Genomic DNA, 56,633 nt, shown 5'->3' on the forward strand with positions numbered 1-56,633 from the left:
AGGCGGGAACTCAGTTTGATACGGCGCCAGTTTGGGGACAATATTGGACCTTATATCGTCGCATTGCGGGTGGGTTAACCTTGGAACAACAGACCTTTTTGTTCAAACAATTTAGCCAATATTATTCGCCCACAGGACAACGTTCACGGGATAAAATGAAAGACCTAACCACCAAGTCCAGCGATGATTTGATTCGTTTGGTGGGGGCGTTGGAGGGGTTATCAAATGATGACAAAGTCACCACGATCGATTGGCTACTGAAGCGTTTACAGAAAACGTCTGAGCCGGATACAGCGTGGTGGACGATAGGGCGAATAGCTTCCCGACACCTTCTTTGTGGTAAGCAAGAACAACGCATTGCAGAAGACAGTTTGTTTCCAATTTTAGAGGCGGTGCTTAAAGAAGACTGGAAAAAACGAAAACAAGCAGGCTTAGCGGCGGTTTTGATGAGTCAAGTCAGTGTCGGTGAATCCGATAAACTTGTTGCTTTGCGCAAGAAAGTGGCTAATAAACTCAAAAAAGACAAATGTCCCGCTCAATGGCTGGAGCGCTTAGAGAGTCAAATTGAGATTAATAGTGACGAGCTTAATGCATTAGTTGGGGAGAGTTTGCCAATCGGGTTGCGTTTGTAGCCACAAAATAAGCAGATCTGATCCGGCCATATCTCACCAGATCAGACCTGCTTTCTGGCTGATTTAGTTCCTGACCCGCTTCATATTGATAAGAATGGGGCTGCCTGTCATAGGGTCTGGTATCAGGTCGCACTCAACGCCATACAATTCACGTACTAACTCTTTTGTCATCACGTCTTTAGGGCTGCCTTGGGTGATGATTTCACCTTTCTTCATCGCAATAATATGATCGGAATATCGACAGGCACTGGGTAGGTCATGAACCACCATGGCGAGTGTTTTGCCTTGTCTCGATAGGTCTCTAATCAATTCAAAAACTTCAATTTGATGACCTAAATCCAATGCGGATGTAGGCTCATCCAGTAACAGCAAAGGAGTTTCTTGGGCAATCGACATGGCGATCCAAGCACGTTGTCGTTGTCCCCCTGATAAAGTGTCTAGTAGTCGGTCTTTTAATCCAATCAAGTCTGCTGCATGTAATGCGTATTGAATGGCTTCTTGATCGTCCATCGCCCACTGTTTTAAGAGGCTTTGGTGAGGGTGGCGACCAAAGCGAATCAGCTCTTCAATGGTAATGCCATCCGGTGCGAGTGTGTCTTGTGGTAGTAAAGCAAGACGTCTAGCGACCTCTTTAGAAGGTAAGGTATGAATGTCTTTGCCATCGAGCAGTACTGCACCTGTGCTGGGTGAGTGCACACGTGATAGACCATTCAATAGGGTGGATTTGCCGCAGCCATTTGGTCCGACAATGGCCGTTACTTTGCCTTCTGGTAAGCTGACAGTTAAGTTCTCAATAATACCGACCTTACCATGTTTTAACGTCAGATTGTCGGCGCTAAGACGAGATTTCATGAGGTGTGTTGAAGCCTGCTGATGCAGAGACGTGACTGTCATAAGGAAGTCCTTGAAGTGCGTCGAATCAATATCCAAATTAAATAAGGGCCACCAACGACGGCGGTTACAATACCGACTGGCAGTTCAATTGGGGATAAAATCGTGCGGCCAAACAAATCGGCTAAAACCATCACTAGGGCACCTGTTAATGCAGAGCTGATGAGCGGAATGCCTCGATAACATGCCAGCACGCGGGCAATTTCTGGTCCGACCAGGGCGACTAGACCAACGGGTCCCGCCACGGCAACAGCCAATCCTGTGAGCGTTACGCACAAGACCAAAGCCAATATTCTTATGTGTTTTATGTTCGCTCCTAGCCCGGTAATCACTTGATCTGAAAAGGGCATTAAGGCGAATTGAGTGGAAAATAGTAGGCAAGCGATAAGACAAAGTGCGATACCAGCTCCCAAAAGATTCACCATGAAAGGGTCTCGAGCACTTAGGCTACCAACGGTCCAAGGGTAGGCACTGTTGGCCACATCAATACTGACTTGGCTTAATAGTAATTGCGTTACCGCGCCGGCAATAGCGCCAATGCCAATGCCGGCCACAATAAAGCGATAGCCCCGTGTGCCGCTGCCACCGGCTAGGCCAAACGCCAGTGCCGTTGCTGTTGCGGCGCCCGCTAGTGCCATAGCGGAGGGGGCTAAAGAAATACCCATCCCAACCACGGAAGAGACGGCAAAAGCCATGGCGGCGTTATCTATGCCAATAATGCCCGGTGTTGCGAGCCGATTACGAGCCATAGTTTGCATTAAACATCCTGCCAAACTAAACGCGGCCCCCGTAAAGAGCGCTGCCAGTAGACGTGGCAAACGTAAATCTTGCACGATGAACTGGCTCATGGCATTGCCGTGACCCAATAATACCGCAATGACTTCTTTGGGCGATATTGGCATGGTGCCAATGGCAAGGCTTGCGATACAAGCGCAAGACAATACCATCAGCAACCAAGTATTTCGGACAATGGCGTGTTTTTCGATCAGAATCGTCTTATGACGACCTAGAGACAGCAGGTGGTGCCCGCTCGGAGCTGATACAGTGTCTGCTTGCTTAGTAATAGAAAGACTTTGATTTATCATAAAGTAGGCATTCTTCGAGATCGTACAATCAATAAGAGTACTGGCGCACCAATAATTGCGGTGAGAACGCCCAAAGGCATTTCCGCAGGTTGAGCCACGAGGCGGGAAACCACGTCTGCGGCAATTACAACGATCGGTCCGAGTGGCAAGCATAGCCACAAGGTACGACGAATATCGGGGCCTACCAAGGCCCGCGCGGCAAAAGGAACCACGAGACCAATAAACGCTACTGGCCCTGCGATGGCGGTGGCGCCGCCAACCAATAAGGCAACGGCGACGATAACCACGGCCCGAATCCGCTTTGGCTTATGGCCAAGACCAATGGCGACACGTTCACCAAGGGCTAATGAGGCGAGCGGTTTGGCAACATACAGAATACATAATAATGCAATCATCATTGAGGGTAATACGGACGTGAGTGTGTTGATATCTCGTCCTGCCACACTGCCCGTTACCCAAAAACGAATTTCGTCCGCGGCTCTTTGATCAAACAAAAGTATTAAAGAGGTGATCGCAAAGAGTAGGCTTGATAAAGCCGCCCCAGCGAGCACTAAGCGGATTGGATCATTCTGCTGTCCTTGCATTCGAGCAACACTAAGAACACACAAACAGCCAAGTAAGGCACCGAATTGCGCAACACCGACAGTGAGTGTGGCCGTGCTGGCACCCAGTACCAAGGTGAGAGCAACGGCAAATGAACTGCCAGCACTGACACCGAGTAAGCCGGGTTCTGCCAGCGGGTTACGCGCCACGGATTGCATTAGTGCGCCAGCAATCCCCAGTGTTAGTCCAACGAACAGGCCAACAAGGGTTCTCGTAAGGCGCAAATGGAATACAGTGAACTCCGCGTCTGCAGAGCCATTGCCGAGTAACGTTTGTAAGGATGTTTGAGGTGAAAGCGCCCCTGCACCCAGCAACAAACTTAACAAACAGCACAGTGCCAGTACGAAAAGTGCTGACACAAAAACACCAGATAATGGTCGTTGTGCAGGCGCGATATGAAACCAATTAGTCATCTAGGTTATTTAATCTTACGGTCAATCATTGCTTCAATGTCATCCAAGATAGCATGGGCAGCCAACGGGCCTGCTGCACTTGTCCATAACTGGCCATTTACTAAGAAAACCTTGTCTTCTTTTACCACGTTGAGGCGTGAAAAGGAGGGAGAGGTCTTGGCGGCTTCCAGCGCGTCTTTCCCTTCTGTATTTAGCGTTGCTAAAAATAGCCAGTCACTGTCGACTTTGGTTAAGTTTTCTAAGCTAAGTGGACTGCTGTGAGGGCGTCCTTCTTTGATCACACCGGCATCATTGATATTAAATCCCGTGGCAGCAAGTACATCCGTAGCGAAAATTTGCGATGACATAACAATTGGGCCTTGGGGCATCCAGCGTGCCAGTGTTGCGGAACGTTTGTCTTCAGGTAGCTTGGCGGTGATGATGGATTTCAACGCGTTTTCACGTTCTTTGATGTCATTCAGAACGATATCCATGGCTTCGCTTTTGTTGAGTGCTTGTGCATAAACTTTGGCTATGGTGATCCAGCTATCGGATACCATTCCAGGGGAAATAGGGACGATGGTCGGCGCAATTTTGGATAAGATATTGTATTGATCCTGAGGCAAGCTTGCAGATGCTAGAATAAGATCTGGACGTTGTGCGGCAATGGCTTCAAGGTTATTTTGGCGAGATGTGCCGACTATGCTGACGCCTGATGCACGTTCTTGAATGTATTCTGCCACGGAATCTCCGCCACGTGTCGCAACAGCACCTAGCGGTTTGATGCCCAACGCAATCGCACTATCCAGTGCATCCTCAGACAATGCCACCACACGCTTTACATTGTCATTTACTTGAACGTTCCCATATTTGGTCGCAAGGGTTATGTCATCGGCAAAAACAGAAAAAGAATAGGTAACACAGGCACAAAGTAAGAGTTTCTTAAAAGAAGGGCGCTTGAACATAATAGGGTTCCTTTTACTTGAATAACTACAGCGACGTTTTATTGAGGGGACAGGGTGTGCATCAAGTCATCCTAAACGCGTTGGTAGGCGAATAAACGACGCTAATGATAACGCTTCTTATTTTTCTTGGTAATAGGTAACTATTAATAAAACATCACGATATGTGCAACATAGTGTTCTAAAACTCGTGTCGTCATTGAGTGGTTTGAACAATAGGTATTATTAATCTAACGAAAAACCAAACAAACGAATGCCTGCTTTGTATGCAATTTCTTCTGGCGCGGATTGCAGTCCTGCAATTAAGTTTAGATAAGTTGTCATTTTGTGAGCGATGAGATTTTGTTCGTTTGATATAGAAGTGGTGAATTTAGTGGCTCTTAGCATACTTTTTATGCCATTTGTTTGGGTGAATGTTTTGCCGCCAAGCAGAATAACTTCTTCGCCCATATGCCAGAAAATATCTAAGTCTTTAATTTGCATTGGGCTGATGGGTGGAACCAGTGGAACAATATCGTTTGGTGTGACAACTCGCGTCAGTGGTAGGCTGCTAAACATTTTGGCGCCTGTGGCATTCGTCACTTTAGGTTGACCAAAGGTAATGACTTGTTCAACAGCAAAGCCGTCTTTTTCTAAGTACATGGCAAGAATGACCGCAATAGCGCCACCTAAACTGTGTCCTGTTAGATGGATGGGGTGTTCTTTGCTAAGAAAAGGCTGGATATCTTCGTAAACCGCCTTTGCTGCAGATCCAAAGCCCTGATGCAGCTTTATATTCAATAGGCTGTCTGGTTGTAATTCTAGGTCCAAATCCAACATGGCATTTTCTAAATTTGCCGTACCTCTAATGGCAATGGTCTGAACGCCATTGGCACGACTCAAAAAGTAGCTTACTTGAGAGAAAGGAATAATAGACTGATGAAGTAATGATTGGCCTTGTTCTTCGAGTCGTTGTTCGAGTGTATCGGCTTCTAGGTAGGTATCTTCTGCGAATTGGGCTTGGGCTTTTATGGCGACAAAATCAGGGGCAGCCATGAGCGGCTGAAAAGACACGGTAAGGATAAGCAATAGACAGAGAAGCGCATTTTTTAACATTAGGGGATTTGAGCACCATAATAAAAGGAAGGCGCAGGGTACTAAAAATTGGTTATGTCGAACAGTAGTTTCTTGTGCGCTGAAACTTTTGGTAAGTCATGTCATGACTTACCAAAGCATCAAAGAGGAAGGGATGCAAGCAACTATAAGTCGCAACCACTCCAATCAATCCGTCTAACGCCTTCTATTTTTAGTGTGGGTAAATTCTTAAATGTGTCTTTCATCATATAGACAGCGTAAGCACGAGATAAGGCTTTTTTTACGGTTTTTAAGGTGATTTTTTTCGTTGTTGTTGCCATGACAATTTCCTCTTAGGATGATGAATATCGCGATCATAAGCGGATGAAATTTGCTCAACAAACGACATATTTTCACTTTATTGATGAAATAAAATCACCATTTTTAAATGCTGTCTTTTAGGTCGGAAAAGGTTTAAAACGTCAAAAAATAACTTTTTTTATGCATAATTTTGCCATAAAGACGCTCAATTAAGAGAGTTTTCTGTGCGCAGCTGACGACAGTTTTGACCGATTGGACATATAAGTTGAAACACATCAAACATTACAAGTTTTGCCTAGCGGTTTTTAGGCGATTGTTGAAATATCACTTAGCTTTATCATCATCTTATTGTATTAATAGTAGACAATTGAATGTGCGAGGCAAAAATGACCATAAAGCAATTTTGGGTGGACCCATATCAAACTGAGTTGATGACAAGCATTACATACATTGAGCAAAACCAAGTAATGTTGGCAGAAACTATTTTCTATGCTGAGTCCGGTGGGCAGGAAAGCGACTCAGGCAGTATTGGTGGTGTTGATGTGGTTAAGGCCGAAAAGGTAGGTAGATCTATTCTTTATACCTTGGCCACACAGCCAGATTTTTGTGTTGGGCAAGCGGTGTTGGTTAAGATAGATTGGCCTCGTCGATACAGCCTAATGCGTTTACATTTTGCCGCAGAAGTTGTTTTGGAGCTGTTTTATAAATCTTTGCCTACCTTAGAAAAAATGGGCGCGCATATTTCTGAAAATAAAAGTCGTATCGACTTTGAGTGGCCAGAAAGTATTTCACCTCTTTTAGCGGACATTCAAGCTCGGACCAGTCATTGATTGACGCAGACTTGCCAATTGAAAAAGATTTTTCAGATCAACCCGAAGAGCGTCGTTATTGGAAGGTTGATGGTTTTGCTCAAGTGCCTTGTGGTGGTACCCACGTGAAAAGTACGGCCGAATTAGGGGTTATTAAACTAAAACGAAAAAATGTTGGTAAGGGAAAAGAGCGAGTGGAAATTTATCTTTCTTAGATAAAGCGAAAAGATGAGATTTAATTGTGCATCAGCGTGCTGGTGGTTGTTCTTGTTGCCTAGGCTCAATAGAATCAAAAGCAAATTTATAAAAAGTAAGAAGGTTTGTATGAAAAAAGTACTTCTTAAAAAATTGCAGTCTCTTACGGCGATTCTGGTGTTGAATGCGTTGCCCGTTAGTTTTGCTCAAGCAAGTGTCGGTTATGAAGCAGAAGCGCTTAAAGCTAGAGTGTTTACTGAAGAGCGAAAAAATACGCTGAGTAGCACAAGGTCTCCTAGCAAAGATCTTAAGCAATTGTATTTAGATAATGCTCTGGTTTATGTTCAAAAGCGAACCGAACAACCAATAAGCTACCAACACCAAATGGCTCTAGCGTTAGTCGAAGAAGCGTATCAGGATGATTTTGACACTTTGCTTGATCATTATGAGCATGAGTTGGCTCAGCTTTCTCAAGGCAATGATGTTGATTTGATCGAGGCGACAAAACGCAATGTGGAAGATCAATTTTTGGCATTAAAAGCAATGCGTGATGCGAAAATTGTGGAGTTTAACCAGCAGTTTCACCTTAGTTAATCTGGTAGTTATGAGCCTGTTTATTCTTCTATGAATTTTGTATTGATCCGCCGCCAATTTGATTTCCGTGGTATTGAAATGGGGCGTTGGGTAACTCCGCAAGAAAGAGACAGAGCGGCGGTGAATTTTTATCGTGCCCTAGAAGACTTGATGGATGTGTTGCATGGACCAGAACATTTAATCTCGTTGCGTGGCACTTTAGGTCTTCAATATGGCAAAGGTGGCAGGCCAGGTGTTGCGGCGCATTATGTACCATCTACAAGACAGTTATCTCTCGCGAAAAATGCAGGTGCTGGCAGTCTGGCGCACGAATGGTTTCACGCTTTCGACCACTATATGGGCGAAAAAATGTTTCAGCACACCTTGCCTTCACAATTCGCCTCTGAAAGATGGTTGAATAATGCCACCATTCGCTTGTCTAAAAATGATCGGCCCCATCCTTTAAACGGCTTACTGGCTGATTGTTTTAAAGCCATAATGTTAAATGAGCTTGGTGATGAGCCGAGTGAGTTGTTTCAAGCATCCCGCCTTGCAGATCAAAAGCTAAAAATACTCTACTACGCCAAACCAGAAGAGATGTCAGCAAGAGCCTTCGAAGCCTTCGTTGAAGACACAAAACCTACCAGTGCCTTTTTAGTAAAAGGAAGCCGCTATTCTGAAGAAGCCAAAATGGGTCTATACCCTCAAGGCGAAGAGCGACATCGAATTAATCAAGCCTTTTATCATTATTTCAGTCTGCTTGGTCGTGGGTTGAGCAAAGAGTAATTGTCTTTTAATGTGCATTACGCATTCACGATTCACGAGACGTAAGTTGGTATTCTATTTAATAATTTAAATATTATTTTTATTAAAATTACTTTTTTGGTTTCATTGGGTTGGTGGAAAATCATCGAATAAAAAAAGGTGAATCATTGCTGATTCACCTTTTTTGTTTCTAGTGCTTTTTAGTAGTTTGAAAAATTAATCTTCGTAGCTATCAATTGGTGGGCATTCGCAGAATAGGTTGCGGTCACCGTAGACGTTGTCGATACGGCCAACGGGGGCCAGTATTTACGTGCCTTGATCCAATTCAATGGATAAGCCGCTTCTTTACGAGAGTAAGCGTGTGTCCATTCTATATCGAGTAGGCTGTCTGCAGTATGCGGTGCGTTAACCAGTGGGTTGTCTTCTAGTGGCCATTCGCCCGCTTGCACTTTACTGATCTCTTTGCGAATCTGAATCATGGAATCACAGAAGCGATCTAGTTCTTCAAGGTTTTCCGATTCTGTTGGCTCAATCATTAACGTACCAGCAACAGGGAAAGACATGGTTGGCGCATGGAAACCAAAGTCCATTAAGCGTTTAGCAATGTCTTCTTCGCTTATGCCTGATTCGGCTTTAAGTGGGCGAATATCGATAATACACTCGTGTGCCACAGTACCGTTTTTGCCAGTGTAAAGAACCGGGTAGTGTTCACCTAGGCGTTTGGCAATGTAGTTAGCATTCAAAATGGCATTAAAAGTAGCATCACGTAAACCTTTATCGCCCATCATTTTGATGTACATCCAAGTAATTACGAGGATACTTGCACTACCGTACGGTGCCGCTGATACCGCACCGTGTTGCTCAAGCATGCCCATCACTGGAGTAACAGCGTGACCGGGTAGGAAAGGTGCAAGGTGAGATTTAACACCAATTGGTCCCATGCCAGTGGCCACCGCCGCCATGCGGAATACAGAATGTTTTGTGTAGGTTTAAGTGAGAAACATCACCGCCAAATGTACCCGGAGGCGCAACACCAACTAATGCGTTTAGGTTGGCGCCATCTATGTACACTTGACCACCGAATTTGTGAACGATGTCACAGACTTCACGAATGTGTTCTTCGAATACACCGTGAGTGGATGGATAAGTTGCCATAATGCAGCTAAGTTGCGCGGCATGCTTTTCTGCTTTTTCAGCAAGATCAGCCAAATCGATGTTGCCGTTTTCATCACATTTAACAATCACAACTTTCATGCCTGCCAATGCGGCTGATGCTGGGTTGGTGCCGTGAGCAGAGCTTGGGATCAAGCATACGTCACGGTCATGGTCACCACGAGATTTGTGGTATTTATCGATCGCAATTAGACCCGCGTATTCGCCTTGCGCACCAGAGTTTGGTTGCAAAGAGACGGTGTCATAACCTGTTGCCTTAGAAAGCAGCTCAACAAGCTCCTGCAATAAGGCGTGGTAGCCAGCAACTTGATTGCTTGGTGCAAATGGGTGAATTCGTCCAAACTCAGCCCAAGTCACTGGGATCATTTCAGAGGCCGCGTTTAGCTTCATCGTGCACGATCCAAGAGGAATCATACTCTGGTTTAGTGCGATATCTTTTACTTCCAATTGGTGCATGTAGCGCATCAATTCGGTTTCGCTGTGATGGCTGTTAAATACTGGGTGAGTCAGGATGGCATCTTGACGCAGCATTGCAGCATCAAAACCATATGCCGCCTCAGTATTCGTGATGTCTTCTAATGACAGTTCTGCGCCGAAACATTCTGCCAAATCGATAAGGTCGTTTGGTGTGATGGTTTCGTTTAGCGCGACAGATACTTGGCCTTCAGACATTTTGTAGAAGTTCATTAACTTCGCCGCGCCTTTTGCCATAATACTGTCTGTTTGATCACCCGTATTGACGATGACAGTATCAAAGTAGCTTGCGTTGGTTGTAAAGCCTTGTTTGTGAATGGCGTTAGCAAAGCAATTTGTCAGTGCAGCGATGCGATTGGCAATTTTTTTAAGACCAGCAGGGCCGTGATAAACCGCATAGAAGCCAGCCATCATGGCAAGTAATGCTTGAGCAGTACAAATGTTTGATGTCGCTTTTTCGCGGCGAATATGTTGCTCGCGAGTTTGCATTGCCATACGAAGCGCTGGTTTGCCATGGCTGTCTTTAGACACGCCGATAACGCGACCTGGCATGGAGCGTTTGAACGCGTCTTTGGTTGCTAAGAAAGCCGCGTGAGGTCCGCCAAAGCCCATTGGGACGCCAAAGCGTTGTGCAGAACCAAATACAATGTCTGCGCCCATTTCGCCTGGAGATTTCAATAGAACAAGAGACAGTAAATCCACTGCAATACTCACAAGGGCATCTTGTTCGTGTGCTTGTGCGATCACGGTCGTCAAATCTGCAACGGTGCCATCAATGCCTGGGTATTGGAAAATCGCGCCAAATACATCGTGTTGTGCAAAGTTAGCGATGTCATCCACAATGACTTCTATGTCTAATAGCTCAGCACGCGTTTTAACAACGTCAATGGTTTGTGGCAAGCAGTGGCTGGCAACGAACAATGTGTCGCTCTTTTTACGGTTTGAGCGTTTCATGAGCGTCATGGCTTCGGCCGCTGCTGTGGCTTCGTCCAATAAAGAGGCATTGGATATTTCCATGCCGGTTAGATCGATAATGACTTGTTGGAAGTTTAACAGTGCTTCCAAACGACCTTGAGAAATTTCTGGTTGGTAAGGTGTGTACGCTGTGTACCAGCCAGGATTTTCTAGTAAATTTCGCAAAATAGGGGATGGCACATGCGTGTCGTGGTAACCCATGCCGATAAAAGAACGTGCCACTTTATTTTGATTGGCAATGGCTTTTAGTTGTGCAAGGGCTTCACTTTCGCTAACAGATGTAGCAGAAAGGTCTAGATTTGCTTGACGAATGGCTTCTGGAACGGTTTTTTCGATTAGTTCTGGAAGGCTGTTTATGCCGATTGTTGCCAGCATTTTGGCTTGTTCTGATTCATCAGGGCCAATATGGCGGGCAATAAATTCATCGTTATTTAACAAATCGCGGATGCACGAAGTCATGGTTCAATCACCTATTAAGATAAAAATCTGGGGGATTAGGCTCTCAATACTGAGAAGGAAGGAGAGCCTATATTTGAGACTATTCGATAGTGGCTGAATAGCCTGCAGCATCAAGTAGCTTATCAAGATCCGCTGTGTTGCTTAGCTTGATTTTGGCAATCCATGCACCTTCATAAGGCGCTTCGTTGATCAGTTCTGGCGCATCGTTTAGGGCGTCATTCACCGCAATGACTTCACCATTTACTGGGGCATAAATATCAGACGCCGCTTTAACAGATTCTACTAGAGAAAACTGCTCTGTCGCGACGACTTCTGCGCCTACTTCTGGCAACTCAACGTAAACAACGTCGCCAAGTAGGTCTTGCGCATGGTCTGTAATGCCCACAGTGACAGTGCCGTCACCGTTGTCTAAAACCCACTCATGAGAGTCTGCGTATTTTAGATTGTCTGGAATAGTGCTCATAGTATTTATGCCTCTTTAAAAAAATACCCAAGGACGTTTGTCCTTGGGTATGTGATTTTAGCGGTAAAGTGGGAAGCGTTTACAAAGCTCTTTGACTTCTGCAAGTACACGAGCTTCTACTTCAGGGTTGCCTTCAGGCATTTCAACCAAACCGTCTAGAACGTCACTGATTAGGTGGCCCACTTTTTGGAACTCTTCAATACCAAAGCCACGTGATGTTGCTGCTGGTGTACCAATACGGATACCAGAAGTGATCATTGGTTTTTCAGTGTCGAAAGGAATGCCGTTTTTGTTACAAGTGATGCCTGCGCGCTCAAGTGCCTTATCAACAACATTGCCTTTCAAGCCTTTAGGACGAAGGTCAACCAACATTAAATGGTTATCTGTTCCGCCTGTTACAATGTCGCAACCACGTTCTATCATGACAGCGGCCAAAGCTTTTGCGTTGGCAACGACTTGGTCGATGTACACTTTGAACTCAGGTTTCAGTGCTTCACCGAATGCGACTGCTTTGCCAGCGATGACGTGCATTAGCGGGCCACCTTGGTAACCTGGGAATACAGCAGAGTTGATTTTCTTGCCAAGTTCTAGGTCGTTGGAAAGAATCATGCCGCCACGAGGACCGCGCAGAGTTTTGTGCGTTGTTGTCGTAACAACGTGCGCATACGGTAGTGGAGACGGGTGAGCACCTGTTGCAACAAGGCCTGCAATGTGTGCCATGTCTACGAATAGGTAAGCACCAACTTTATCAGCAATCTCTCGGAAGCGTTTGAAATCAATAACGCGAGGGATGGCTGAGCCACCCGCGATGATCATTTTTGGCTTGCATTCTAGCGCTTGCGCTTCAATAGCATCGTAATCGATCAATAATGTTTCAGGGTTAACTTGGTACTGAACCGCATTGAACCATTTGCCAGACTGAGCTGGTGGCGCGCCATGAGTTAGGTGACCACCTGCATCCAATGACATGCCTAAAATAGTATCTCCTGGTTGAAGTAGCGCAAGCATTACAGCACCATTTGCTTGGGCGCCAGAGTGAGGCTGCACGTTTGCAAATTCACAGTTGAACAATTGTTTAGCACGATCAATGGCAAGTTGTTCAGTCACATCAACCGCTTCACAGCCACCGTAATAACGACGATTCGGATAACCTTCTGCGTATTTGTTTGTCAGAACAGAGCCTTGAGCCTCTAAAACCGCTTTTGAAGTGATGTTCTCAGAAGCAATCAATTCAATACCAGTTTCTTGACGCTCTTGTTCTTCAACGATCGTTGCAAAAAGTTCTGGGTCTCGTTCAGCGAGAGTTTGGCTGAAAAAGGCTTCGGTGTTGGCCATGGAGAAATTCCTCTTAAATAAACATGTATGCCCAAAAGACAATGAGTCTTGCGTATAATAACACTAAGGGAGTCTAAGATGATGAAAAAAGATCATCTTTCTAAGAGCGTCAGTCATTGTTTGGTTTGCGTCAATTTTGCTTATCATAATCAAAAAGTTTCCAATTGGAAACAGTAAACAGGGGGTAATTAAAAAGTTTGTTTTCAAATATATTTGACCTTTTGTTCAAGTTTTTTGTTGATATCTGTTGTATCTAATTGCAAATATTCTTTAGCAAATGGTGCTTAATGCTTGTCAAACTCGGTTTGTTTTAGATACTCTGTTTCCAATCGGAAACAGATCTAATCACAATTTTAATGAAGGTTATCGTTATGAAACGTACTGCTCTGTGTGATCTACATATTGCCTCTGGCGCTAGAATGGTTGAGTTTGCTGGCTACGAAATGCCTGTTCAATACCCGCTGGGTGTCATGAAAGAGCATTTATGGACGCGTGAAAATGCGGGTCTTTTTGATGTATCGCACATGGGGCAAGTCATTCTTCGAGGTAAAAATGTAAAGACGGCGCTTGAGTCAATTTTACCAGTGGATGTGCTAGGCTTGCTGAGGGTATGCAGCGTTATGGCATGTTTACCACAGATGATGGTGGTATGACGGACGATTTGATGTTTGCTAATTGGGGGGCGGATGAAGTCTTCATGGTGGTGAACGCCGGCTGTAAAGAGCAAGATTTTGCTTACTTACAGGCATCTCTGGTTGATTGTGATGTTGAGGTTGTTGAAGATCGATCCTTGCTCGCTATCCAAGGGCCAAAAGCGCGTGAGGTGTTCGCTCGTATGGTTCCAGATGCGGCAACAATGACCTTTATGCAGAGTGTTAAGTTTGAATGGCAAGGTGTTGAGTTATGGGTGAGTTGTTCTGGCTATACGGGTGAAGATGGTTATGAGGTGTCGGTATCAAATGATCATGCGGAAGCTTTTGCTAATGCCTTGCTAGCGTTTGATGAAGTGGAGTGGATTGGACTTGGCGCGCGTGATTCTTTGCGTCTCGAAGCGGGCTTATGTTTGTATGGTCACGACATTGACACCACTACCACGCCAATCGAAGCCTCTCTTAATTGGGCCATTCAAAAAGTGCGCCGTTTAGAAGGTGAGCGTGCTGGAGGGTTCCCAGGTGCCGATATTATATTGCCGCAATTTACCAACAAGCCTTCAAGAAGGCGAGTGGGTTTTTAGTTGATGGGCGCGCACCAGTTCGTGAAGGAGTTGAGATTGTTAATGCGTCAGGTGAAGTGAAGGGCACAGTGACGAGTGGCGGCTTCTCGCCAACTCTTGCTCAGCCTATTGTGATGGCGTATGTGTCGACACAGGCTTTAGACGCAGGTGAGCCTTTGTTTGCTCATGTGAGAGGGAAAAGCATTCCTCTGACGCTGACGGCAATGCCCTTTGTTGCTGCTCGTTATTACCGCGGGTAATCGTCAAAAATTTGTTTTAATGATTAGCGGCTTTCAGGGATCTTAAAAAAAGATCTTAGAAAACTCTGCTAACGGTTTATTTATTATGCGTCACGTGAAGTTTTCTCCTTTGCGTGGCGCATTTTTGTTTCTTATGTATAATTCTTCACTTTTGGAGTTCTATCGTTGGCAAGTGCAACGCAGCTTGTGGCCGCTTTTAGCGCCTGTTTCTTTTCAGGTTTCAATACTCGTCTTATTGCTGGTGCCGATGAGCCTCTTTATCTGCCGGCAAGGGCTAATGATCCTGCGATGATTTTTTTTCGTTATGATTACCCATCGAGCGCTTTACATGAAGTGAGTCATTGGTGTATCGCGGGTGAAAAGAGGCGATTGCTAGAAGATTATGGCTATTGGTATGAGTCAGACACCCGTGACCTGTTAACACAACAAGAATTTGAGCGAGTGGAGGTGAAGCCGCAAGCCGTTGAGTGTGTATTGCACTGGGTTGCTGGTTTGCCTTTTCGGGTAAGCGTGGATAATTTGTCTTTGCCGGATTATGACGCAACGCATTTTGAGCAGTCAGTGATGTTGCAGGTTGGTCTATACATCCATTCTGGATTGCCAGAAAGAGCAGAAATTTTTTCGAGATATTTATTGGCCCAGCGTTGCCCTAACGTACTATTTGATGAATTTTTGAAGCGACAGTATGAAGATTATTGCAGATGAAAATATGCCAAATGTGGAAACTCTGTTTTCGCATTTAGGTACTGTGGAGTTAGTAAATGGTCGAAATTTAACTCATGGACAAGTGAAAGATGCCGATATTCTTTTAGTGCGATCTGTTACTAAGGTGACGCGTGGATTGCTGGATGGCAGTTCGGTTCGTTTTGTCGGGAGCGCTACCATTGGTGTTGATCATATAGATTTGGACTATCTGGCGCAGGCAAATATTGCGTTCAGCAGTGCGCCTGGTTGCAATGCTGAGGCGGTCGCCGACTACGTCTTTAGTGCGTTAAGTCATCTTTATATGACAAAAAAATTGCCTTGGTTGAAGCGGAAAATAGGCGTAGTTGGTTACGGCAATGTTGGTAAAACCGTGTATCAACGCTTTGCCCAAATGGGGTGTGACGTGTGTGTATATGATCCTTTGAAAGCGCAGGATCAATATGATGTTAATTTTGTTTCTTTGGCTGACATACTGACTTGTGATGTCATCTCGCTGCATGCCCCTTTGACAACATCAGGAAGCTATCCAACTAAAGACATGCTAGGCTGCGAAGAACTAAGTCAGTTGTCATCTGGTGTTGCTATTATTTCTGCAGGGCGTGGTGGTGTTATCAATGAAAGTGCATTGATTGAGCGTCATAAACAGTTGCAAGGTGATATGCATCTCGTTTTGGATGTTTGGGATGGTGAGCCTCTCATCAATCAAGAGCTTGCTTCTATCGTTGATATTGCCACACCGCATATTGCTGGATACAGCAAGCAGGGGCGTGAAAAAGGAACATGGATGGTGTATTTGGCCTTATGTAAGTATTTAAAGATTGAGGCTCCTAAGATTGTTAGGGGTGATGCCATTAGTCCGGGATGGTTTGCCTCTTTTGATCTGAGTAATCAGTTTCCTTATGAGGAGGCACTAGCTCGTTGTGTTCAGGCTGTTTATGATGTGGCCCGAGACGATGTTCGATTACGCTATAAGTACAGAGAAAACAAAGAAAGTAATGTGTTTGATTGGTTGCGTAAGAATTATGTAGAGAGAGACGAGTTTAATACTTGTTTAATAGGTTCCACTGGTGATGCATCTTCTTTGTTGGGTGCGATCGGCTTTTCAGTAAAATAATATGAGAACTAAGGTTAATGCATGGCTGGAGTAATGCAGGTCGATTTAGGTGATCTTGATGTGCCAATAGGAACCACTGTTCAGTTGGAATTTATTTCTCCACCTGGTCGCTATATGGTTAAAGTACTTGGTAGTCTTCCTGGACGATCGTTGATTTTGTCAACCCCAAGCTGAATGGTAAAAATATCTTGGTAAGGGAGAGTCAGATTGTCAATGTTCGGCTTATGTTGAGCACTCACGTTTGCGCCTTTTCAAGTAAAGTGGCTAAGAGTTATTTGGAGCCAGCTGCGCATTTGCATATTGCGTATCCTAGTTATGTTGAGACGTCGGAAGTGCGGCAAGCGGTCCGAGTTGAGACGCGTTTAATATGCAACTTGGTCTCAATACTTCTGCTGACACAATTGCTGCTGGATCGTCGGCGATTGTTATAGATCTGAGTTTTGGTGGTGCTAAGCTAATATCAAAGGAAGATTTTGGTTCGGTAAATCAAACCATGCGCTTAGTCTGTAATGTCAAAATTGGGCCTTATAACCATATTTTAAAGTTAGATTGTGAAATTCGTTCACAAGAAATTCAGATGCTTGAGCAAGTTCAATCGGGTTTGGTCGATAATGATTTTCTAGCGCGTATGGGGGTAGAATATTTTTACGTGTATGGCGTGCGTTTTATGGACCTTGCAAAAGAGTTTGGTATTCCATTGATGGCGTTTATTTTAGAGACACAGCTCAATAAAACGAAATGAATGGTGTTTATCTCGGATAAAAATGATAAAAAACGCCAGCATGTGCTGGCGTTTTTTGTTCTAACAAGCAGGCGTTAAAGCGCTTGAAGAGCTTTGATTCTGGCCTCGATTGGCGGGTGGCTTGAGAATAGCTCGCCTAATGTTGGTGTCTTTCCACGACGAATGCCAAACGCCAACATAGAGTCAGGCATACGGCTCTCTTCATGTTCTTGTTGGAGTCGCGCCAACGCAGCGATCATTGCGCCTTTGCCAGCTAGTCTCGCGCCAGCTTCATCTGCTCTGAACTCTCTGAAGCGAGAGAACCACATGACGATCATGGAAGCTAATACACCAAAAATGATCTCAAATACAAATGTAGCGATATAGTAGCCCCAGCCAACAGAGCCTTCGTTATCATTTCGACGCAAGAACTGATCAACAGCATAGGCAGCAATACGCGCGAAGAACATAACAAACGTATTAACGACACCTTGTACAAGAGTAAGAGTGACCATGTCTCCGTTCGCTACGTGGCCAATTTCATGGCCAAGTACGGCTTTTATCTCATCTGGAGAAAAGCGATCTAACATGCCACTTGAAACAGCGACCAATGCCGCATTTTTATTCCAGCCAGTTGCAAAAGCGTTGGCCTCGTGAGCAGGAAAAATGGCGACCTCTGGCATTTGAATACCAGCTTTTTGAGATAGCTCTTTGACGGTATCTAATAACCACGCTTCTTTGTGATTACGAGGTTTCTCTATCACGACCGCTCCAGAACCGCGTTTTGCCATGAATTTGGAGAGGAATAAAGAAATGAAGCTCCCTGTGAAGCCAAAGACGGCACAGAAAATCAGTAGAGACGTAAAGTTGAGACCATTACTGGTCATATAACCGTTGACGCCTAAAAGGCTTAAGACAACTCCCGCTACCACCATGACAGCTAGGTTTGTCAGTAAGAAAAGAATAATACGCATAAGTATGCTCCTTAATAAGTTGTTAAGGAGCATAGTAGGGTTTTATTGGATTATTTCAAGATAAAACGGAGCTCTATTAACGCTTCCTTAATCGCCCTAAAAATGCGGCAAATCGGTCCATAGCTGGGGTCAGTTCTTCGACGTGGGGAAGGAAAACAAAGCGTACGTGGTCGGGTGTGGGCCAATTAAATCCCGTACCTTGAACGATGAGGACCTTTTCTTCACGTAAAAATTGAAGAACGAGATCCATGTCGTTTTTAATTTTGTACATTTTGGCGTCTAGTCTTGGAAATAAATAAAGCGCACCTTCTGGTTTGTGACAATGAACGCCAGGGATTGAATCTAGGGCCTCCCATGCTACTTTTCGTTGTTCATAGAAGCGTCCACCAGGAACGATAAGCTCGTTTATGCTTTGATACCCACCTAAAGCAGTCTGGACAGCGTGTTGAGCCGGTACGTTGGCACACAGTCTCATTGAACTAAGTATGTCTAGTCCTTCTATGTAATCAGTGATGCCGCTGCGGTCGCCAGTAATCACCATCCAGCCAGAACGGAAACCTGCCGTACGATACACTTTTGATAGGCCGCCAAAGGTGATGCAGGGGACTCGACCTTCTGTCAACGTGGCCGTGGGTATGTGCTGTGCGTCGTCATAAAGAATTTTGTCGTATATCTCATCTGAGAAGATAAGTAGGTTGTGTTCCTCCGCCAGATTGATAATGGCCTCAAGAACGCCTTTTTCATACACTGCGCCTGTTGGGTTGTTGGGGTTGATAATAACGATGGCTTTGGTTTTATTGGATATTTTTGATTTGATGTCTTGAATGTCTGGTTGCCACCCTGAGCCTTCATCGCACATATAGTGGCGAACATATCCACCTGCTAATGTGGCGGCTGCCGTCCAAAGTGGATAGTCCGGAGCGGGAATGAGGATTTCATCGCCGTCATTTAGTAAGCCTTGCATTGCCATTACGATCAGTTCGCTGACACCATTGCCCATCCACACATAGTTGACGTCAGCAGATTTAATGCCCATGGCTTGATATTTTTGCATGACCGCTTTGCGTGCCGAATATAGCCCTTTTGATTCGGAATAGCCTTGTGCTGTAGGTAGATTACGGATGACATCGACAAGTATTTCGTCGGGGGCTTCAAAACCACATGGGGCAGGGTTGCCGATGTTAAGTTTGAGTATGCGATGGCCTTCTTCTTCCATACGCACGGCCTCTTTTAAGACTGGCCCACGAATTTCATAACATATATTGGCGAGTTTGTTTGATTTGCGAATTTGCACCACTTAATCCTTACTGAAGCTGGGTGAAAGACACTAACTCTACACTGAACTTGGGAGCATTCAAGATGGGAGGTTTGCATAGAGAGAAAAAAACTCAATATTAGGTAGGAGCAGGGGGAGAGGGTGTCGGCTTTCTGTATTAGACTAGAAAGCCGACTTTTAGACTATTTTAACAAAGTAATGATGTTTGGGTCACTTAAGAGGCGTGTTACTGTTTGGCTTGCCAATTCATTCATGTCGTCTTCAATGGCTTGTTGATAAGGCATGGTTCCATATTCTCTAACTTTTTCAGAGCCATAGTTTGCTTTATAGGTTTGACCTTTAGCTGCTAATGTTGTTTTTAGTTCAAATTCTAACGTAGCAACCGTTTTTAATGCTTCAACTTTTGTGGTGTAGCTCATTTTGCTGATTTCTATTTGTAAATCAGCCGCTGGCATGACGCCTTGTTCTGGCGTGAAGCCCATTTCTCGTAAGCCACTCAAAACACTATCTCGCACACTTTGCTTTATGTCGTTCGTAGTGAATATATCTGCTCGCTCATTTATTCCGGTTTTAATAGAGCCGACAGCATTGCTTAGTCTAGTACTGGTGGAGACATTGATAACTCGCTCATTAGATAGTGCGATGGTCTTTACATCCGCCTGTGGTGTGATGCTTATATAGTGGGTTGTAGAGCAGCCTGCTAACAAAAGCGTTGATAGGGATAAGGTTAAAAAAAGTTGTTTATTTAGCATAATAGCTCCGATCAGATTGATTTCTAAAGCGACTTTTTATCTAAGTTGCTTAAATTAATGAAAAAAACTGTTGATTTTAAGATTGGTAACAGTAATATACGCACCCGCTCACACAGCAAGATTGTAACGATGTCCCATTCGTCTAGAGGCCTAGGACACCGCCCTTTCACGGCGGTAACAGGGGTTCGAACCCCCTATGGGACGCCATCTTCTAAATCAGTTGGCGTATAGTTTACATAAAATTAATGCGAAGTGAGAGTGTTAATTGCGGGAATAGCTCAGTGGTAGAGCACAACCTTGCCAAGGTTGGGGTCGCGAGTTCGAGCCTCGTTTCCCGCTCCATCATCATTGTTAGCGATAGCAGGGTGATTTGTTTACAGTTTTGTCAAAACTGATTTTGTCCCATTCGTCTAGAGGCCTAGGACACCGCCCTTTCACGGCGGTAACAGGGGTTCGAACCCCCTATGGGACGCCAATTTTTAAAGATTGCCTTTGTTTGCAAAGGGATCAAACATCGCTTGAATAGAGTAGAGCGGTTAGTAATGCGGGAATAGCTCAGTGGTAGAGCACAACCTTGCCAAGGTTGGGGTCGCGAGTTCGAGCCTCGTTTCCCGCTCCATCATCATTGTTAGCGATAGCAGGGTGATTTGTTTACAGTTTTGTCAAAACTGATTGTGTCCCATTCGTCTAGAGGCCTAGGACACCGCCCTTTCACGGCGGTAACAGGGGTTCGAACCCCCTATGGGACGCCACTTTTTTAAAGATTGCCTTTGTTTGCAAAGGGATCGAACATCGCTTGAATAGAGTAGAGCGGTTAGTAATGCGGGAATAGCTCAGTGGTAGAGCACAACCTTGCCAAGGTTGGGGTCGCGAGTTCGAGCCTCGTTTCCCGCTCCATCATCATTGTTAGCGATAGCAGGGTGATTTGTTTACAGTTTTGTCAAAACTGATTGTGTCCCATTCGTCTAGAGGCCTAGGACACCGCCCTTTCACGGCGGTAACAGGGGTTCGAACCCCTATGGGACGCCAATTTTTAAAGATTGCCTTTGTTTGCAAAGGGATCAAACATCGCTTGAATAGAGTAGAGCGGTTAGTAATGCGGGAATAGCTCAGTGGTAGAGCACAACCTTGCCAAGGTTGGGGTCGCGAGTTCGAGCCTCGTTTCCCGCTCCATCATCGTTGTTAGCGATAGCAGGGTGATTTGTTTACAGTTTTGTCAAAACTGATTGTGTCCCATTCGTCTAGAGGCCTAGGACACCGCCCTTTCACGGCGGTAACAGGGGTTCGAACCCCCTATGGGACGCCACTTTTATTTTAGATAAAAGTATTGTTAGTGATTTTGAATGTATTAAAGTTTATGTCCCATTCGTCTAGAGGCCTAGGACACCGCCCTTTCACGGCGGTAACAGGGGTTCGAACCCCCTATGGGACGCCACTTTTACCTTTTATAGGGTAACTATGTTGCTGAGAAATGTTCAGCAATAGCAATGCGGGAATAGCTCAGTGGTAGAGCACAACCTTGCCAAGGTTGGGGTCGCGAGTTCGAGCCTCGTTTCCCGCTCCACTTTCTTTTAAGAAGAAAGTTTTTATATGTCCCATTCGTCTAGAGGCCTAGGACACCGCCCTTTCACGGCGGTAACAGGGGTTCGAACCCCCTATGGGACGCCATCCTTTTTTGCGCTATCATAGCTAACCTTCATTTTTGAGTTTTTAGCAATGACTTGGTTTGTCAATTACAGATTAGACAATTTTATTTCCGTTGCTGATCGTGGTTTGGCTTATGGCGATGGCGTATTTGAAACGATTCGTGTTTTTCCTCTGTATTTTCTGCACATCGAAGATCATCTTGCTCGCTTGTATCGTGGGCTTTCTAAGCTTGCTATGCCTTTAACATTAGAGCAGAAGCATAATCTGTATGCGTTTTTGTATTCGGATGTTTTACCCTTAATCCATGAAGAGTCTGTGGTAAAAATTATTGTGAGTCGAGGTGAGGGTGGAAGAGGTTATTTAGCCCCAAAGCAATGCATTCACTCCATCATTATTGGTATTCTTCCTGCACCGAATTACCAACCTCAACGTGATAAAGGCATCTCGCTTTCCGTTTCTCCTGTAACTATAAGCTCTAATCGTTATCTTGCTGGAATAAAACACTTAAACAGGCTCGAAAATGTGGTCGCTAAGCAATTTTTGACATTAGATGATTTTGAATCGATCATGATGAATGATAAGCAGCAATTGGTTGAATGTATTCAAAGTAATCTTTTTTGGTGTAAGCAAGGGGTTTTATATACTCCTTCACTGGCGCTATCGGGAGTGCAAGGTACTTATCGTAAAGCCATTATAGCGAATCAATTTAACTACATGATTCAAATTGGTCACTTTGAGCTTGGGGATCTAATGTCCGCAGATGAAGTCTTTATTACGAATAGTCTGATGGGTATAGTGCCTGTCATCCGTGTTTCAGGAGAATCTTTTCCAATTGGTTTTCATACTCGTAAGTTACAAACTTTAATGCAAGCTAAGGATATGCATGGCGTTCAATAAATGGTTCAAGCGTGCTAAACGATTACATCGAGTGAAAAAATCCTATCGCTCTAGAAAGTCTTATCGTGCTAAAAAATCTTATCTTGCAAGATGGTCTTATCGTAATAAATGGTTCTATCGCGTTGTTTTTTTAAGTATTGTTGTCACCGCTATTGCTGCAGGTCATCTGTACCAGTCAATTACGTCAACTATTTCATTAGATTCTGTTGAAACATTTGAGGTGAGTAAAGGCGATACCGCATACAGTTTGGGCGTCAAGTTGAGCGAAAAAGGTTGGATTGAGTACCCTTTTTTGACGCGTATTGTCGCAAGGTTAGAGCCTGAATGGGTCCCTAAGGTCGGTAAATATGCGATTGAGCCAACTATGAATTTATTGGATGTCATGGCTCTGTTTGATTCTGGTCAATCTATCTTTTACTCCATAACGTTATTGGAGGGTAAAACAACACAAGACTTCCTTTCTGCTATGGCAGCGCGCGGTAATATCACAATGACGCTAACCGGTATGTCGAATCAAGAAATTGCTAAGGCATTAGGGCTTGCATTTCCACATTCTGAAGGGCAATTTTTTGCTAATACGTATCGTTATCATGAAGGTGATACTGACGCTAGCATCCTTAAGCATGCGAATGATCTTTTAGTGCAAACGTTAGCTGACTTATGGGAGAGTAAAGTCCCTGATTTGCCATATAAATCGCCTTATGAGGCATTGATTATGGCGTCAATTATTGAAAAAGAAACAGGAGTCCCAGTGGAGCGCCCATTGATTGCCCGTGTTTTTATAAGTCGATTAGAAAAGGGGATGCGTTTACAAACGGACCCTACGGTAATTTATGGTCTTGGTGATCTATTTAAAGGCAACTTAACTCGTAAAGGTTTGCAGCATTCCTCCCCTTATAACACCTACAGGGTTTATGGATTGCCGCCTACTCCTATTGCGAACGTGGGACGTGAAGCCATTGCTGCCGCCCTTAATCCAGGAAAAACCGATGCACTGTATTTTGTTGCAAAGGGGGATGGTACCCATGCTTTTTCTAAAACCCTAAGTGAACACAATAAAGCGGTAAGAGAGTTTCAATTCAAGCGTCGAGAGGATTACCGTTCGACTCCAGTAATTGCGAAATAGAGGAGTGTTTGTATGAGAGGTAAATTTATTTCGCTTGAGGGTGGGGAAGGCAGCGGTAAAACAACTGCAATGCATTTTATCCGTGAGTGGCTAGAAGCACATAATGTTCCTTATATTATGACTCGTGAGCCAGGTGGAACGCCTCTAGCAGAAGACATTAGACAATTAATTCTAAGTCCTAGAGATGAGAAGGTGAATGATACCACGGAGCTATTGTTGGTTTTTGCGGCTCGTGCTCAGCACTTGGCTGAAAAAATACAGCCGGCTTTAGAAAAAGGCGTCTGGGTAATCAGTGATCGGTTCTTAGATTCCAGCTATGTTTATCAAGGTAAAGCCCGTGGTGGCGACATGGCGATGTTAGATCTTTTAGCTAACTGGGTGGTGGGCGACAATAAACCGGATGCGACCTTATTGTTAGATGTGCCTGTAGACTTGGGGCAAACGCGTGTTATACAGCGTCAACATCAAGATCGCTTGGATAAGGAGTCACTTGCCTTTCATCAAAAAGTCCGAGATGGCTTTCTTGAGCGTGCTAGTATGGATCCAAAGAGAATCAAAATTATTGATGCCAGCTTATCTTTACCCTTGGTACAACAACAAATAGAAGATCAACTATTGCGGTTAAGTGAAGCCTGGTCTGGTGCCGTCTAGATGTCAAATATTGCTCACTGGTTAATGCCTTGCTTGCAGCAAGTTCAAGTTTTAAAAAAGACCAATAGCCTATCGCATGCTTTATTAATAATGGGGGCTGATGGCGTAGGCCAAGAAGAGCTTGCCCGTGAGATGGTCAAAGACCTGATGTGTGAGCTTGATCAGGCAGCGGCATGTGGACAGTGTCATTCTTGTCAATTAATGCGTGCCGACACCCATCCTGATTTTCGTGTGTTGGATGGAGAGATTGGCAGTATTAAAGTAGACCAAGTACGTTTGCTGGTGCGACAAATAAGTCAAAAGCCTCAAGTAGGGCAAAATAAGGTTGTGCTCATTACTCACGCGCAAGCAATGAATATTAATGCCGCGAATGCCGTTTTGAAAGCGTTAGAAGAGCCAGCAGCACGAACGTATTTTGTGCTAACCAGTTCACAATCTACGAGTCTTTTACCAACAATTCGCAGTCGTTGTTTGTTGGTGAATGTCCCAACGCCAAACATTCAAGAAGTAAAGCAATGGCTTCTACAGCAGCCAGATGGAGAGGCGCTCAGCTCTCTTTTTTGGTTAACGACCCAGCCATTTCGTTTATTATCAATTCAACAGCAAGGCAAACTGTCATTGTATGCCAATTTGCCAAATCAATTGTCCGCTATGCTGCAGGGGACGGCTTCCATCAGCGACGTTTTAAAAGGTTTGGATAGCAATAATATTGAAGATTATTGCAATGGTTTGGCGGCGATACTGCATCAATGTATTTGCCACTCTACCGGTGCTCCGTTAGACGCAGCCTTGCAAGATATTTACATGGCATTAATCACACGTTTAGGCATTCATTCCTTGATGATGCGCTATCAAGCTTTACAAAAACTTAAGTCAGATCTTCAAAAAACCAATTTAAACCCCATAATGCAACTCACACATGAATTGAATCAATGGTAACCCAACTATGTTAATTGATACCCATTGCCATCTCGATATGCTGGATTTGGCACCTTACGACCACAAGATAAAAGCAGCCATTGATGCGGCGTATCATAAAGGCGTCAGACAATTACTGACCATTAGTGTTGATCTAAATAAAATGGATACCGTTCTCAGCTTTACTAAGCGTGCAGGCATTTATGCCAGTTGTGGTGTTCACCCTCTGCAAAGTGATGGGCTACTTACTGATGATGTTTTATTGCGTCAATATGCTAATGATCCAAAGGTCATTGCAATCGGCGAAACGGGCTTAGACTATTTTTATGAAGCGTCAGAACAGGCACATGATGCTCAAAAAGTCAGTTTCATCCATCACCTTCAAACGGCCGGTGAATTGGGACTGCCAGTCATAGTGCATACTCGTAATGCTAAACAAGACACTTTGTCGTTGATTCGACAATACGGTAATTCAGCTACCGCTGGTGTATTGCATTGTTTCACTGAAGACTACGAGATGGCCAAAGCGGCGTTAGATGAAAACTATTTGATTTCTATCTCTGGAATCGTCACTTTTAAAGCGGCTGATGAATTAAAGGAAACAGTCCGTAAGCTTCCTCTAGACGCGTTGATCATTGAAACCGATTCGCCTTATTTGGCTCCCGTGCCTTTTCGAGGTAAAAAAAATGAACCTAAGTATGTATCGGAAGTCGCTCAATACGTTGCTGACTTGAAAGGCATTCGATATGAAGCTTTATTAGAAGCCACGGCTGCGAACTTTCATCGTGTGTTCAGTAAAGTAAATCCTCAGCATCAAATACAGCTTGATGAGAATTCATGACATGCTTGTTGATTATTCATTCTGTTTTTTGTTAAGAACCACGATGATATTCATCTTGCGTATAGGCGAAGTGTCGTCAGAGTGTTAGTCTCAACGTATTGTATTCACTTAACATATTTGAAAGAAGAGTCTTATTCTTTCGCAGGCTTCACCTATAAAAAGCTTGTCAAACAAAAGGAAATCCATTGATGTCGAACATGGTTACCTCTCTACCGTATCACGCTCTTTCAGCCAAAGTGCCTTCAGACCATCTGAACTTCAAGACGTTAAATGACATTGAGCCACTTAATGGCATTTTAGGTCAAGAGCGTGCGGTTGAAGCAATTCAGTTTGGCGTGGCAATGCAACGTCCAGGTTACAATATTTTCGCCATGGGCGATTCGGGTACGGGTCGTTCGTCTTATGTGATGAGTTATCTTAGAAGCGAAGCGAAGCGTCGCCGGCACCAAATGAGTGGGCCTATGTTAACAACTTTACAGAAAGCCATCGTCCTAAAGCGATCGAGTTTGCTCCTGGTCAAGCGTCTGAGTTTGAAAAAGAGATTAGGGCTTTAATTGATGGCTTGATGGCCACATTTCCTGCGGCCTTTGAAAACCCTTCTTATCAGCAACAAAAAAGTGTTATTGACCGTGCCTTTAATGACCAATACGAAGCGGCGATTAACAAAGTCGAACGTGTCTCGGGCAAAATTGGCGTGGCCATGTTCCGCGATGCTTCTTCAGTGAGTTTTGCCCCTATGAAAGAGGGTAAAGCATTAGAGGAAAATGAATTTGCTTCTTTGACTGATGATGAGCGTGATGCGTTTCAAGAAGGCGTCTCAACGCTTGAGGGTCTGTTGAACGAAGAACTATTGGGGTTGCCTCAATGGAAACGTGCGACTTATGAGGCTCATTCGTCAGCTTAACCTAGATACGGTAAAAGAAGCACTTGACCCATTGATGTCTGGTTTGTTCGATAAATACCAAGATAATGCGGATATCAGTGCTTATCTAACCGCACTTAGAGAAGATCTAGACAAAACCATTATTGATCAGATGGCGGATGATAAAGCGTCTGAAAATCGTGACGAAGTAGGGCGTCGGCAGTTTTATGAAGAGCTTTATCTGCCGAATATTGCGATTACTCATAAACCAAATGGCGGGCAGCCAGTAGTCTATGAGCCTCATCCGACTTATCGTAATTTGTTTGGGCAAGTGGAGCACAGTAGCGATCAAGGCATGTTAGTTACTAACTATCGCTTGATTCGATCCGGTAGTTTGCATGCCGCCAATGGCGGTTATTTGATTTTGGACGCCGAAAAGTTATTGACAGACCATTATCTATGGGAAGCGCTAAAACGTGCCTTGAAAAGTAAAACCATCAAAATAGAGCACCCTTACGCAGACATGGGCTTGATGAATACTATGACCTTGTCGCCACAGAATTTGCCTTTACAGGTAAAAGTTGTGCTGATTGGTGCCCGTGATATTTATTACTTATTACAAGACGCAGACCCTGATTTTCAAGAAATGTTTCGTGTTCTAGTGGACTTTGACGATACGTTAAAGCGTTCAAAAGAATCTGAATTATCGTTTGCTCGTCTTATGAAAGATCGTGTAGACAAAGAAGAGTACGCCAATGTAACCCGCGATGGCGTTGCAGCGTTAATTGAATACAGCAGTCGATTGGCTGAACATCAAAGAGAGATGGCGGCAAAAATAGGTGATGTGTTTGAGTTATTGGGTGAAGCGGACTTTGTTCGTCAGATGGCGAAAGACAATGAAATCACGGCAGACCATATTGCTAGAGCACTAAAAGCCAAAAAACATCGCACCGGTCGTGTGAGCGAAAAGATCATCGAAGAGATTATTGAAGGGACTGTTTTATTAGAAAGCGATGGTTACGCTGTAGGTAAAATCAATGGCTTAACTGTGATGCAAATTGGCGACAGTAGCTTTGGTGCACCAGCGCGAATCTCAACCACGGTTTATCCTGGCGGAAAGGGGATTATCGATATAGAGCGAGAGTCAAATCTCGGTCAAAATATTCACTCCAAAGGCGTTTTGATTCTATCTGGATACCTTGGCAACAAATACGCTCAGCGTTTTCCTCTCGACATTTCCGCGTCAATTGCCATGGAGCAAAGTTATGGGTATGTGGATGGAGACAGTGCATCCACGGCAGAGCTTTGTTGCCTGCTGTCTGCATTAATTCAAGTGCCACTGCGTCAAGACCTTGCCATCACGGGATCATTAAACCAATACGGCGAAGTGCAAGCTATTGGTGGGGTGAATGAAAAAATTGAAGGTTTCTTTAGTGTTTGTAATGCTCGCGGTTTAACTGGGACGCAAGGGGTTATCATTCCTAAATCAAATGCCATTAATTTAATGCTAAGTGATGATATCGTTGACGCTGTTAAGGCGGGTCAATTTCATGTTTATGCGATTTCAACTGCTGACGAAGCCTTGCATCTTTTGACGGGAATCGAAGCGGGTACTGTCAACGAAGAAGGTGACTATCCAGAGGGGACTATCTCAGCCCGAGTGATTCAACGACTTGAAGAGATCTCTAAGCTTGGCGAAGAGGAGGATGAAGACGAAGAGGATGAAGAGGATTCAGAGGAAAATGCGGGGGATAAAAATAAAAAATCAGACAAACCAAAAAAGCCCGAGAAAGTGAAAAAATAACGAATGAATCAAAAAACTAATGCTTGCCATTGGTTCTTTTGATGATCTTAGGCTCGCATTTAGCATTGACTAGCGAATACACGGTGTAATAGAGGTCGTCTGCTTTGACATAAACATAGCTGGCGACTTCTTTGCGTTTGCTGGGTAAGTGATTTTTCAATACCCGTGCGGTTTTGAATGTTTTGCCGCCTAGGTATTTCTGTGCATTTTTATTCGCTTCTATTTTTGCGTCAAAGTCTGAGCACTCTGCAAATGTTAGGCTGCTTAAAAAAAGCCCACTAAAGTGAGTAATGTGTATTTGATTTTTAAAATAACCAACTCCTATGTGGCCTGCTGTTATTCATAAGCCTGAATAATACGCTAGACTATCGTTACAATAAAGTTGATGTTTTTTTTCAGAGAATGCTATTTTAAACAAAGCTTTGTTTACTATTTTGAATCAAAAGGTGTGTTTATGAAAAAGGGTCTTCTTGCTGCCACGATAGTGTCAATTTCTTGTTCATCCGCAGTGTTTGCCAATCAAGCTTGTGATGAAACGGTTTTGCACGGTTATATGGGGAATATCAAAGATGAAATGCAGGCTATGTCTTCAGATGTGAAGTCTGGTGACAATAAAGCCGCTGCACAACGAGTAAACACACTTATAACGTATTTTGAGAAATCTCGTGCGGAAACCCCATTTAAGTTTACATCTGAAAACTTGCAGGGCAACGAGTTGGCTCAACAAAAAGAAAAGTACACGAAAGTGGTTGACGACACGATTGTGATATTGAAAAACTTAGAAAATGCATTACAAGCTGATAATGCTAACGATGTTAGAAAATGGCTTGGTGAAGTGGGTGGTCAAAGAAAGATTGGTCATGGTGCTTTTAAAGCAAATTGCTAGCGCTGCTGGATGACCTAGAGTGAATTCACTGCTACAATGCGCGCGATAAAGAGAGGATATTATGGCTCGTGTTAAAAAATCGCGCAGTATGCGTGGCAAACTTGGTAAAACTGGTTCAAAAGAGATGATGAAAGAGCAAAATAAAGCTCGTAAGGCATCTCCGACTCGTCGTTTTGTAACCAAAAAAGCCAAGGAACGCAAAGAACAAGCGCACAAAAAACTTGAACGTCTAGGCTTACTGCCTGAAAAAGAAGTGGCTGCCGCTCCTGCGCGTCCACGTCGCTTTGTGTTCGTAAAGCCTGTTGATGAAAAAGCAGAACAAACGAAAATGCAAGCTCAGTCTAATAACATAGACAAAGACAGTGAAGATTTGTCACTAGATGAATTGTTATCTGCTTTTACTGAAGAAAAGTAAGTAAAAAAGCGTAAAATAAAAAAAGGCTGCTTATGCAGCCTTTTTTTATACTAATTTTTTGTTTAGTTTTATAGGCTTGCAACATAATAAGAATCTGTCTTACAAGGTGAGTAATGTGAAAGCTTCTGTGCCAATGTCGAGTGTTCGTTATCTCTTAAAAGCTGTTGAAGAGCAAGGACTAGATCGCCAAGCTGTATTGGCCAGTTTAGACATCACGCAAGATGAAATAGAACAAAGTGATGCTTTTCCTGCTTATCGCTACGGAATGCTGTATCAAAAAATTATGTGGCTTATGCAGGATGAGTCTTTTGGTATGCTCAGTGGCGGTAAAGTACCCAATGGCACATTTAGGATGATGTGCCTTTGTATTATTCATGCTAGAAGTTTGGCGCATGCTTTATATCGATGCAGTGATTTTTATGAAATTTGTCGGGGGCCAACGGTGAAGCCTGTTTTGATCAAAAAAGGCCGCTTTGCCATGGTCACTTTTGCGCCTTTAGATTCGTCACCTGCTGATATTGATAGGTTGGTTGTCCCTGAATCGAAGGAACAACTTAGAACCACACTGTCTATGTGGCATCACTTTATCTGTTGGTTGATTGGTCGTCGCTTGAATTTAAAAGCCGCGTACTTTACCAGTGAGCGTCCTGATGATGTCGAATATTACAAAACCCTATTTCAATCTGAAGTAAAGTTTAATCAACATGCCAATGCCCTAGTGTTCCCTGCCAGTTATCTCGATATGCCGATTGTGCAAACCGAAGACAGCTTAAGAGGCTTTTTGAAAACCGCCCCTTATCAACTTCTGGTGATGGTGGAAAATGACAACAGTCTTAAATCTCAAGTCATGGCCATGTTAGGAAAGGATTTCTCTCGTGAGATGCCCAGTGCGGAAGAAGTCGCCAGTGCACTTAATATGAGTGTGTCCACGTTAAGGCGCCGCTTGAATGATGAAAAGACCTCTTATCAACATATTAAAGACGATTGTCGAAAGGAAGCGGCCATTACTTATATGAATGCGCCTCAACTTAGCATCAATGATATTGCCGCCTTAATGGGCTTTGATGAACCCAGTGCTTTTTTCGATCCTTCAAAAAATGGACAGGTTTGACACCAGGAGAATATCGAAAAAGTGAGGAATACTTGAAATTCGGTAAGGCGATGAAACGCCTATGAACTCTGCGTTCTTGTTTGTCTTTACAAGAGGTTGATTGTATTTGTTAGAAATATAGGTCTGAATTGTTATTGAGAAATTTGCCATCTTTTACCATTCTGATAAGAGCGTTTTCTAGATCCGCTCGGATAAACAATCGGAGAATAAAAAATGAGCGAATACAAATACCCATTTAATGACATTTTATTCAGTCTACAGTCTGTCGCTCAAATAGAGCGTTTGACTCCTTATTTACATGATACGGTTGACGATAGTCTATTAGAAGCCATTCTTGAGGAAGCGGGAAAGTTAGCAGAACAAGTCATTGCGCCAATCAATGCTAGTGGTGACAAAGAAGGTTCTAGGGTGGAGTCAGGTGAGGTCATTGAAGCCAAAGGCTTTAAAGAAGCGTTCAAAGCATATGCTGACGGTGGCTGGATTGGCCTTTCAGGAGACCCGGAATACGGTGGACAAGGCCTACCGTCGTATATTGCTACCGCGGTTAATGAAGGCGTTCAGGCGGCTAACCTAGCCTTTTCACTTTGTCCTTTGCTGAGCATGGGAGCGATAGAAGCCATTAGTCAACACGCCAGTGAGATACTGAAGAATCGCTATTTGCCTAAAATGTTAGCGGGTGAATGGGCAGGGACTATGAATTTGACCGAGTCCTCTGCTGGCTCAGACCTTGCCGCTATTGCCTGCAAAGCGATTCCTGATGGCGATGTATTTCGTATAAAAGGGCAAAAAATCTTTATCACTTGGGGTGATCATCAGATGAGTGACAACATCATTCATTTGGTATTGGCTCGCTTGCCAAATGCACCTGAGGGAGTGAAAGGTATTTCTTTGTTCATCGTGCCAAAATTTCTCTTAGATAATCAAGGTGAACCTGCTGAGCGTAATGACGTTCATGTCGTGTCGGTTGAGCACAAGATGGGAATTCATGCATCACCCACTTGTGTGATGAGCTTTGGAGATAAAGAAGGCGCTGTTGGCTATCTTGTTGGCAAAGAAAACGATGGTATTAAAGCCATGTTCACTATGATGAACAATGCAAGACAAGGCGTTGGCTTACAAGGTTTGGCCATTTCTGAACGAGCTTATCAGCAAGCTCTTGCTTATGCGATTGATCGTAAACAAGGCATGAATGCAAGTCGTACTGCTCGGGCAGCGATTATTGAACATCCTGACGTACTGCGTATGTTGATGACCATGAAGTCACAAATTGATGCGATGCGTTCTCTTATTTATGTGGCCGCTGTCGAAAACGATTTGTCGCATTTTGCAACGGGTGAGGTACAAAAACAGGCCGTGATAAGAACCGCTTTGTATACGCCTATTGTTAAGGGATGGATCACTGAGCAAGCTCAAGAAATAACATCCTTGGCCATTCAAGTGCATGGTGGAATGGGCTTTATTGAAGAAACTGGCGTGGCCCAACATGCTCGTGATGCCCGAATTTTGCCCATTTATGAAGGTACCAATGGCATTCAAGCTATTGATCTCATTGGTCGCAAACTGCATTCTGATAAGGGCGAAGGGATGATGTCATTGCTCGCTGACATCGAATCCGAATTAACACACTGGCAAGCAACAGACATGGCGCCGTATGCGGAAAAAGTGACTGTAATGCTGGAGCAAGCTAAAGCCGCTACCCAATCTTGTTTAGAGGCTATGCAAGAAGATCCTGTTTTGGGAACGGGCTTAGCGTATCCTTACATGATGTTAATGGGCTATCTGATTGGTGCCTGGTTGCAAATGAGAGCTTTGCATGCCGTGCAAGGTAATAATAAGCTTGATGATGTGCAAAAAGCTTCATGGCAACATTCGGTAGGCTTTTACTGTGATCATGTATTGCCTCGTGCTTTTGGTTATGCCCATGAAATAAAGTTTGGCAAGACAACTGTTGACAAACTAAACAAAAATGCTTTCAATCGATAAAAAGCATGACACGAAGAGACCTTTGTATTGCGTATTGAGCAAGGTCTTTTATAAGAAAGAATGCCTTAAAATAAAAATGTATCCGATAGGGAGGCAATATGACAGATAGAGACGTTATGGAGTTTGATGTTGTGATCGTGGGGGTGGCCCAGCAGGGCTGTCTGCAGCGTGTCGCATTATGCAAAAAGCCAAAGCCGAAGAAAAAGAGATCAGTGTGTGTTTGGTTGAGAAAGGTTCTGAAATAGGCGCTCATATTCTATCTGGTGCTGTCGTTGATCAAAAAGCCTTAGCTGAATTATTCCCTGATTGGCAAGCTATGGGGGCACCGTTAAACACTAAAGTGAATCAAGATGAGCTTTACTGGTTACATTCAGACAGCGCAGCCAAGCAGCTGAGTCACTGGATGATTCCTAAAACCCTTCATAATGACGGCAATTATATCATTAGCCTTGGTAATTTGTGTCGTTGGCTTGCAGAGCAAGCAGAGGCATTGGGTGTGGAGATTTTTCCTGGCTTTTCGGCGGCTCATCTTGCCTATGATGAAAGTGGTAAAGTCGAAGGTATTATTACTGGTGACATGGGATTGGCTGAAGACGGTTCAGAAAAAGACGGCTTTATGCCTGGTATGCTACTAAAAGCAAAATACACACTTTTGGCAGAAGGCTGCCGAGGTCATTTGGGCAAAGAGCTGATTGCTCGATTTGCCTTAGACGAAGACAAAGCCCCACAGCATTACGGCCTTGGCATTAAAGAGTTATGGGATGTGCCAGAGGCTCAGAGCAAGCCAGGTACGGTTATTCATACAGCGGGCTGGCCGTTAGGAAATGAAGCCGGTGGTGGCGGTTTTTTATATCACTTAGAGAATAATCAAGTGGTTGTGGGTTTGATTGTTGACTTGAATTATAAAAATCCTTACTTGAGTCCCTACGATGAATTTCAAAAATATAAGCATCATCCGATTATTGCGGAACATTTAAAAGGTGCCAAACGTGTGTCTTACGGAGCGCGTGCTATAGCAAAAGGTGGCTGGGCGTCGTTACCTAAAATGAGTTTTCCAGGCGGCCTAATGATTGGTTGTGATGCTGGCACACTAAATCCTGCAAAAATTAAAGGCACGCATACCGCCATGAAGAGCGGTATGGTAGCAGCGGAAAATGTTTTCGATGCATTACAAGCTGAAACACCGGTAGCCGATTTGGTTCAATTCAGTGATGCTGTGCGCAATTCATGGTTAGGAAAAGAATTACAGCAAGCCCGTAATTTTGTTCCTGTAATGCACAAAATGGGCACATTCTGGGGCGGGGCTTACAACTGGCTAGATCAAAACTTTTTTGCTGGCGGTTTGCCTTTTACCTTTAATGATATGACGCCCGATTATGCTTGCTTGGAGCCTGCAGAGAAACATGTTGCGCCAGATTATAAAAAACCAGACGGTTTGTTAAGCTTTGACAAGCTCTCATCGGTGTTTTTATCAAATACCAACCATGAAGAAAATCAACCTTGTCATTTGAAGCTAAAAGATCCGACTATTCCGATTCAAAGCAACCTTCCCAAATATAATGAAGTCCGCTCAGCGTTATTGTCCGGCAGGCGTTTATGAAGTCGTAGAGTCAGCTAACGAGACGATTTTTCAAATCAACTCACAAAATTGTATTCACTGTAAAACCTGCGATATCAAAGATCCAGCACAAAATATAACTTGGGTAACCCCAGAAGGGGCAGGCGGTCCAAATTACCCTAATATGTAATTTTGTAGGCAGGCCCAACTAAGGCTACGGCATTTATGGAAACGCCAATTCAGCTTTTTAAGCAAACGGATCACTTATATGTGCTCCGTTTGTTCTTATTCACCACTGGATTTCACTCTCTGGCTGTTTAATAATGGTACCCTACAAAAAGGGGAACACTATGCGCCTTTGGGTCGATGCCGACGCCTGTCCAAATGTTATCAAAACCATTCTTTTCCGTGCTGCTGAACGTGTGCAAATTCCTTGTATCCTTGTCGCAAATCAAGCGATTGCAGTCCCTCCCTCTAAATGGATTGAACGACGAGTAGTAAGCTCAGGTTTTGACGTCGCCGATAATTATATTGTCGACAATATTGATGCTCAGGATTTGGTCATCACAGCAGATATCCCTTTAGCGTCTGAGGTGATTGAAAAAGGTGCTTTGGCTATTAATCCTCGGGGGGAGCTGTATACCAAAGAAAACATTAAACAACGTTTGGGTATGCGAGATTTTATGGAACAGATGCGCTCTTCAGGTGTTCAAACAGGCGGCCCGGCAACCTTTAGTCAGCAAGACAGAATGGCTTTTGCTAATACGTTAGACAAGCTGTTGGCACAAAGAGTCAAATAGCCGTATTTTTAACAGAAACCTTGTGCAATCTGGAAAGGGCTTGTTGAGCGTTTTCCAGATTATTCAACATTTATAGGTGGTTTTATATGAAAAAAATCGTGGTGGTTGGTGGTGGAGCAGGAGGTTTGGAACTCGTCACGAAATTGGGGCATTCCTTTGGCAAAAAACGCCAAGCGGACATCGTTCTGATTGACAGAAGCCAGACCCATATCTGGAAGCCGTTATTACATGAAGTGGCAACCGGTTCTTTAGACATCAACAATGATGGTGTGAATTATAGAGTCCCATGCTGCCAAGCACCATTATCAGTTCCAACTAGGAACTTTAATGGCGGTTGATCCTGAAGCGAAGACTTTAACATTAGACTCTCTGTCGGATGACATGGGACACATAGTGTTACCCGAACGTACGATTTCTTATGACATTCTTGTTATGGCTGTGGGCAGTGTCAGTAATGATTTTGGTACGCCTGGTGTGTCCACTCATTGTTATTTTCTCGATTCTCACAAACAAGCAGAACGCTTTCAGCAAGCTTTGCTGAACCAATTCTTACGGGTTCACCAAGAAGGCACCGATGCGAAGCTAAAGCTGGCCATTGTCGGTGGTGGTGCGACGGGGGTGGAATTATCTGCTGAGTTGTTTCATGTGGCCGATATGCTAAAAGCTTATGGTATGCCGGAAATGTCAGGGAAACGTGTCAATATTCAACTGATTGAAGCGGGTCCACGAATTTTGCCGGCATTGCCAGATCGTATTGCGGCTTTAGCAACGAAAGAGTTACTTCGTTTAGGCGTAACCGTCAGTAAAAATACTCGGGTTGTTCGGGCTTACGATGGCGGTTTTCAGACGGCGGATGAGACCAATATTGAAGCCGATCTTATGATCTGGGCTGCAGGAGTAAAAGCACCGGATTTTGTTGCTCGAATAGAAGGTTTTGAAACCACTCGAAATAACCAGATTTTGGTCAAGGGAACATTGCAAACGACAGGGTTTGATAATATCTATGTGATTGGTGACTGTTGTGCTTGTAAGCAGGCTGATGGCTCGTTTGTTCCACCACGTGCTCAATCTGCTCATCAAATGGCATCTTTGGTCTTTGACAATATTAAAGCGTCTTTTTTGAGCGAACCACTGAAAGAATACACCTATAAAGATTATGGTTCTTTGGTGAACTTAAGCCGTTACAGTACGGTGGGTAATCTAATGGGCAACCTTATGGGGGTACCGATGTTTATTGAGGGACGTATTGCACGCTTTGTGTATGTTTCTTTATACCGCCTACATCTTATTGCGATTCATGGTTGGTTTAAAGCCACGGTGATTATGGCTGCTCAAAAGATTGGCAAGGTGGTCAAACCAAAGCTCAAATTGCATTAAATTACCGACCATGTACTGGATTTAATAGAAACCGAGACGTGATCTCGGTTTTTTTTCATTTAATTTTCCGATGCCTTGACCTGTGTGCTACCCATAGGTTCTACACTTTGTTAATTGTTTGGCTAGTTTGTTTTCAAAGGAGTTCATATGCGAGTAAGTGAGCTGGCTCATAAAGCCAATGTTACGGCTGAAACCGTGCGTCATTACACAAGGTTAGGGCTGATCCAAGCTGAACGCGATGCTAATAATGGTTACCAGATCTACGACAAGCTGGCTTTGCAGCGATTAGTTTTTATTCGTCAAGCCAGTGAATTAGGGTTTAGCTTAAAGCAAATAGAAGACATTTTTCAGCAATCAGACAGCGGCGATTCGCCTTGCCCGATGGTGAGAGATTTGTTGCAGAAAAAAGTGCCTGAAACCAAGCTGAAAATAGCCCAATTACAAGCCCATCTGCATAAAATGGAAAAAGCTTTAGAGACGTGGGAAGACATGCCAGATGGAAATCCCAATGGTCACTCCATTTGTTGTTTGATTGAAGATTGGCAAGAAAAAGCAACGCATGATGAATAGGTATCGAGGATGAATACGAAAGATCAAGAAAGCAAAGATACTGCTATTAAGGCATTAGAGCTCAGCGTATCAGGCATGTCATGCCAAGGGTGTGTGTCGAAAGTTCGTAAGCAAATTCAGCAGCAAAGCCCAGAAGCTGTTGTTACAGGCAACCCAAAAGAAAACTCACTTTTGGTGACCTCCGATCTTTCTTTGGCTGCAATAGAGGCCATAGTGGCAGAAGCGGGTTACCAATCGTTTGGCTTGTTAGATAAAAATGAGCAAGCTCAATTAAATAACAATCAACATACCGATGTGACCGAATCAGAACCTGATATTGACAAAGCAGAGCGCTTGGAGTTGGCGACACATTATCAGTTGGCTATTGCTGGTATGACTTGTGCTGGCTGTGTTAATTCTGTGCAAAAAGCACTTACCCATGCTGATAAGGTCTTATCTGCAGAAGTGAATTTCGCTAATCATACTGCGCAGGTAACGACTTTTGGTTCAGTGGAGACACTCATCCAAGCCGTCGCCGATGCTGGTTATCAGGCTAGCCTCGTGGTTGATGCTGACAAAAGTGAAGTTGACCGTGACCAAAGAGAGTTAGAAGAATATCAATATAAGCGTAAGTCGTCAGTTTTGGGGTTAAGCCTAGGTATACCTTTAATGTTATATGGTGTGTTTGGCGGAAGCATGGCTGTGAGCACGCTCACCGATAGGGCTATCTGGTTTTGCATTGGGCTTATTACGCTGTGGATTATGGTTCGTGCTGGTAAACATTATTTCCGTGGTGCGTGGAAAGCCTTTGGTTTACATCAGGCTAATATGGATATGTTAATTGCATTGGGAACCGGATGCGCTTGGCTATATTCCATGCTTGTGGTGATCATGCCAAGTTGGTTACCAGAAAATACCCAGCATTTGTATTTTGAAGCGGCGGTTATGATCATAGGCTTAATTAACCTTGGGCAAGCATTGGAATTACGGGCACGTCGTAAAACCAGTCAAGCTCTTCATCGGTTATTAGATCTTAGACCAAAAATGGCAACTCGAATTGAAAATGGGGTTGAATCACGGGTTCCCGTTGCCGACATTAAGTTAGGTGATATTTTACGCGTACGTTCCGGTGACAGTATTGCGGTGGATGGAGAAGTTGTAGAGGGCTTATCAACGGTAAATGAGTCCATGTTGACAGGAGAAGCCGCGCCCATTGAAAAACAGCCTGGCAGCTTGTTATCCGCTGGAACGATTAATGGTCAAGGCAGCCTGCTCTTTAAGGCAACTCGAATAGGTTCAGACACCTTGCTGGCACAAATTATTACTATGGTGAGTAAAGCGCAAGGCTCCAAACCGCCTATTAGTGTGTTGGCTGATAAAGTGTCCTCTATCTTTGTTCCGAGTGTGATCATCATCGCTATTTTAACGGCATTGGCTTGGTTTAATTTTGCGGAAGAGGCCGTTTTTTCATACATGCTGGTTACCAGTATTTCCGTATTAATTATTGCTTGTCCTTGTGCTCTGGGGTTAGCGACGCCTATATCAACCATGATAGGGATTGGAAAGGCCGCAGAATATGGCGGTTTGATTCGTAATGGCGATGCGCTACAGCGAGCAAGTGAGTTGACGGTGGTAGTACTGGATAAGACGGGAACCATTACAGAAGGCAAGCCTAAAGTGGTCGATCAGATAATGGCTGAGCACGCTCAAAAAGATTTTGTGGCGGAATTAGTTACCATGCTTGAAGCGCGGGCGAATCACCCTTTGGCTGATGCTTTGCTGCAACACTGCCAGTTGACTCGAGATAGTAATAGCTCAATGAAGCTTGATCATTTTGAATCAATGATTGGTTTGGGAGTGAAAGGCCATGTTAAGGGAAGGACGTATTATCTCGGTAATGAGCGCCTCATGAAAGAAAAGGGGATTCACCTTGAGCTGGACGAAGTGAACAGCCAATATAAGGGATGCACTCGTGTTTATCTTGCAGATGATACCTCTTTATTATCGATTTTCTATATTGAAGACCCAGTTAAGAGAGGCATGAAAGATGCCATCACTAGCTTTAAAGAACAAGGGTTAAAAGTCATTATGTTGACAGGAGACAACCCTGAAACGGCGGCGTCGGTAGCAGAAGCTGTCGGTATCGAAGACTATCATGCGCAGTTAATGCCAGATGATAAGCTAAACTGGGTTAAGACACTTCAAGCTCAGGGCGAAGTGGTTGGTATGATTGGTGACGGTATAAATGATGCTCCTGCTTTGGCTCAAGCTGATGTCGGTTTTGCTATGGGGGCTGGTACCGATGTTGCTATGGAAAGCGCAGACATCACGTTAATACACAGCGATTTAAAAAGTGTCGCTAACGTGATTCAAATCAGTAGGGCGACGTTAAGAAATATCAAACAGAATTTGTGGGGCGCATTTGCGTACAACACTTTAGGTATACCAATTGCCGCTGGGATTTTGTTTCCTTTGACAGGCTGGTTGTTAAGCCCTGTCATCGCTGGAGCGGCCATGTCTTTATCATCGGTTACCGTGGTGACCAATGCCAATCGACTCAGACTGTTCCGTGTATCATCGTCTACAGATAAAATGGAGGATAAAATATGAGCACACTCATTAACCTTGTGGGCGTTTTACTCATTGTGTTTGTTGTTTACTGGTTTTGGTGGCCGAAAAAGCGCAGTAAGTGACGGGACTCAATTCTCCCTATGACCGATGAGCTAGGCAATTAGCAGGGAAATTTGCCTACGTTTACGGTAAAATGCGGTTTCTTTGAATAAGCCAAGAAAGTCTCTTGGCTTATTTTTCTTGGTTAAAAATCAAAATGATCGGAGTCGTTAATATGCTTGCTGCATATCAATGGGGCATTTTTGCCATTGCATTGGGTACGTTTGGAATAGGTACCACAGAATTTATGCCCATGGGGTTACTTCCAGTGATAGCAGAGGGCGTTAATGCGTCTATTCCAGCAGCTGGTTTGCTGATTAGTGCCTATGCTGTCGGGGTTATGGTTGGCGCACCGTTAATCACCTTATATCTAACTAAATACAGTCATAAAACCTCTTTGCTGGCCTTAATGGCGGTTTTTGTGGTGGGCAATCTTCTCTCTGCGATGTCGGTGAATTACGAAACCTTTTTAGTATCTCGTATCATTACCAGTTTGTCCCATGGTGCTTTTTTTGGTATCGGAGCCGTGGTAGCAATGAATTTAGCGCCATACCATAAAAAAGGCTCGGCCGTGGCGTCTATCTTTTTGGGACTCACCATTGCGAATATTGTAGGCGTACCAATTACTACATGGTTAGGGCAAACCTTCGATTGGCGTCTTTCCTTTGTCGTCACTGCAGTACTAGGTATCGTGGCGATTTTGGGTATTAGCCGTAGTTTGCCAGCCATGGCGCCAGCGAAAAAACCTGATGTCAAAACCGAACTTAAAGCCATCATGCAGCCTGCAGCCTTGCGAGCTTTTGCAACGACAGTGATGTGTGCTGGTTCCATGTTTACGCTTTACACCTATATAACCCCAGTGATGCAAACCTTAGCTCAGGCTACCGATAACACCATTGCGACTATGCTGATGTTGGTGGGTATTGGCTTTACTTTAGGTAATTATGTTAGCGGTAAAATAACGGACAAATCACCAGATTTAGCCTTGTTTGTGTTCCTTGCTTTGCAAGTGTTGGTATTGCTGATGTTTCGTTTTACCGCCACCACAACAATGGGTGCTGGTCTAACTGTTTTACTATGGGGAACGGTTATTTTTGGCAGTGGACCACCATTACAAATGCAAGTGATGAAAATCGCCGATCAGGCTCCAGGATTGGCTTCGTCTATTAATATAGGCGCGTTTAATCTTGGTAATGCTTTAGGCGCGGCTCTAGGTGGGTTGGTCATTAGTATTGGTTTCGGCTTTGATTGGATCCCAGGAGCTGCTGCCATATTGTCTTTTTTAGCGCTGATTATGGTGTTCATTAATCGCTATAAATCAAGATATTAACTTATTGGTTAGCGTCTTTAGTCGTCAGCTCAACAGCGTTTGAGTTGAATACTGTCATTGTCTGTTCGACGATGATTTGTAGGCATTTTTATGCCAAATCTAAATGTAGTTTTTATTTCTTAATGTAATTTAACGGTTTCTAACTGGAAGATACTAGCGCTTCGCAGAGGTATGCGGCTGTGTTGGTGTGCTGATAAAAGGTAATTTATGCTCGAAAAAATGAAAATGGAATGGTTCTCCAATATTCGTGGAGATATATTGGCTGGTATTGTGGTGGCACTGGCTTTAATCCCAGAAGCCATCGCGTTCTCTATTATTGCTGGCGTTGATCCAAAAGTGGGCTTGTATGCCTCTTTTTGTATCGCCGTCGTTATTGCCTTCGTTGGCGGTCGTCCAGGTATGATTTCGGCCGCGACTGGTGCCATGGCTTTGCTTATGGTGACTTTGGTAAAAGAGCATGGCTTGGAATATTTGTTAGCGGCCACCTTACTAACGGGTGTGATTCAAATTATTGCTGGCTACATAAAGTTAGGCAGTTTGATGCGGTTTGTCTCGCGGTCTGTGGTGACAGGTTTTGTCAATGCTTTGGCGATACTGATTTTTATGGCGCAGTTACCAGAGCTAACCAATGTAACATGGCACGTTTACGCTATGACAGCTGCAGGTTTAGGCATTATTTATCTTTTTCCTTATCTGCCTGTGATTGGTAAAACCTTGCCTTCACCTTTGGTATGTATCGTGGTGTTGACGGCTTTCGCTATGATAGTGGGAATAGATATTCGTACCGTTGGTGATATGGGCGAACTGCCTGATACCTTGCCGATCTTTTTGTGGCCTGACGTGCCTTTAAACCTAGACACTCTATTAATAATCTTACCTTATTCTATTGGCTTAGCGGTGGTTGGCTTATTGGAATCCATGATGACAGCGGCCATTGTTGATGACCTTACTGATACAAAGAGCGATCGTAATCGTGAATGTAAGGGTCAAGGTATTGCTAATATAGGATCTGGTTTACTCGGTGGTATGGCGGGTTGTGCCATGATAGGCCAATCGATTATCAACGTAAAATCGGGTGGTAGAGGGCGCTTGTCCACCTTTATTGCAGGGACACTTCTTTTAATTATGGTGGTGTTTTTGGGCGAGTGGATAAAACAAATCCCCATGGCCGCATTGGTTGCGGTGATGATCATGGTATCAATTGGTACTTTTTCTTGGAGCCTCCATTACCAATCTTACAAAACACCCGTTATCCACCAATATTGTTATGGTGACAACGGTTGTTATTGTGGTGTGGACTCATAATCTTGCATTGGGTGTATTCGTCGGAGTCTTGTTGGCTACCTTGTTCTTTGCCAATAAAATTGGCCGTTTCATGATAGTGAAAGCAGAACAAAGTGACGATCAATCTGTACGAACATACCGCGTAATTGGTCAGGTGTTTTTTGCATCCTCAGAAGCTTTTGTTGAGTCATTTGATTTTAAAGAGGCTGTCAATAAAGTGGTTATTGACTTAACTAATGCGCATTTTTGGGATATTACTTCTGTGTCTTCTTTAGATAAAGTCGTGATCAAATTCCGCCGTGAAGGTGCAGACGTTGAGTTAGTGGGTATGAATGCCGCGACAGAAACCGTTGTCGATAAATTTGCTGTGCACAACGATCCAAAAGAAATCGAAAAAGTCATGGGCGGACACTGATATTTAACATGAAGTGAAAACTTTAGTTGGTGTTTTGGTTAAAAAGAAATGAGGTTAAACCAGAACACCAACCATGATTTCTAGATGCTTAGCATCTGAGAGATCTAATTACAGCGAAACATGTTAATACACCTTCACTATTTCCGATAAATGTTATTATCGGAAATAGTGAATAAGCCTATTATTGCAGTGCTATGGCCAAATTTTAGGCTTTTATTTATTCTTTAAATCGTTCCAATAATTCAATCAGTGAATTGACCTGATATGTGGGTCGAATCTCTTCTGTGTGTGTTTTGTTGTGGCGATTAAGCCAGCATGTATCGAAGCCAAAGTTGTTGCCACCTAGAATGTCCGATTCTAACGTGTCGCCCACCATCAATACCTGATTTTTATCTGGGGATCCCATTTGCTCTAACGCGTATTGAAAAATAGTTGGATGTGGCTTAGCAACACCAACGAGCCTCGGAAATCACAACGGGTGAAAAATACGGCTGAAATCCTGTGCGCTCCAAACGTACGGTCTGCAATTGGGCAAAACCATTGGTAATGATGCCCATCTTTACCTTGTTTGCATGCAAATGTGTCACAAGTTCTACAGCACCTGGCAAGGTTTTGCAGATATCCGCCATGGCATCTAAAAACTGCTTATTCAGCTCTTTTGTGCTGATAGCTAATCGTTCGCTCCATCGTGTAAAACGGCGTGTTTGTAGCTGTTCGGCACTGATTTGACCATTTTGATAGTCTACCCAAAGCTGTTTATTAACGACTTGGTACTCATCAAAGTCGCTTTGCTCGAAACTTATACTATGCTGAGCAAACATGTGTTTTAAGCCGGCAAAATTGTCAAAATGGAAAAGTGTTTCGTCCGCGTCAAATAGGATCCATTGATATTTCATTGTTTAACTGCACATATTAAAAGTTTAAAGGTAATGCTGTGGGTGTAATGCTGGCGCTAATGCCAGTATTAAAGCCTGTGTATAGATGCTTTCCCGTGTGGCGGCATGATTCGTTAACAACCCTATCGCACCGCCTTTCTGTCGAATGTTGTTGGTATTAAATAACGCGTCCATGACTACCCCAAGCTCTTTACCAGCTAGAAGCTGTGCGTACACTTTCGAAGGTAAAGGCAAATTTGCTGAGCGCCCCGTCATTAAATGTCCGTCACTATTTACAATCGCGACATACGCAAACGTTGCTGCGCCCTCTTCGAATTCATCAACACCTCCTTCCATAGCAACACAAAAACCCATAGCTTTACTGCCATGATCAGCGAAATCATTCTGTTCAAAACAGTAACGCGCTCGGTTTTGTGCACCAAGACGAGTCTCTGCTTCTGTCATCGGTTGATCGGCAACATCAGATGGAGCATGCATCTCTTCGCAATGAATGATGTGATCGGGAAACGTTTGAGAAAAGGCTTGTTTTGCGGCATTCACTTTGACGGGATTAGTGGATCCGACACAAATTCTGATGACAGTGGAGTCTGCTTTTATGGTCATATAGGCAATCTCGTTAATGGCTTTAGATGAATAAAAAAGCCGCTATTATCATCTAGAATGATCAATAGCGGCTTGTTAAAGCACTAATGTATATGGGTTAAGCTTGCCCTTTAATGATGGGCGTTGGGCAAACAACATCGGCATTTTGCGCTCGGTTTCTGAGCAAGTGATCCATGATCGTTAACGCTAACATTGCTTCGGCAATGGGCGTTGCGCGAATACCAACACAAGGATCATGACGGCCTTTGGTAATGACTTCTATAGGATTGCCGGCACGGTCAATGCTTTTACCAGGAATGGTGATGCTTGATGTTGGTTTTAATGCCATGCGAACCACAATATCTTGGCCAGATGAAATGCCACCCAGCACACCACCTGCGTGATTGCTTAAAAAACCTTCTGGCGTCATCTCGTCACGATGCTGGCTGCCTTTTTGTTCGACAACATCAAAACCATCACCAATTTCAACGCCTTTTACAGCATTAATACTCATAATGGCTTTGGCAATGTCTGCATCGAGACGGTCAAAAACGGGTTCGCCTAAACCTGGCATTACGTTCTTTGCAATAACGGTGATCTTCGCACCCACCGAATCGCCTTCACGACGTAACGCTGTCATGTATTCTTCAAGTTGTGGAATCGCATCTGGATCTGGGCTGAAAAAGCTGTTTTCGTAAACTTGGCTTAGGTCTTTGACTTCCAATTTTATTGGACCAAGTTGCGACAAGAAACCTTGGATTTCAATACCAAATTGTTGCTTTAAATATTTCTTAGCAATGGCGCCTGCGGCAACACGCATCGCCGTCTCACGAGCGGACGAACGACCGCCACCACGATAATCGCGGAAGCCGTATTTTTGGTCGTATGTGTAATCTGCGTGGGCTGGACGGAAAGTGTCTGCGATATTGCCGTAATCTTTCGAGCGCTGATCAGTGTTTTCGATCATTAAACCGATGGGGGTTCCTGTGGTTTTACCTTCAAAAACACCCGATAGAATCTTAACTTCATCTGCTTCGCGACGCTGAGTGGTGTATTTTGAGGTGCCAGGTTTACGCAGATCCAAATCACGCTGTAAATCTGCTTCGCAAATTTCAAGGCCCGGAGGACAACCATCAATAATGGCACCAAGCGCAAGACCATGACTTTCACCAAAGGTGGTGACTTTAAAAAGTGTTCCAAATGTATTACCAGACATAATTTATTTCTGCTCTTGTAATAGTTCACTAAGTTGTTCTTTCGTTAGGATAAAAACGCCGTTGCCACCCTGCTCTAATTCTACCCACATAAATGGAATGTTAGGATAAGCGGTTTGCAACGCGACCTCGGTGTTTCCTACTTCGTATACTAATATACCGTCATCTTGCAGATAATGCGCGACTTGGGCTAAAAATTCGTGGGTGAAATTAAGTCCATCTTCACCGGATGTTAAGGCTAATTCTGGTTCATTATGAAATTCTGCCGGAGCATTCTGGAAATCATCCGCATCAACATAAGGAGGATTACAAATAATCAGGTCGTATTGTTTGCCCGTTAGGCTTTTAAACATATCAGAATGAATAGCATGAACTCGGTCTTCCACTTGGTGGCGAACGATGTTTTCATTGGCGACCAGCAATGCCGCTTCACTGATATCTGAAATATCGACTTCTGCGTCTTCAAACACTAAGGCAGCAGCAATGCCTAGGCAGCCAGATCCCGTACACATATCTAAAATATTCAACGGATAGTTTTTAAGCCAAGGTGCAAATTCACTTTCCAATAAAGACAGGATTGGTGAACGTGGAATTAATGTGTCTTTGGTGACTTTAAATGGCAGCCCCATAAACCAAGCTTCGCCTAAAAGGTATGGAAGCGGTTCACGCTTGGTAATGCGTGTTTGTACTAATTTAAGAATATGCTTCTTTTCATTATAGGTCAGTGCGCAATCTAACATATCGCGATCAAAGTCGAGCGGAAGCTTTAATGCGCCCATTACAAGGTGAACGGCTTCGTCCCAAGGGTTATCTGTGCCGTGACCGTAAAACAAGTCCGACCGTTGAAAACGGCTAAAAGTCCAGCGAATGAAGTCTTTGATGGTGTTTAAATCACGAATAGCGGATTGTTTGTTGCTCATCTTCTCTTCTTAATATTGAATGCGCGAATACAGCGAGTAAGTCATTATAACGGTTATTGTTTCGAGCCTCTATCTTTGCGTTGCATGGTTTTCACTGAGTGAGTGATTTCCTCCAGTTTTCTTGCCATTTCTTGCCATTTTTTATCCTCATCCACGCGTTGCTCACTTTGACGATCTAAGAGTTCTGTCGTGAGCCTTGCATTTTCTTCTTTTAGCAATGCTAGTTGATTGTCTTGTTTGGCTAAGTCTACTTCTTTTTGAGCGAGGTTGAGGCGTAGTTCAGAGTTGTCTTTTTGTGCTTGCTGGATCTGGCTGGTCAACACCGCATTTTGCGCTATCACCTCTTGGTATCTTTGTTCGCTAAATGCCCATTTTTGCTTCAGGTTTTCGGCTTCTTCTGTTCTTTTTTGACATTCTATCGTCAATGCGTCATGGGCGGTTTGCAGTTCGATTAGTGCTGACGATAAGGAAAGGTAGCCGCTTTGTGTTGCCTCTTGCTTACGTATTTGGTGTTGCTCTATTTCTGTCGTTTTTTCATCCAATAATTGCCCAAGTTGTTGAGTAACTTCTCGTGAAAACCGCTTAAAAACCGGTCCGAGAACATCGTTTAACTCTTTTAATTGGTGTTGTTGATATTCTTTGTACGTGTCTTCCCATTCCGCGATGGCATTCATTAGGGTCGTGTTTGAGCAACGTCGACCATCTTGTTGCAAAAAGTGCTCAGCCAAGCGTGGGATATTGGGAAAGCTATTTTGCTCTAGTAACAGCCAGCAGGCTTGGTGGATTTCTTCTCTTGCTATATTTGCTTTGCGAGCCATGATGTTATCCATTAAGTAATGAAAATAAATTAAATAAAATATGTATTTATTTTATCAAATATATTTTATTTTTCATATCTCGCAAACTTCGGACCTTGATGACACTTATTTTTAGCAATAAAAAAGCCCCCGAAGGGGCTGGTTATATGAATGACATATTATTGAAGGTTAGTACGGTTAAGGACCTTTGTCGCGATCTCCACACCAAGCTCTTTTGCCAGCTGCTTCCAAGAATCTTGCTTAGGCTCGTAGAAAAGTGGCTCAGCGTTGGGAAATCGCGTATTTAAGATGTCGCTGACACTCGCTAAGCCATCAATCAAGCCGATCTTTTCGGCCTGTGAACCGGTAAACACCATGCCCGAGAAAACATCGTCTGTGATAATAAGTCTGTCCCCTCGACCTTCTTTTACTGCATCAATGAATTGTTGATGGGTTTCGTCTAGTACAGCCTGCCATTTGGTTTTCGCTTCTTCGGTCATTGGTGCAAATGGGTCCAAAAAGGCTTTGTTGCGACCCGCTGTGAAAGTACGGCGCTCTACGCCAATTTTTTCGAGCAAATTACTGGCGTCAAAACCAGATGAAATCACACCAATTGAGCCGACTAAACTGGCTTTATCGGCATAGATCTCACTCGCTGCGGAAGCAATGTAATAGCCACCGGAAGCTGCCATGTCTTCAATGACCACGAACACTGGAATATCAGGATAACTTTGCTCTTTAGCGCGAATGGCATCATAAATTATGCCGGAATGAACTGGGCTACCGCCTGGGCTGTTCATTTCAATCACGACACCCTTTAGGCGGGAGTTTTGGTAAGCGGCATCCAATAAGCCAACAAATTCAGAAGATTCGATTTCACTATCGGCGCCGATCACTCCTCGCATTGGGATCATGGCCACAACATCCCCCTCTAAACTCACGTCCTGAAAGTTTGACTTTGCAAACCAGCCACCGATAACGGCTATGAAAATCGCTAACGTTGTAAAGCGAAAGAATATCCTCCAGCGTCTCGCGCGTCGTTTTTTCAATTAAATTGTCATTGAGCGTTTTTTCTAGTAATGCCCAAATTTCTTTATTTGGATCGAGTCGTTCTGATTCTTGCATATCTTCTGTACGCGATTCCGCTGTCTCATGTTTTTTTTCAAGGGATTTCTGTTGATCTTCGTCTTCTGTCCAGCTCATGGCTTTATAAACCTAAAATAGTTGTTAATTGATTGAAGTTGTTAAGTAAACCGTATGGTTGAAGCGCTTCTAAACGGGCTTTACTGTGAGCCTCCGTAGGTAACGCCAATGCTCTTCATACCTGCGTTAGTTGCCATATTTAAATCGTATTCAGTGTCTCCCACCATGATAGCTTGATCAGGAGAAAGACTGAGTTCTGTCAATATTTGTTCAAGCATTAATGGATGAGGCTTAGATAAGGTTTCGTCTGCGCAGCGAGTAGAGCTGAAATAATGCCCCGTTTTCGTTGCCGTCATGACTCTATCCAGACCTTTTCGACTCTTTCCGGTTGCTACCGCCATTTTTATGTTCGCTGAGTGAAGTTTTTCTAATACTTCCATAACACCGTCGTAAGCCTTTGGAGGTGTTTGGTCCGCAGCCCTGTAGAGGTATTTATAGTGCTCAACAATGGCATCACACTCATTTTTATTGAGTTCTGGCCAAATTACAGAGACGGCTTTATCGAGAGAAAGTCCAATGATGTTTTTCACGTCATCTGTTTGTCTGCTGGGAGCATTGGCCAACTCCCCAGCCTGCAACATACTCAGGCAGATTTTATCAATAGAATCAAACAAGGTACCGTCCCAATCAAAAATTACCAACTTAACCATAGATACCTCTTAAGAATAACCCAGCGAAAGTGTACCATAACCGAAAATGACAAAATAAGGATTGGTAATGACGACTGGTTATACATTAGAACAACTTTCCATTGAGCAAAGTGTTGAGTATCGTAAAGTAGTGACAGAAGCAGACGTGCATGCTTTCGCAGAAGTGACAGGTGACACAAACCCCGTTCATTTAGACGCCGAATACGCTGCAAGCACATCATTTGGACAGCCTATTGCCCATGGCATGCTAACGGCTGGTTTTATCTCCGCGGCAATTGGCACACAACTACCTGGGCCTGGCTGTATTTATCTTGAGCAATCGCTTAAATTTCGAGCGCCTGTCTTTATTGGTCAAGAGGTGGTCACTACTGTGACAGTCATAGACATCAACGAACGTCGTCGTCGCGCGACATTAAAAACGGTGTGTGAATGTGAAGGGAAAGTGGTAGTCACCGGAGAGGCTGTCATTATGCTGCCTGCAGCCTCGGTGTAGTGTTGAGAAGCATTAATTATTGAAACAATGGTTAGGGAGCCACCCTTTTACTAACCCTTGTATTAAATATTAAGTGTTTTTGTAGCATTAAGTCATGATTCATTAATAAAACATCAGATAGTGAAAATATAAGTCATTTTATAAAAAAACACTGGGATTTACAGAAAGGCAAGCCTATATTCTAAATGTAGAACAAAGTCAGGTTTAGGCGCTGTTATGAAAATTCAATTACTCATGATCATTACCGTTGTCATATCGTCTATTTTGATGATATCGCAGCGCGCTAGTGCCCATGAGGTAAGCCAATTGCGCTGGCTTGAACCTACAGTAGATCAAAAGTTTGCTGAAGTCGTTGTCCCAGATCAAGATAAAAGCTCAGATAACTCGTATGTTGTTCTGAGCTTTTTTTAAAAAAGAGCTTTGACATCGTCATCATCGGCTGTTTCTTACTCTCATCATCCAATTAGACCTCGCTTAAATGGCAGTACAAGCCCAAGAGCACCACCGTTTTCATCAATATAACTTACCCATTTTTATTTATTCATCTATTTTACTCGGGGTTTTATTATGAAAACATTGACTTATGTATCAACAAAAGATGTTAATGATCTTACATGGCCTGTTACAACAGCAAACATCAATCTTTACTCACCTGCTCTGTCGGTTTTCACGGATTTTCAAAAAGCAGGTCCTCGGGTCATAGAGTCCAGTACACGAGCAGATGAACTAGTTTTCTTAATGCGAAAAGAACATGTACGTATGAAGATAGTCGTTGATGCTGAGAATCACTTTATTGGAGTGATTAGTCTTGAGGATTTATCAGAAGACGTCTTTATTAAGCAGGTTGCTAATGGCTATCAACGCTCAGAACTAATGGTTGCAGACTTGATGAGAGCAAAGGAAACGCTACTTGCATTGTCTTATACATCGCTTCAAAAATCAGATATCGAGTCTTTGCTTTTTAGCCAACGTAACAATAAATTTCAACACTTATTGGTCATTGATGAAGATACTAAAACCATACGCGGCTTAATTTCCTCAAATGATGTTGCTCGTCAACTTAGATTGGATATTGATGTTGCTTTCTCAAGTTTTGAGCATATTTATCAAAGTGCAATTCTTGGTCAAAAAGAGCATGGCAAAAAGTTAAAAGTAGCTTAATTCTAGAGCTTAATAGAATCCCCCACTCTGTTGAGCGCAGTCTGGGGGATTTTTATTTTTCTTTTTTCTCTATCCAATATGTATAAATATCCCCTTGTTGATTTTGCTTGATAAGCTTATGACCAAGAAATTGACAAAACTTTGGAATGTCCCTTGTTGTCGATGAATCTGTTGCGATCACTTTTAAAACTTGTTTCGCGGTCAATTTACGCATTTCTACATGCAAAAGCATGACCGGTTCTGGGCAAAGTAAACCAGTAGCATCAAGAAGTGCTTGGTGTTCCATAATATTCCTCTACGGTGTTAAAAAGCCTGAAAATCAGATGTTTTTCACTAGCCAATGGTGAGTGATTTTTGCGATCTGCGTGACGGTATCGCTTACATTTCTATTGTATTTTTTTAATGTTTTAAAGTCATGGTCTGCGCCTTCAATCCACACAACTTCAACGTTCTCTGGTATGTCTTGTTGGCTTACCCAATCGTATCCTCCCAATTGATCTCTCGTCCCCTGAATAATAAGACAAGGCACGTTAAGATCAGAAAGAAAGGACAGTCTGTTCTTTTCTGGCTTACCAGCAGGATAAAAGGGAAACCAAAGCACACAATGGCTTTCACCATAGGAAGATGTGAAAGCTGTGTCGCAACTCGTCCTCCCATAGACTTTCCTGCTACAACGCAAGCTTCTTCATGCTCGATGTAATGACGGTATTCTGGAACCAGTGTCACAAAGCGTGGAGGTGGCCTTTTTTTTAGGGAATGCTCCTGCTCTTTCATATAGGAAAAAGTGACAGGAAGCACCGATTGCTTTCTTTGTTCAGAAATAGCGGCCGAAAGCTGAATCAAAAAATCGTTATGGTGGCCTGCACCGGCACCATGAGCGAGATAAAATGAGGGTGAGTCTCATAGAAAAAACCTTTGCATAGCAACTGCGCTGATCAAGAGCGGGTTATTAAAGCAAATTTATCAGGGAGTGAGAACATAGTGAGCGCGTTATTGCACAATATGGCCGTCGTTATACTTAATTGACAGCACTGGCTTAGCACTGAATGGCTTATTTTTTGCGACACAGTGGTAAATCTTGATCTAGGTCAGAAAGAGCCTAGGGACTAAAGAGTAAACTCCTATTAGAAATTTTAATAGGAACACATCATGATTTGGGATTCTGAACTTATTGGTAAGTATGATTTATCAGGGCCTCGCTATACCTCTTACCCAACTGCGCCACAATTTGATGCCAATATAAGCAAGATTGCGCTAATCGATAAGATGCTAACATCGTCTGAAGTACCACTCAGTCTATATTTTCATATTCCGTTTTGCGCTCACCTTTGTTACTACTGTGCTTGTAATAAAATCGTAACTAAACAATATGATAAAGGCACTGAATACGTTGAGCTGCTGGGTGAAGAGATGAGGTTGCGCAGCTTAATGTTAGACCATACGCGAACCGTTACACAGTTGCATTTTGGTGGTGGAACGCCAACGTTTCTCACTGAAACATTAATAAAAACGCTATTTGATAACATTAAGCAGCATTTCACTCTTATTAATGACGGAACACAAGACTACAGTATTGAAATTGATCCTAGAGAGATTAACCATTCAAAGCTTAAACTATTAACTCAAATGGGGATCAATCGAATTAGCATTGGTGTTCAAGATTTTGATGGTAAAGTTCAGAAAGCAATACACAGAATTCAACCTTTAAAGATGGTAAATAACCTAGTGACTTATGCCCGTGAACAGGGTATCAGATCCATTAATTTTGATCTGATATATGGTCTTCCCTATCAGTCTCTAGAGGGCTTTCGAGACACGTTAGACAAAGTGGTAGCCTTGTCTCCGGATAGAATTTCTCTATTTAATTATGCGCACCTACCAGAACGGTTTCCGGCTCAAAGACGCCTATTGGATGAAAGCCTACCGACCTCCAATATGAAGCTTGCTTTATTAAAAATGAGCATTGAATACTTAATGAATGCTGGCTATGAATACATTGGCATGGATCATTTTGCCAAGCCAGATGACACCTTAGCACAAGCTCAAAGACAAGGAGAACTACAGCGTAATTTCCAAGGTTATACAACACATGCCGGCACCGATTTAGTGGCGTTTGGGGTGTCCGCTATCAGTGATTTAAATGGCGTATATATACAGAACCACACTGACCTAAACATGTACCGACGTAGTATTGAAAAAGGCCAATTGGCGATCGCAAAAGGCTATATCAGCAATTTGGATGATCGAATTCGTCATCAAGTAATAATGACATTGATTTCTCAATTTGAGCTGAACACCGCCGAGATCGAAAGGCGATTTAACATTCGCTTCTTTGATTATTTTGCTGTAGAAGTGGACAATCTAACACCCATGATCGAAGATGGTATGTTAGAAATAAATGATGGTGGAATGCAGACCACCATTAAAGTAACAGATCGCGGTAGATTACTCATTCGTTGCATTTGCATGGTTTTCGATAAGTATCTAAATGGCGCCATAAAATACTCAAAAGTTATATAGATCGAGATCAGGGAGAATCACATGACCATGACACACACACAGTCACGATTTAATAGTACGCTTACCTCGCAATGTCAAAACTGTAGTTTAAGTGCACTTTGTCTTCCCATTGCATTAGCGGATGAGGACATCAATAGACTGGATCAGATAATTGAACGCAAAAAACCATTGAAAAAAGGGGATTTTTTGTTTCGTCAAGGCGAACCATTTGATTCTGTTTACGCGGTCCGCTCTGGTACACTAAAAACGTTCAATATCACCTCTTATGGTGAAGAGCAAATAACAGGCTTCTATTGCCCTAGTGAGCTAGTTGGTCTAAGTGGTATTGACTCCAACGTTTATCCAGTGTCTGCAAAAGCGTTAGAAACAACCACGGTGTGCGAAATTCCCTTTAGTCATCTTGAAGAGCTATCTTCCCAAATCCCCTCTTTAAAGCATCAGCTGTTTAAGGTAATGAGTCGAAAAATTTCTGACGATCAACAAATGATGGTCCTTTTAGGCAAAAAAAATGCGGATGAAAAAGTCGCCTCTTTTTTGCTCAACCTATCGACTCGATTTAAGAAGAGAGGCTATTCTGCGAGTGCCTTCCGCTTATCTATGTCCCGTGGTGAGATAGGTAACTATCTTGGTTTGGCGGTAGAAACGGTAAGTCGAGTCATTACTCGTTTTCAAAAAAGTGAATTGATTCATGTTGATGGCAAAGAAATTGAGATAATTGATTTCCCTGAGATACAAAAACTCGTTGGGGTTGCGAGTGATTGTGGTAAAATCGCCAACATTTGATTGATATAATGAGGCGCTTGCAACATGCTCTATGACGATTTTTACGTTAAATCACTGATACAAACAGTTGAAGACTGGCCGAAACAAGGCATCAGCTTTCGAGACATCACTCCCATTTTTAGTGACCCTAAAGGCATGAGAATGGTAGTAGATGCTTATGTTCATCGTTATATCTCTACAAATATATCTCACATCGCTTGTATCGATGCGAGAGGGTTTTTAATTGCAGCTGTATTGGCGTATGAGTTGCAAAAGCCTCTTATTTTAGTGCGTAAAAAGGGTAAGCTTCCAGGTAAAACCATCTCACAAAAGTATGCTTTAGAATATGGCGAAGCAGAACTAGAGATACAAGAAGGCGCCGTTAGCGCAGGTGATGAAGTTCTATTATTTGATGATCTCATTGCGACCGGTGGAACCTTGTTTGCAGCGATTGAGCTTTTAACAAAGCAAGGAGCAAAGATCAAAGAAGTAGCGGCTATTATTGACCTACCGGATCTTGGCGGGAGTCAAAAATTAAGAGATAGCGACATTCCTGTTTTCAGTCTTTGCGCTTATAACGGCGATTGATTCAAATCAGCAAAAAAGGTGGCATAAGCCACCTTTTTTTGTTTGCCAGGAGCACAATTAGAAGTCTACTGTTGCACCAACAGAAAGACCTTTATCAATTTCTTTACGGCTATTGTCCTCATATACAGTGACAGTTTTGCCATAACGAACATAAATTCTGGCATTGCGCATCGTCATGTATTCAGCACGAAACTCGTAAGTATACATGTGATCCAAGTTCGATAGTGCTAGCACTTCTGGGGTATAGTAAACAGAGCCGTAAATGCTCACACGATTCGCTGCGGGCAACGTATATCGGTACCATCCCCCTAAGGCTAGAGCAAGGGAAAGATCATCATTCCCTGTATCACTGTCTAAATTAGCATCGATTGCATAAAAACGAATACCCAAACCAGCCTGAAGTGGACCGCTAGTGTCTGAGTCTTCAACCGTCACACCAATATGTGCCGTTGATGTGTTCTCATCGTCATTATGAGTAACACCACCATTCACACCGAAAGCGCCCATATTTAGATCAATGTCGCCCTTCACTGTATCATTATTTAAGCTTACCCCTGCCGAGGAAGCATGAACGATAGATGATCCTAAAATGCCGGCGGTTAGTAATAGTGCTTTTTGTGTAAGATTCATTTCTATTATCCTATAATGAAATAATATTTAATCGGTCAAAGGCCGCTGGCGACTGCTTTAACCCCTTAAAGTCAAACAATTCAGTATCTGCTAAGTGAGATGGAACTACATTTTGTAAAGCAGAGAACATGGTCTCAATTCTTCCTGGAAATTCTTTTTCCCATTTTTGTAACATGTCTTTGACAACTTGTCTTTGAAGATTTTCTTGAGAGCCACAAAGGTTGCAAGGAATAATGGGATATTCCTTCATGTGAGCAAACGCTTCTATATCAGATTCTTTACAGTAAGCCAAAGGTCGAATCACGATATGCTTTCCGTCATCACTCAATAGCTTCGGAGGCATTGATTTCAATTTACCACCAAAAAACATATTTAAAAATAATGTTTCAAGAATATCGTCTCTATGGTGGCCCAATGCTATTTTAGTCGCACCAATTTCTTCAGCAAAGCCATAAAGTGAACCACGGCGCAAACGAGAGCACAAACCGCACGTTGTTTTACCTTCTGGTACGATTTCTTTGACGATACTGTAAGTGTCACGCTCTAAGATATGAAAATCCACCCCCAGCTCTTCCAAATAAGCAGGTAAGATATGCTCTGGAAAGCCTGGTTGCTTCTGGTCCAAGTTTACAGCAACAATGCTGAACTTTATTGGAGCACTAGCCTGTAGATTACGTAAAATCTCAAGCATAGTATAAGAGTCTTTGCCCCCAGATAAGCACACCATTACCTTGTCACCATCTTCAATCATATTGAAATCGGCAATGGCTTGGCCTGTTAATCTACGAAGGCGTTTTTGGAGTTTATTTAGCTCCAACTTTTCTTTAGGTCGATTAGATAAATCCATCATATATACGCTGTGAATAAAACGCGCTTATCTTACTATAAGGATGATGTCATCGCATCAAAAATGGATGA

At 43.4% G+C, this 56,633-nt stretch carries 53 protein-coding genes, 12 tRNA genes and 8 pseudogenes; 48 read left to right on the forward strand and 25 right to left on the reverse strand.

What is annotated here, in order from left to right:
- Window positions 1–632, forward strand: a pseudogene (locus ONZ52_RS00005) (heat-shock protein Hsp70); the annotation flags it as partial.
- 63 nt (window positions 633–695) lie between these two features.
- On the opposite strand, the gene ONZ52_RS00010 reads toward ONZ52_RS00005, so the two are convergent.
- The 6 genes from ONZ52_RS00010 to ONZ52_RS00035 all read right to left on the reverse strand — a co-directional run bounded on the left by ONZ52_RS00010 (window position 696) and on the right by ONZ52_RS00035 (window position 5,959).
- Window positions 696–1,526, reverse strand: coding sequence for an ABC transporter ATP-binding protein (locus ONZ52_RS00010; RefSeq protein WP_265216626.1), 831 nt, complete (start codon window positions 1,524–1,526; stop codon window positions 696–698).
- The gene (locus ONZ52_RS00015) at window positions 1,523–2,608 is read right to left on the reverse strand and encodes a FecCD family ABC transporter permease (protein WP_265216627.1); all 1,086 of its coding nucleotides are present in this window, start codon (window positions 2,606–2,608) and stop codon (window positions 1,523–1,525) included. Before ONZ52_RS00015 ends, ONZ52_RS00010 begins: the two co-directional genes overlap by 4 nt.
- The gene (locus ONZ52_RS00020) at window positions 2,605–3,624 is read right to left on the reverse strand and encodes a FecCD family ABC transporter permease (RefSeq protein WP_265216628.1); all 1,020 of its coding nucleotides are present in this window, start codon (window positions 3,622–3,624) and stop codon (window positions 2,605–2,607) included. Before ONZ52_RS00020 ends, ONZ52_RS00015 begins: the two co-directional genes overlap by 4 nt.
- Before the next feature lie 5 nt (window positions 3,625–3,629).
- The gene (locus ONZ52_RS00025; RefSeq protein ID WP_265216629.1) at window positions 3,630–4,568 is read right to left on the reverse strand and encodes an ABC transporter substrate-binding protein; all 939 of its coding nucleotides are present in this window, start codon (window positions 4,566–4,568) and stop codon (window positions 3,630–3,632) included.
- A 222-nt stretch (window positions 4,569–4,790) separates the two neighbouring features.
- Complete coding sequence (locus tag ONZ52_RS00030; RefSeq protein ID WP_265216630.1) at window positions 4,791–5,660, reverse strand: lipase family protein; 870 nt, start codon at window positions 5,658–5,660, stop codon at window positions 4,791–4,793.
- Between the two features lie 143 nt (window positions 5,661–5,803).
- The gene (locus ONZ52_RS00035; protein WP_162623505.1) at window positions 5,804–5,959 is read right to left on the reverse strand and encodes a hypothetical protein; all 156 of its coding nucleotides are present in this window, start codon (window positions 5,957–5,959) and stop codon (window positions 5,804–5,806) included.
- Between the two features lie 366 nt (window positions 5,960–6,325).
- Here ONZ52_RS00035 and ONZ52_RS00040 point away from each other — a divergent pair, with 366 nt between their 5' ends.
- The 4 genes from ONZ52_RS00040 (at window position 6,326) to ONZ52_RS00055 (ending at window position 8,302) form a co-directional block, all read left to right on the forward strand.
- A complete protein-coding gene (locus ONZ52_RS00040; RefSeq protein WP_265216631.1) occupies window positions 6,326–6,769 on the forward strand; it encodes an alanine--tRNA ligase-related protein in 444 nt (147 codons plus the stop codon).
- The gene (locus ONZ52_RS00045; RefSeq protein ID WP_265216632.1) at window positions 6,766–6,963 is read left to right on the forward strand and encodes an alanyl-tRNA editing protein; all 198 of its coding nucleotides are present in this window, start codon (window positions 6,766–6,768) and stop codon (window positions 6,961–6,963) included. Before ONZ52_RS00040 ends, ONZ52_RS00045 begins: the two co-directional genes overlap by 4 nt.
- Before the next feature lie 109 nt (window positions 6,964–7,072).
- Window positions 7,073–7,537 (forward strand): hypothetical protein, encoded by a 465-nt coding sequence (locus tag ONZ52_RS00050; RefSeq protein WP_265216633.1) that lies wholly within the window; start codon window positions 7,073–7,075, stop codon window positions 7,535–7,537.
- Between the two features lie 30 nt (window positions 7,538–7,567).
- Window positions 7,568–8,302, forward strand: coding sequence for a CLCA_X family protein (locus ONZ52_RS00055; protein WP_265216634.1), 735 nt, complete (start codon window positions 7,568–7,570; stop codon window positions 8,300–8,302).
- 195 nt (window positions 8,303–8,497) lie between these two features.
- On the opposite strand, the pseudogene gcvP reads toward ONZ52_RS00055, so the two are convergent.
- From gcvP to glyA, 3 genes and pseudogenes are all read right to left on the reverse strand, one after another.
- Window positions 8,498–11,362, reverse strand: a pseudogene (gene gcvP / locus ONZ52_RS00060) (aminomethyl-transferring glycine dehydrogenase).
- 79 nt (window positions 11,363–11,441) lie between these two features.
- A complete protein-coding gene (gene gcvH, locus ONZ52_RS00065) occupies window positions 11,442–11,825 on the reverse strand; it encodes a glycine cleavage system protein GcvH (RefSeq protein WP_111607518.1) in 384 nt (127 codons plus the stop codon).
- 57 nt (window positions 11,826–11,882) lie between these two features.
- On the reverse strand, window positions 11,883–13,160 hold the full coding sequence (glyA, locus tag ONZ52_RS00070) for a serine hydroxymethyltransferase (protein ID WP_265216635.1): 1,278 nt from the start codon (window positions 13,158–13,160) through the stop codon (window positions 11,883–11,885).
- Between the two features lie 371 nt (window positions 13,161–13,531).
- Here glyA and gcvT point away from each other — a divergent pair.
- The 6 genes and pseudogenes from gcvT (at window position 13,532) to ONZ52_RS00105 (ending at window position 17,194) form a co-directional block, all read left to right on the forward strand.
- Window positions 13,532–14,633: pseudogene (gene gcvT / locus ONZ52_RS00075) on the forward strand (glycine cleavage system aminomethyltransferase GcvT).
- 165 nt (window positions 14,634–14,798) lie between these two features.
- Complete coding sequence (locus ONZ52_RS00085; protein ID WP_265216636.1) at window positions 14,799–15,338, forward strand: elongation factor P hydroxylase; 540 nt, start codon at window positions 14,799–14,801, stop codon at window positions 15,336–15,338.
- Window positions 15,319–16,452 carry a 4-phosphoerythronate dehydrogenase gene (locus tag ONZ52_RS00090; RefSeq protein ID WP_265216637.1) on the forward strand — a complete coding sequence of 378 codons (1,134 nt, stop codon included), beginning with the start codon at window positions 15,319–15,321 and terminating at the stop codon, window positions 16,450–16,452. Before ONZ52_RS00085 ends, ONZ52_RS00090 begins: the two co-directional genes overlap by 20 nt.
- 21 nt (window positions 16,453–16,473) lie before the next feature.
- Entirely contained in the window at window positions 16,474–16,626 is a 153-nt protein-coding gene (locus ONZ52_RS00095; RefSeq protein WP_265216638.1) for a flagellar brake protein, read from the forward strand.
- A gap of 50 nt (window positions 16,627–16,676) precedes the next feature.
- The gene (locus ONZ52_RS00100; protein ID WP_265216639.1) at window positions 16,677–16,883 is read left to right on the forward strand and encodes a PilZ domain-containing protein; all 207 of its coding nucleotides are present in this window, start codon (window positions 16,677–16,679) and stop codon (window positions 16,881–16,883) included.
- Entirely contained in the window at window positions 16,820–17,194 is a 375-nt protein-coding gene (locus tag ONZ52_RS00105; RefSeq protein WP_265216640.1) for a PilZ domain-containing protein, read from the forward strand. The genes ONZ52_RS00100 and ONZ52_RS00105 overlap by 64 nt, the downstream gene beginning before the upstream one ends.
- Window positions 17,195–17,268: 74 nt before the next feature.
- Here ONZ52_RS00105 and htpX read toward each other — a convergent pair whose 3' ends face one another.
- The 3 genes from htpX to ONZ52_RS00120 form a co-directional block, all read right to left on the reverse strand.
- The gene (gene htpX / locus ONZ52_RS00110) at window positions 17,269–18,147 is read right to left on the reverse strand and encodes a protease HtpX (RefSeq protein ID WP_265216641.1); all 879 of its coding nucleotides are present in this window, start codon (window positions 18,145–18,147) and stop codon (window positions 17,269–17,271) included.
- Between the two features lie 76 nt (window positions 18,148–18,223).
- Window positions 18,224–19,441: a pyridoxal phosphate-dependent aminotransferase gene (locus ONZ52_RS00115; protein ID WP_321160223.1), complete on the reverse strand. Its 1,218-nt coding sequence runs from the start codon at window positions 19,439–19,441 to the stop codon at window positions 18,224–18,226.
- A 164-nt stretch (window positions 19,442–19,605) separates the two neighbouring features.
- Complete coding sequence (locus tag ONZ52_RS00120) at window positions 19,606–20,175, reverse strand: YajG family lipoprotein (protein ID WP_111607510.1); 570 nt, start codon at window positions 20,173–20,175, stop codon at window positions 19,606–19,608.
- Window positions 20,176–20,306: 131 nt separating this feature from the next.
- Here ONZ52_RS00120 and ONZ52_RS00125 point away from each other — a divergent pair.
- The 31 genes and pseudogenes from ONZ52_RS00125 (at window position 20,307) to ONZ52_RS00265 (ending at window position 43,299) form a co-directional block, all read left to right on the forward strand.
- Window positions 20,307–20,382 (forward strand) — tRNA-Glu (locus tag ONZ52_RS00125).
- Between the two features lie 60 nt (window positions 20,383–20,442).
- Window positions 20,443–20,517: transfer RNA gene (locus tag ONZ52_RS00130), tRNA-Gly, on the forward strand.
- A 57-nt stretch (window positions 20,518–20,574) separates the two neighbouring features.
- Window positions 20,575–20,650 (forward strand) — tRNA-Glu (locus ONZ52_RS00135).
- A gap of 69 nt (window positions 20,651–20,719) precedes the next feature.
- A tRNA-Gly gene (locus ONZ52_RS00140) sits at window positions 20,720–20,794 on the forward strand.
- Between the two features lie 57 nt (window positions 20,795–20,851).
- A tRNA-Glu gene (locus ONZ52_RS00145) sits at window positions 20,852–20,927 on the forward strand.
- A 70-nt stretch (window positions 20,928–20,997) separates the two neighbouring features.
- Window positions 20,998–21,072, forward strand: a tRNA-Gly gene (locus ONZ52_RS00150).
- Window positions 21,073–21,129: 57 nt separating this feature from the next.
- Window positions 21,130–21,204: transfer RNA gene (locus ONZ52_RS00155), tRNA-Glu, on the forward strand.
- A 69-nt stretch (window positions 21,205–21,273) separates the two neighbouring features.
- A tRNA-Gly gene (locus tag ONZ52_RS00160) sits at window positions 21,274–21,348 on the forward strand.
- A 57-nt stretch (window positions 21,349–21,405) separates the two neighbouring features.
- Window positions 21,406–21,481: transfer RNA gene (locus ONZ52_RS00165), tRNA-Glu, on the forward strand.
- A 53-nt stretch (window positions 21,482–21,534) separates the two neighbouring features.
- Window positions 21,535–21,610: transfer RNA gene (locus ONZ52_RS00170), tRNA-Glu, on the forward strand.
- Between the two features lie 54 nt (window positions 21,611–21,664).
- A tRNA-Gly gene (locus tag ONZ52_RS00175) sits at window positions 21,665–21,739 on the forward strand.
- Window positions 21,740–21,767: 28 nt separating this feature from the next.
- A tRNA-Glu gene (locus tag ONZ52_RS00180) sits at window positions 21,768–21,843 on the forward strand.
- 48 nt (window positions 21,844–21,891) lie between these two features.
- Window positions 21,892–22,719 (forward strand): aminodeoxychorismate lyase, encoded by an 828-nt coding sequence (gene pabC / locus ONZ52_RS00185; RefSeq protein ID WP_265216643.1) that lies wholly within the window; start codon window positions 21,892–21,894, stop codon window positions 22,717–22,719.
- A complete protein-coding gene (gene mltG, locus ONZ52_RS00190) occupies window positions 22,706–23,845 on the forward strand; it encodes an endolytic transglycosylase MltG (RefSeq protein WP_265216644.1) in 1,140 nt (379 codons plus the stop codon). Before pabC ends, mltG begins: the two co-directional genes overlap by 14 nt.
- A gap of 12 nt (window positions 23,846–23,857) precedes the next feature.
- Window positions 23,858–24,496, forward strand: a complete 639-nt coding sequence (gene tmk / locus ONZ52_RS00195; protein ID WP_265216646.1) for a dTMP kinase — start codon at window positions 23,858–23,860, stop codon at window positions 24,494–24,496.
- Window positions 24,497–25,435: a DNA polymerase III subunit delta' gene (gene holB / locus ONZ52_RS00200; RefSeq protein ID WP_265216647.1), complete on the forward strand. Its 939-nt coding sequence runs from the start codon at window positions 24,497–24,499 to the stop codon at window positions 25,433–25,435.
- A 7-nt stretch (window positions 25,436–25,442) separates the two neighbouring features.
- Window positions 25,443–26,255, forward strand: a complete 813-nt coding sequence (locus ONZ52_RS00205; RefSeq protein ID WP_265216648.1) for a TatD family hydrolase — start codon at window positions 25,443–25,445, stop codon at window positions 26,253–26,255.
- Window positions 26,256–26,443: 188 nt separating this feature from the next.
- Window positions 26,444–26,809 (forward strand): hypothetical protein, encoded by a 366-nt coding sequence (locus ONZ52_RS25120; protein WP_428981140.1) that lies wholly within the window; start codon window positions 26,444–26,446, stop codon window positions 26,807–26,809.
- A complete protein-coding gene (locus ONZ52_RS25125) occupies window positions 26,755–27,159 on the forward strand; it encodes a hypothetical protein (RefSeq protein WP_428981142.1) in 405 nt (134 codons plus the stop codon). Before ONZ52_RS25120 ends, ONZ52_RS25125 begins: the two co-directional genes overlap by 55 nt.
- On the forward strand, window positions 27,137–28,921 hold the full coding sequence (locus ONZ52_RS00210) for a Lon protease family protein (protein ID WP_428981141.1): 1,785 nt from the start codon (window positions 27,137–27,139) through the stop codon (window positions 28,919–28,921). Before ONZ52_RS25125 ends, ONZ52_RS00210 begins: the two co-directional genes overlap by 23 nt.
- Window positions 28,922–29,375: 454 nt before the next feature.
- Entirely contained in the window at window positions 29,376–29,807 is a 432-nt protein-coding gene (locus tag ONZ52_RS00215) for a cytochrome b562 (RefSeq protein ID WP_265216649.1), read from the forward strand.
- A 61-nt stretch (window positions 29,808–29,868) separates the two neighbouring features.
- Window positions 29,869–30,222 carry a hypothetical protein gene (locus ONZ52_RS00220; protein ID WP_265216650.1) on the forward strand — a complete coding sequence of 118 codons (354 nt, stop codon included), beginning with the start codon at window positions 29,869–29,871 and terminating at the stop codon, window positions 30,220–30,222.
- 115 nt (window positions 30,223–30,337) lie between these two features.
- Window positions 30,338–31,398 (forward strand): annotated as a pseudogene (locus ONZ52_RS00225) (AraC family transcriptional regulator).
- A 148-nt stretch (window positions 31,399–31,546) separates the two neighbouring features.
- Window positions 31,547–33,316 (forward strand): acyl-CoA dehydrogenase family protein, encoded by a 1,770-nt coding sequence (locus ONZ52_RS00230; RefSeq protein WP_265216651.1) that lies wholly within the window; start codon window positions 31,547–31,549, stop codon window positions 33,314–33,316.
- 98 nt (window positions 33,317–33,414) lie between these two features.
- Window positions 33,415–35,064 (forward strand): annotated as a pseudogene (locus ONZ52_RS00235) (electron transfer flavoprotein-ubiquinone oxidoreductase).
- Between the two features lie 160 nt (window positions 35,065–35,224).
- Window positions 35,225–35,674: a YaiI/YqxD family protein gene (locus ONZ52_RS00240; protein ID WP_265216653.1), complete on the forward strand. Its 450-nt coding sequence runs from the start codon at window positions 35,225–35,227 to the stop codon at window positions 35,672–35,674.
- Window positions 35,675–35,760: 86 nt separating this feature from the next.
- Window positions 35,761–37,051: pseudogene (locus ONZ52_RS00245) on the forward strand (NAD(P)/FAD-dependent oxidoreductase).
- 147 nt (window positions 37,052–37,198) lie between these two features.
- Window positions 37,199–37,621, forward strand: a complete 423-nt coding sequence (locus ONZ52_RS00250) for a MerR family transcriptional regulator (protein ID WP_265216654.1) — start codon at window positions 37,199–37,201, stop codon at window positions 37,619–37,621.
- A 9-nt stretch (window positions 37,622–37,630) separates the two neighbouring features.
- The gene (locus ONZ52_RS00255) at window positions 37,631–40,210 is read left to right on the forward strand and encodes a heavy metal translocating P-type ATPase (RefSeq protein ID WP_265216655.1); all 2,580 of its coding nucleotides are present in this window, start codon (window positions 37,631–37,633) and stop codon (window positions 40,208–40,210) included.
- Between the two features lie 235 nt (window positions 40,211–40,445).
- Entirely contained in the window at window positions 40,446–41,600 is a 1,155-nt protein-coding gene (locus ONZ52_RS00260) for an MFS transporter (RefSeq protein ID WP_265216656.1), read from the forward strand.
- 207 nt (window positions 41,601–41,807) lie between these two features.
- Window positions 41,808–43,299 (forward strand): annotated as a pseudogene (locus tag ONZ52_RS00265) (SulP family inorganic anion transporter).
- A gap of 217 nt (window positions 43,300–43,516) precedes the next feature.
- Here the strand turns inward: ONZ52_RS00265 and ONZ52_RS00270 are convergent.
- The 9 genes from ONZ52_RS00270 to ONZ52_RS00310 form a co-directional block, all read right to left on the reverse strand.
- Window positions 43,517–43,705 carry an HAD hydrolase-like protein gene (locus tag ONZ52_RS00270; RefSeq protein ID WP_265216657.1) on the reverse strand — a complete coding sequence of 63 codons (189 nt, stop codon included), beginning with the start codon at window positions 43,703–43,705 and terminating at the stop codon, window positions 43,517–43,519.
- A 37-nt stretch (window positions 43,706–43,742) separates the two neighbouring features.
- Window positions 43,743–44,195, reverse strand: a complete 453-nt coding sequence (yjjG, locus tag ONZ52_RS00275; protein ID WP_265216658.1) for a pyrimidine 5'-nucleotidase — start codon at window positions 44,193–44,195, stop codon at window positions 43,743–43,745.
- 24 nt (window positions 44,196–44,219) lie between these two features.
- On the reverse strand, window positions 44,220–44,798 hold the full coding sequence (gene yjjX / locus ONZ52_RS00280) for an inosine/xanthosine triphosphatase (protein ID WP_265216659.1): 579 nt from the start codon (window positions 44,796–44,798) through the stop codon (window positions 44,220–44,222).
- A gap of 97 nt (window positions 44,799–44,895) precedes the next feature.
- Window positions 44,896–45,993 carry a chorismate synthase gene (gene aroC / locus ONZ52_RS00285; protein ID WP_265216660.1) on the reverse strand — a complete coding sequence of 366 codons (1,098 nt, stop codon included), beginning with the start codon at window positions 45,991–45,993 and terminating at the stop codon, window positions 44,896–44,898.
- A 3-nt stretch (window positions 45,994–45,996) separates the two neighbouring features.
- Window positions 45,997–46,911, reverse strand: coding sequence for a 50S ribosomal protein L3 N(5)-glutamine methyltransferase (gene prmB / locus ONZ52_RS00290; RefSeq protein WP_265216662.1), 915 nt, complete (start codon window positions 46,909–46,911; stop codon window positions 45,997–45,999).
- Window positions 46,912–46,964: 53 nt separating this feature from the next.
- Window positions 46,965–47,729, reverse strand: a complete 765-nt coding sequence (locus tag ONZ52_RS00295; protein WP_265216663.1) for a hypothetical protein — start codon at window positions 47,727–47,729, stop codon at window positions 46,965–46,967.
- A 158-nt stretch (window positions 47,730–47,887) separates the two neighbouring features.
- Window positions 47,888–48,622 carry a signal peptide peptidase SppA gene (gene sppA / locus ONZ52_RS00300; RefSeq protein WP_265216696.1) on the reverse strand — a complete coding sequence of 245 codons (735 nt, stop codon included), beginning with the start codon at window positions 48,620–48,622 and terminating at the stop codon, window positions 47,888–47,890.
- A complete protein-coding gene (locus ONZ52_RS00305) occupies window positions 48,588–48,911 on the reverse strand; it encodes a hypothetical protein (RefSeq protein ID WP_265216664.1) in 324 nt (107 codons plus the stop codon). The genes sppA and ONZ52_RS00305 overlap by 35 nt, the downstream gene beginning before the upstream one ends.
- 80 nt (window positions 48,912–48,991) lie before the next feature.
- Window positions 48,992–49,561 carry an HAD-IA family hydrolase gene (locus ONZ52_RS00310; RefSeq protein WP_265216665.1) on the reverse strand — a complete coding sequence of 190 codons (570 nt, stop codon included), beginning with the start codon at window positions 49,559–49,561 and terminating at the stop codon, window positions 48,992–48,994.
- A 67-nt stretch (window positions 49,562–49,628) separates the two neighbouring features.
- Here ONZ52_RS00310 and ONZ52_RS00315 point away from each other — a divergent pair, with 67 nt between their 5' ends.
- The 3 genes from ONZ52_RS00315 to ONZ52_RS00325 all read left to right on the forward strand — a co-directional run bounded on the left by ONZ52_RS00315 (window position 49,629) and on the right by ONZ52_RS00325 (window position 51,215).
- Complete coding sequence (locus tag ONZ52_RS00315) at window positions 49,629–50,054, forward strand: MaoC family dehydratase (protein ID WP_111608200.1); 426 nt, start codon at window positions 49,629–49,631, stop codon at window positions 50,052–50,054.
- Window positions 50,055–50,270: 216 nt separating this feature from the next.
- Complete coding sequence (locus ONZ52_RS00320) at window positions 50,271–50,465, forward strand: hypothetical protein (RefSeq protein ID WP_265216667.1); 195 nt, start codon at window positions 50,271–50,273, stop codon at window positions 50,463–50,465.
- Between the two features lie 156 nt (window positions 50,466–50,621).
- The gene (locus ONZ52_RS00325; RefSeq protein WP_265216668.1) at window positions 50,622–51,215 is read left to right on the forward strand and encodes a CBS domain-containing protein; all 594 of its coding nucleotides are present in this window, start codon (window positions 50,622–50,624) and stop codon (window positions 51,213–51,215) included.
- A 52-nt stretch (window positions 51,216–51,267) separates the two neighbouring features.
- On the opposite strand, the gene tusA is transcribed toward ONZ52_RS00325, so the two are convergent.
- The gene (tusA, locus tag ONZ52_RS00330; RefSeq protein ID WP_265216669.1) at window positions 51,268–51,501 is read right to left on the reverse strand and encodes a sulfurtransferase TusA; all 234 of its coding nucleotides are present in this window, start codon (window positions 51,499–51,501) and stop codon (window positions 51,268–51,270) included.
- A gap of 33 nt (window positions 51,502–51,534) precedes the next feature.
- Window positions 51,535–52,058, reverse strand: a pseudogene (locus ONZ52_RS25130) (alpha/beta family hydrolase).
- 306 nt (window positions 52,059–52,364) lie between these two features.
- Between ONZ52_RS25130 and hemN the strand changes: the two are divergent.
- Genes hemN through ONZ52_RS00350 form a run of 3 tightly spaced genes read left to right on the forward strand, consistent with a single transcriptional unit; the run spans window position 52,365 to window position 55,085 of the window.
- On the forward strand, window positions 52,365–53,735 hold the full coding sequence (gene hemN, locus ONZ52_RS00340) for an oxygen-independent coproporphyrinogen III oxidase (protein WP_265216671.1): 1,371 nt from the start codon (window positions 52,365–52,367) through the stop codon (window positions 53,733–53,735).
- A 21-nt stretch (window positions 53,736–53,756) separates the two neighbouring features.
- A complete protein-coding gene (gene fnr, locus ONZ52_RS00345) occupies window positions 53,757–54,518 on the forward strand; it encodes a fumarate/nitrate reduction transcriptional regulator Fnr (RefSeq protein ID WP_265216672.1) in 762 nt (253 codons plus the stop codon).
- Between the two features lie 24 nt (window positions 54,519–54,542).
- Window positions 54,543–55,085 (forward strand): adenine phosphoribosyltransferase, encoded by a 543-nt coding sequence (locus tag ONZ52_RS00350; protein WP_265216673.1) that lies wholly within the window; start codon window positions 54,543–54,545, stop codon window positions 55,083–55,085.
- A 57-nt stretch (window positions 55,086–55,142) separates the two neighbouring features.
- Here ONZ52_RS00350 and ONZ52_RS00355 read toward each other — a convergent pair whose 3' ends face one another.
- Window positions 55,143–55,715 (reverse strand): YfaZ family protein, encoded by a 573-nt coding sequence (locus tag ONZ52_RS00355; protein ID WP_265216674.1) that lies wholly within the window; start codon window positions 55,713–55,715, stop codon window positions 55,143–55,145.
- 10 nt (window positions 55,716–55,725) lie between these two features.
- A complete protein-coding gene (gene ttcA, locus ONZ52_RS00360) occupies window positions 55,726–56,565 on the reverse strand; it encodes a tRNA 2-thiocytidine(32) synthetase TtcA (RefSeq protein ID WP_265216675.1) in 840 nt (279 codons plus the stop codon).
- Window positions 56,566–56,633 lie beyond the last annotated feature (68 nt).

It is taken from the genome of Marinomonas rhodophyticola (genome assembly GCF_026113935.1).
GTDB classification, from domain to species: Bacteria; Pseudomonadota; Gammaproteobacteria; order Pseudomonadales; family Marinomonadaceae; genus Marinomonas; species Marinomonas rhodophyticola.

Coding starts and splice junctions, on each gene's coding strand:
- tusA (WP_265216669.1), bottom strand. CDS start 51,501: ATGGAACACCAAGCACTTCTTGATGCTACTGGTTTACTTTGCCCAGAA.
- fnr (WP_265216672.1), top strand. CDS start 53,757: ATGACCATGACACACACACAGTCACGATTTAATAGTACGCTTACCTCG.
- hemN (WP_265216671.1), top strand. CDS start 52,365: ATGATTTGGGATTCTGAACTTATTGGTAAGTATGATTTATCAGGGCCT.
- aroC (WP_265216660.1), bottom strand. CDS start 45,993: ATGTCTGGTAATACATTTGGAACACTTTTTAAAGTCACCACCTTTGGT.
- ONZ52_RS00040 (WP_265216631.1), top strand. CDS start 6,326: ATGACCATAAAGCAATTTTGGGTGGACCCATATCAAACTGAGTTGATG.
- ONZ52_RS00015 (WP_265216627.1), bottom strand. CDS start 2,608: ATGATAAATCAAAGTCTTTCTATTACTAAGCAAGCAGACACTGTATCA.
- glyA (WP_265216635.1), bottom strand. CDS start 13,160: ATGGCCAACACCGAAGCCTTTTTCAGCCAAACTCTCGCTGAACGAGAC.
- yjjG (WP_265216658.1), bottom strand. CDS start 44,195: ATGAAATATCAATGGATCCTATTTGACGCGGACGAAACACTTTTCCAT.
- ONZ52_RS00230 (WP_265216651.1), top strand. CDS start 31,547: ATGAGCGAATACAAATACCCATTTAATGACATTTTATTCAGTCTACAG.
- ONZ52_RS00120 (WP_111607510.1), bottom strand. CDS start 20,175: ATGCTAAATAAACAACTTTTTTTAACCTTATCCCTATCAACGCTTTTG.
- ONZ52_RS00215 (WP_265216649.1), top strand. CDS start 29,376: ATGAAAAAGGGTCTTCTTGCTGCCACGATAGTGTCAATTTCTTGTTCA.
- prmB (WP_265216662.1), bottom strand. CDS start 46,911: ATGAGCAACAAACAATCCGCTATTCGTGATTTAAACACCATCAAAGAC.
- ONZ52_RS00320 (WP_265216667.1), top strand. CDS start 50,271: ATGAAAATTCAATTACTCATGATCATTACCGTTGTCATATCGTCTATT.
- ONZ52_RS25120 (WP_428981140.1), top strand. CDS start 26,444: ATGTCGAACATGGTTACCTCTCTACCGTATCACGCTCTTTCAGCCAAA.
- ONZ52_RS00105 (WP_265216640.1), top strand. CDS start 16,820: ATGCAACTTGGTCTCAATACTTCTGCTGACACAATTGCTGCTGGATCG.
- ONZ52_RS00315 (WP_111608200.1), top strand. CDS start 49,629: ATGACGACTGGTTATACATTAGAACAACTTTCCATTGAGCAAAGTGTT.
- ONZ52_RS00220 (WP_265216650.1), top strand. CDS start 29,869: ATGGCTCGTGTTAAAAAATCGCGCAGTATGCGTGGCAAACTTGGTAAA.
- ONZ52_RS00210 (WP_428981141.1), top strand. CDS start 27,137: ATGAGGCTCATTCGTCAGCTTAACCTAGATACGGTAAAAGAAGCACTT.
- ONZ52_RS00100 (WP_265216639.1), top strand. CDS start 16,677: ATGTTGAGCACTCACGTTTGCGCCTTTTCAAGTAAAGTGGCTAAGAGT.
- ONZ52_RS00240 (WP_265216653.1), top strand. CDS start 35,225: ATGCGCCTTTGGGTCGATGCCGACGCCTGTCCAAATGTTATCAAAACC.
- ONZ52_RS00355 (WP_265216674.1), bottom strand. CDS start 55,715: ATGAATCTTACACAAAAAGCACTATTACTAACCGCCGGCATTTTAGGA.
- gcvH (WP_111607518.1), bottom strand. CDS start 11,825: ATGAGCACTATTCCAGACAATCTAAAATACGCAGACTCTCATGAGTGG.
- tmk (WP_265216646.1), top strand. CDS start 23,858: ATGAGAGGTAAATTTATTTCGCTTGAGGGTGGGGAAGGCAGCGGTAAA.
- ONZ52_RS00090 (WP_265216637.1), top strand. CDS start 15,319: ATGAAGATTATTGCAGATGAAAATATGCCAAATGTGGAAACTCTGTTT.
- ONZ52_RS00260 (WP_265216656.1), top strand. CDS start 40,446: ATGCTTGCTGCATATCAATGGGGCATTTTTGCCATTGCATTGGGTACG.
- ONZ52_RS00035 (WP_162623505.1), bottom strand. CDS start 5,959: ATGGCAACAACAACGAAAAAAATCACCTTAAAAACCGTAAAAAAAGCC.
- ONZ52_RS00350 (WP_265216673.1), top strand. CDS start 54,543: ATGCTCTATGACGATTTTTACGTTAAATCACTGATACAAACAGTTGAA.
- mltG (WP_265216644.1), top strand. CDS start 22,706: ATGGCGTTCAATAAATGGTTCAAGCGTGCTAAACGATTACATCGAGTG.
- ONZ52_RS00025 (WP_265216629.1), bottom strand. CDS start 4,568: ATGTTCAAGCGCCCTTCTTTTAAGAAACTCTTACTTTGTGCCTGTGTT.
- ONZ52_RS00255 (WP_265216655.1), top strand. CDS start 37,631: ATGAATACGAAAGATCAAGAAAGCAAAGATACTGCTATTAAGGCATTA.
- holB (WP_265216647.1), top strand. CDS start 24,497: ATGTCAAATATTGCTCACTGGTTAATGCCTTGCTTGCAGCAAGTTCAA.
- sppA (WP_265216696.1), bottom strand. CDS start 48,622: ATGATCCCAATGCGAGGAGTGATCGGCGCCGATAGTGAAATCGAATCT.
- ONZ52_RS00020 (WP_265216628.1), bottom strand. CDS start 3,624: ATGACTAATTGGTTTCATATCGCGCCTGCACAACGACCATTATCTGGT.
- ONZ52_RS00325 (WP_265216668.1), top strand. CDS start 50,622: ATGAAAACATTGACTTATGTATCAACAAAAGATGTTAATGATCTTACA.
- yjjX (WP_265216659.1), bottom strand. CDS start 44,798: ATGACCATAAAAGCAGACTCCACTGTCATCAGAATTTGTGTCGGATCC.
- ONZ52_RS00250 (WP_265216654.1), top strand. CDS start 37,199: ATGCGAGTAAGTGAGCTGGCTCATAAAGCCAATGTTACGGCTGAAACC.
- ONZ52_RS00310 (WP_265216665.1), bottom strand. CDS start 49,561: ATGGTTAAGTTGGTAATTTTTGATTGGGACGGTACCTTGTTTGATTCT.
- htpX (WP_265216641.1), bottom strand. CDS start 18,147: ATGCGTATTATTCTTTTCTTACTGACAAACCTAGCTGTCATGGTGGTA.
- ONZ52_RS00010 (WP_265216626.1), bottom strand. CDS start 1,526: ATGACAGTCACGTCTCTGCATCAGCAGGCTTCAACACACCTCATGAAA.
- ONZ52_RS00295 (WP_265216663.1), bottom strand. CDS start 47,729: ATGGCTCGCAAAGCAAATATAGCAAGAGAAGAAATCCACCAAGCCTGC.
- ONZ52_RS00270 (WP_265216657.1), bottom strand. CDS start 43,705: ATGGGATCCCCAGATAAAAATCAGGTATTGATGGTGGGCGACACGTTA.
- ttcA (WP_265216675.1), bottom strand. CDS start 56,565: ATGATGGATTTATCTAATCGACCTAAAGAAAAGTTGGAGCTAAATAAA.
- ONZ52_RS00205 (WP_265216648.1), top strand. CDS start 25,443: ATGTTAATTGATACCCATTGCCATCTCGATATGCTGGATTTGGCACCT.
- ONZ52_RS00050 (WP_265216633.1), top strand. CDS start 7,073: ATGAAAAAAGTACTTCTTAAAAAATTGCAGTCTCTTACGGCGATTCTG.
- ONZ52_RS00305 (WP_265216664.1), bottom strand. CDS start 48,911: ATGAGCTGGACAGAAGACGAAGATCAACAGAAATCCCTTGAAAAAAAA.
- ONZ52_RS00030 (WP_265216630.1), bottom strand. CDS start 5,660: ATGTTAAAAAATGCGCTTCTCTGTCTATTGCTTATCCTTACCGTGTCT.
- pabC (WP_265216643.1), top strand. CDS start 21,892: ATGACTTGGTTTGTCAATTACAGATTAGACAATTTTATTTCCGTTGCT.
- ONZ52_RS00095 (WP_265216638.1), top strand. CDS start 16,474: ATGGCTGGAGTAATGCAGGTCGATTTAGGTGATCTTGATGTGCCAATA.
- ONZ52_RS00055 (WP_265216634.1), top strand. CDS start 7,568: ATGAATTTTGTATTGATCCGCCGCCAATTTGATTTCCGTGGTATTGAA.